At 51.2% G+C, this 42,516-nt stretch carries 51 protein-coding genes and 1 pseudogene; 51 read left to right on the forward strand and 1 reads right to left on the reverse strand.

Annotated features, from left to right (window positions below; genetic code table 11):
* The first annotated feature begins 294 nt into the window (after window positions 1–294).
* From SBI19_RS25785 to SBI19_RS26000, 44 genes and pseudogenes are all read left to right on the forward strand, one after another.
* Window positions 295–954, forward strand: a complete 660-nt coding sequence (locus SBI19_RS25785) for a YphA family membrane protein (protein WP_317972398.1) — start codon at window positions 295–297, stop codon at window positions 952–954.
* A gap of 130 nt (window positions 955–1,084) precedes the next feature.
* Window positions 1,085–2,407, forward strand: a complete 1,323-nt coding sequence (der, locus tag SBI19_RS25790; RefSeq protein WP_317972399.1) for a ribosome biogenesis GTPase Der — start codon at window positions 1,085–1,087, stop codon at window positions 2,405–2,407.
* A gap of 71 nt (window positions 2,408–2,478) precedes the next feature.
* A complete protein-coding gene (gene plsY / locus SBI19_RS25795; RefSeq protein ID WP_317972400.1) occupies window positions 2,479–3,081 on the forward strand; it encodes a glycerol-3-phosphate 1-O-acyltransferase PlsY in 603 nt (200 codons plus the stop codon).
* Window positions 3,082–3,089: 8 nt separating this feature from the next.
* Window positions 3,090–4,151, forward strand: coding sequence for an NAD(P)H-dependent glycerol-3-phosphate dehydrogenase (locus SBI19_RS25800; RefSeq protein WP_317972401.1), 1,062 nt, complete (start codon window positions 3,090–3,092; stop codon window positions 4,149–4,151).
* Window positions 4,152–4,235: 84 nt separating this feature from the next.
* The gene (locus SBI19_RS25805) at window positions 4,236–4,517 is read left to right on the forward strand and encodes a stage VI sporulation protein F (protein ID WP_317972402.1); all 282 of its coding nucleotides are present in this window, start codon (window positions 4,236–4,238) and stop codon (window positions 4,515–4,517) included.
* 236 nt (window positions 4,518–4,753) lie between these two features.
* Window positions 4,754–4,936 (forward strand): DUF2768 family protein, encoded by a 183-nt coding sequence (locus tag SBI19_RS25810; protein WP_317972403.1) that lies wholly within the window; start codon window positions 4,754–4,756, stop codon window positions 4,934–4,936.
* Window positions 4,937–4,951: 15 nt separating this feature from the next.
* Window positions 4,952–5,248, forward strand: a complete 297-nt coding sequence (locus tag SBI19_RS25815) for a 2Fe-2S iron-sulfur cluster-binding protein (protein ID WP_317972404.1) — start codon at window positions 4,952–4,954, stop codon at window positions 5,246–5,248.
* Between the two features lie 66 nt (window positions 5,249–5,314).
* The gene (locus SBI19_RS25820; protein WP_317972405.1) at window positions 5,315–5,683 is read left to right on the forward strand and encodes a 2Fe-2S iron-sulfur cluster-binding protein; all 369 of its coding nucleotides are present in this window, start codon (window positions 5,315–5,317) and stop codon (window positions 5,681–5,683) included.
* Between the two features lie 18 nt (window positions 5,684–5,701).
* Entirely contained in the window at window positions 5,702–6,469 is a 768-nt protein-coding gene (locus SBI19_RS25825) for a hypothetical protein (RefSeq protein WP_317972406.1), read from the forward strand.
* A gap of 277 nt (window positions 6,470–6,746) precedes the next feature.
* Window positions 6,747–8,225: a stage IV sporulation protein A gene (gene spoIVA / locus SBI19_RS25830; RefSeq protein ID WP_317972407.1), complete on the forward strand. Its 1,479-nt coding sequence runs from the start codon at window positions 6,747–6,749 to the stop codon at window positions 8,223–8,225.
* Between the two features lie 283 nt (window positions 8,226–8,508).
* Window positions 8,509–8,784, forward strand: a complete 276-nt coding sequence (locus SBI19_RS25835; RefSeq protein ID WP_110043397.1) for an HU family DNA-binding protein — start codon at window positions 8,509–8,511, stop codon at window positions 8,782–8,784.
* A 232-nt stretch (window positions 8,785–9,016) separates the two neighbouring features.
* Window positions 9,017–9,244, forward strand: a complete 228-nt coding sequence (mtrB, locus tag SBI19_RS25840; protein WP_191203087.1) for a trp RNA-binding attenuation protein MtrB — start codon at window positions 9,017–9,019, stop codon at window positions 9,242–9,244.
* Between the two features lie 144 nt (window positions 9,245–9,388).
* Window positions 9,389–9,994, forward strand: a complete 606-nt coding sequence (locus SBI19_RS25845) for a hypothetical protein (RefSeq protein ID WP_317972408.1) — start codon at window positions 9,389–9,391, stop codon at window positions 9,992–9,994.
* A 126-nt stretch (window positions 9,995–10,120) separates the two neighbouring features.
* Complete coding sequence (locus SBI19_RS25850) at window positions 10,121–10,990, forward strand: heptaprenyl diphosphate synthase component 1 (protein WP_317972409.1); 870 nt, start codon at window positions 10,121–10,123, stop codon at window positions 10,988–10,990.
* A 4-nt stretch (window positions 10,991–10,994) separates the two neighbouring features.
* Entirely contained in the window at window positions 10,995–11,714 is a 720-nt protein-coding gene (locus SBI19_RS25855) for a demethylmenaquinone methyltransferase (protein ID WP_317972410.1), read from the forward strand.
* Window positions 11,711–12,586 (forward strand): UbiA-like polyprenyltransferase, encoded by an 876-nt coding sequence (locus tag SBI19_RS25860; protein ID WP_317972411.1) that lies wholly within the window; start codon window positions 11,711–11,713, stop codon window positions 12,584–12,586. The genes SBI19_RS25855 and SBI19_RS25860 overlap by 4 nt, the downstream gene beginning before the upstream one ends.
* Entirely contained in the window at window positions 12,580–13,224 is a 645-nt protein-coding gene (locus SBI19_RS25865; RefSeq protein WP_483312340.1) for a UbiX family flavin prenyltransferase, read from the forward strand. The genes SBI19_RS25860 and SBI19_RS25865 overlap by 7 nt, the downstream gene beginning before the upstream one ends.
* Window positions 13,214–14,053 carry a menaquinone biosynthesis protein gene (locus SBI19_RS25870; protein ID WP_317972412.1) on the forward strand — a complete coding sequence of 280 codons (840 nt, stop codon included), beginning with the start codon at window positions 13,214–13,216 and terminating at the stop codon, window positions 14,051–14,053. Before SBI19_RS25865 ends, SBI19_RS25870 begins: the two co-directional genes overlap by 11 nt.
* Before the next feature lie 54 nt (window positions 14,054–14,107).
* Window positions 14,108–15,082: a polyprenyl synthetase family protein gene (locus tag SBI19_RS25875; protein ID WP_317972413.1), complete on the forward strand. Its 975-nt coding sequence runs from the start codon at window positions 14,108–14,110 to the stop codon at window positions 15,080–15,082.
* Between the two features lie 35 nt (window positions 15,083–15,117).
* Window positions 15,118–15,561 carry a nucleoside-diphosphate kinase gene (ndk, locus tag SBI19_RS25880; RefSeq protein WP_317972414.1) on the forward strand — a complete coding sequence of 148 codons (444 nt, stop codon included), beginning with the start codon at window positions 15,118–15,120 and terminating at the stop codon, window positions 15,559–15,561.
* A gap of 33 nt (window positions 15,562–15,594) precedes the next feature.
* Window positions 15,595–16,374 carry a CheR family methyltransferase gene (locus SBI19_RS25885; protein ID WP_317972415.1) on the forward strand — a complete coding sequence of 260 codons (780 nt, stop codon included), beginning with the start codon at window positions 15,595–15,597 and terminating at the stop codon, window positions 16,372–16,374.
* Window positions 16,375–16,493: 119 nt separating this feature from the next.
* Window positions 16,494–16,652: a hypothetical protein gene (locus SBI19_RS25890; protein ID WP_317972416.1), complete on the forward strand. Its 159-nt coding sequence runs from the start codon at window positions 16,494–16,496 to the stop codon at window positions 16,650–16,652.
* Window positions 16,653–16,892: 240 nt separating this feature from the next.
* Window positions 16,893–17,999 carry a 3-dehydroquinate synthase gene (aroB, locus tag SBI19_RS25895; RefSeq protein WP_317972445.1) on the forward strand — a complete coding sequence of 369 codons (1,107 nt, stop codon included), beginning with the start codon at window positions 16,893–16,895 and terminating at the stop codon, window positions 17,997–17,999.
* Window positions 17,996–18,364, forward strand: a complete 369-nt coding sequence (gene aroH / locus SBI19_RS25900) for a chorismate mutase (protein WP_317972417.1) — start codon at window positions 17,996–17,998, stop codon at window positions 18,362–18,364. The genes aroB and aroH overlap by 4 nt, the downstream gene beginning before the upstream one ends.
* A 460-nt stretch (window positions 18,365–18,824) precedes the next feature.
* Window positions 18,825–20,399 carry an anthranilate synthase component I gene (gene trpE / locus SBI19_RS25905; protein WP_317972418.1) on the forward strand — a complete coding sequence of 525 codons (1,575 nt, stop codon included), beginning with the start codon at window positions 18,825–18,827 and terminating at the stop codon, window positions 20,397–20,399.
* Complete coding sequence (gene trpD, locus SBI19_RS25910; RefSeq protein WP_317972419.1) at window positions 20,399–21,454, forward strand: anthranilate phosphoribosyltransferase; 1,056 nt, start codon at window positions 20,399–20,401, stop codon at window positions 21,452–21,454. Before trpE ends, trpD begins: the two co-directional genes overlap by 1 nt.
* Window positions 21,444–22,250 (forward strand): indole-3-glycerol phosphate synthase TrpC, encoded by an 807-nt coding sequence (trpC, locus tag SBI19_RS25915; RefSeq protein ID WP_317972420.1) that lies wholly within the window; start codon window positions 21,444–21,446, stop codon window positions 22,248–22,250. The genes trpD and trpC overlap by 11 nt, the downstream gene beginning before the upstream one ends.
* Window positions 22,247–22,957, forward strand: coding sequence for a phosphoribosylanthranilate isomerase (locus SBI19_RS25920; RefSeq protein WP_317972421.1), 711 nt, complete (start codon window positions 22,247–22,249; stop codon window positions 22,955–22,957). The genes trpC and SBI19_RS25920 overlap by 4 nt, the downstream gene beginning before the upstream one ends.
* A complete protein-coding gene (gene trpB / locus SBI19_RS25925; RefSeq protein WP_317972422.1) occupies window positions 22,954–24,159 on the forward strand; it encodes a tryptophan synthase subunit beta in 1,206 nt (401 codons plus the stop codon). Before SBI19_RS25920 ends, trpB begins: the two co-directional genes overlap by 4 nt.
* Complete coding sequence (gene trpA, locus SBI19_RS25930) at window positions 24,146–24,958, forward strand: tryptophan synthase subunit alpha (protein ID WP_317972423.1); 813 nt, start codon at window positions 24,146–24,148, stop codon at window positions 24,956–24,958. The genes trpB and trpA overlap by 14 nt, the downstream gene beginning before the upstream one ends.
* Before the next feature lie 217 nt (window positions 24,959–25,175).
* Complete coding sequence (gene hisC / locus SBI19_RS25935; RefSeq protein WP_317972424.1) at window positions 25,176–26,276, forward strand: histidinol-phosphate transaminase; 1,101 nt, start codon at window positions 25,176–25,178, stop codon at window positions 26,274–26,276.
* Window positions 26,277–26,279: 3 nt separating this feature from the next.
* Complete coding sequence (locus tag SBI19_RS25940) at window positions 26,280–27,371, forward strand: prephenate dehydrogenase (RefSeq protein ID WP_317972425.1); 1,092 nt, start codon at window positions 26,280–26,282, stop codon at window positions 27,369–27,371.
* A 518-nt stretch (window positions 27,372–27,889) separates the two neighbouring features.
* Complete coding sequence (locus tag SBI19_RS25945) at window positions 27,890–28,489, forward strand: RNA polymerase sigma factor (protein WP_317972426.1); 600 nt, start codon at window positions 27,890–27,892, stop codon at window positions 28,487–28,489.
* The gene (locus tag SBI19_RS25950) at window positions 28,486–29,094 is read left to right on the forward strand and encodes an anti-sigma factor family protein (RefSeq protein ID WP_317972427.1); all 609 of its coding nucleotides are present in this window, start codon (window positions 28,486–28,488) and stop codon (window positions 29,092–29,094) included. Before SBI19_RS25945 ends, SBI19_RS25950 begins: the two co-directional genes overlap by 4 nt.
* Before the next feature lie 47 nt (window positions 29,095–29,141).
* Window positions 29,142–29,723 (forward strand): histidine phosphatase family protein, encoded by a 582-nt coding sequence (locus SBI19_RS25955; RefSeq protein ID WP_317972428.1) that lies wholly within the window; start codon window positions 29,142–29,144, stop codon window positions 29,721–29,723.
* A 225-nt stretch (window positions 29,724–29,948) separates the two neighbouring features.
* Window positions 29,949–31,169 carry a hypothetical protein gene (locus SBI19_RS25960; protein WP_317972429.1) on the forward strand — a complete coding sequence of 407 codons (1,221 nt, stop codon included), beginning with the start codon at window positions 29,949–29,951 and terminating at the stop codon, window positions 31,167–31,169.
* Window positions 31,170–31,274: 105 nt separating this feature from the next.
* Window positions 31,275–31,514: pseudogene (locus tag SBI19_RS25965) on the forward strand (gamma carbonic anhydrase family protein); the annotation flags it as partial.
* 21 nt (window positions 31,515–31,535) lie between these two features.
* Entirely contained in the window at window positions 31,536–31,724 is a 189-nt protein-coding gene (locus SBI19_RS25970; protein ID WP_317972430.1) for an IDEAL domain-containing protein, read from the forward strand.
* Between the two features lie 152 nt (window positions 31,725–31,876).
* Window positions 31,877–32,296: a DUF2487 family protein gene (locus SBI19_RS25975; protein ID WP_317972431.1), complete on the forward strand. Its 420-nt coding sequence runs from the start codon at window positions 31,877–31,879 to the stop codon at window positions 32,294–32,296.
* 256 nt (window positions 32,297–32,552) lie between these two features.
* Window positions 32,553–33,068, forward strand: a complete 516-nt coding sequence (locus SBI19_RS25980; RefSeq protein ID WP_317972432.1) for a Rieske (2Fe-2S) protein — start codon at window positions 32,553–32,555, stop codon at window positions 33,066–33,068.
* 17 nt (window positions 33,069–33,085) lie between these two features.
* Entirely contained in the window at window positions 33,086–33,757 is a 672-nt protein-coding gene (qcrB, locus tag SBI19_RS25985; RefSeq protein ID WP_110043369.1) for a menaquinol-cytochrome c reductase cytochrome b subunit, read from the forward strand.
* Between the two features lie 19 nt (window positions 33,758–33,776).
* On the forward strand, window positions 33,777–34,646 hold the full coding sequence (locus SBI19_RS25990) for a menaquinol-cytochrome c reductase cytochrome b/c subunit (protein WP_317972433.1): 870 nt from the start codon (window positions 33,777–33,779) through the stop codon (window positions 34,644–34,646).
* Window positions 34,647–34,761: 115 nt separating this feature from the next.
* On the forward strand, window positions 34,762–35,409 hold the full coding sequence (locus tag SBI19_RS25995; RefSeq protein WP_317972434.1) for a DUF1405 domain-containing protein: 648 nt from the start codon (window positions 34,762–34,764) through the stop codon (window positions 35,407–35,409).
* A gap of 110 nt (window positions 35,410–35,519) precedes the next feature.
* Entirely contained in the window at window positions 35,520–36,437 is a 918-nt protein-coding gene (locus tag SBI19_RS26000; RefSeq protein WP_317972435.1) for a sporulation protein YpjB, read from the forward strand.
* A 104-nt stretch (window positions 36,438–36,541) separates the two neighbouring features.
* Here SBI19_RS26000 and SBI19_RS26005 read toward each other — a convergent pair whose 3' ends face one another.
* The gene (locus tag SBI19_RS26005) at window positions 36,542–37,411 is read right to left on the reverse strand and encodes a YitT family protein (protein ID WP_317972436.1); all 870 of its coding nucleotides are present in this window, start codon (window positions 37,409–37,411) and stop codon (window positions 36,542–36,544) included.
* 178 nt (window positions 37,412–37,589) lie between these two features.
* On the opposite strand from SBI19_RS26005, the gene SBI19_RS26010 reads away from it, so the two are divergent.
* From SBI19_RS26010 to SBI19_RS26040, 7 genes are all read left to right on the forward strand, one after another.
* Entirely contained in the window at window positions 37,590–37,925 is a 336-nt protein-coding gene (locus SBI19_RS26010; RefSeq protein WP_317972437.1) for a nucleotide pyrophosphohydrolase, read from the forward strand.
* 72 nt (window positions 37,926–37,997) lie between these two features.
* A complete protein-coding gene (locus tag SBI19_RS26015; protein WP_317972438.1) occupies window positions 37,998–38,543 on the forward strand; it encodes a tetratricopeptide repeat protein in 546 nt (181 codons plus the stop codon).
* A 5-nt stretch (window positions 38,544–38,548) separates the two neighbouring features.
* Complete coding sequence (dapB, locus tag SBI19_RS26020; protein WP_317972439.1) at window positions 38,549–39,355, forward strand: 4-hydroxy-tetrahydrodipicolinate reductase; 807 nt, start codon at window positions 38,549–38,551, stop codon at window positions 39,353–39,355.
* A gap of 28 nt (window positions 39,356–39,383) precedes the next feature.
* Window positions 39,384–39,809 (forward strand): methylglyoxal synthase, encoded by a 426-nt coding sequence (mgsA, locus tag SBI19_RS26025; RefSeq protein WP_317972440.1) that lies wholly within the window; start codon window positions 39,384–39,386, stop codon window positions 39,807–39,809.
* Window positions 39,806–40,519, forward strand: coding sequence for a bacillithiol biosynthesis deacetylase BshB1 (gene bshB1 / locus SBI19_RS26030; RefSeq protein ID WP_317972441.1), 714 nt, complete (start codon window positions 39,806–39,808; stop codon window positions 40,517–40,519). Before mgsA ends, bshB1 begins: the two co-directional genes overlap by 4 nt.
* Before the next feature lie 96 nt (window positions 40,520–40,615).
* Window positions 40,616–41,779 (forward strand): N-acetyl-alpha-D-glucosaminyl L-malate synthase BshA, encoded by a 1,164-nt coding sequence (bshA, locus tag SBI19_RS26035; protein ID WP_317972442.1) that lies wholly within the window; start codon window positions 40,616–40,618, stop codon window positions 41,777–41,779.
* Between the two features lie 9 nt (window positions 41,780–41,788).
* Window positions 41,789–42,516 (forward strand): CCA tRNA nucleotidyltransferase (locus tag SBI19_RS26040; RefSeq protein ID WP_317972443.1); only part of this gene is annotated, 728 nt, incomplete at its 3' end.

Below are 42,516 nucleotides of genomic sequence, written 5' to 3' on the forward strand. Positions count from 1 at the left end.
GTACCAGAGCCAGCTTGCGAAGTAGGGGTTTTTCTTACTGTCCATTAATTAGGGTCTTGACCAGGACGAGGGGGATTTTTTTATTTCTTACTTATAATAGGAAGCTGTGGTTCACAAGAAAGCGGGGTTCGCGAGTCCTGGCTTTCCATGTAACTTACATGCGCCTCTGCCTATCTCAAGTTCCTTTTGCTTGGGGAGGCTCTTGCAAGGAGGATTTAGCCGGATAGTAGGCTTAAGGAGGGTAGAAGTGAATGTCACAGCGCATAATAGAGGTATGCGAGGTGAAATTGTACAATGAATGCCGGTTATTTGTCGCTCGGGCTAACGATTATTTTCTTCATTCTATTCACGACTGGCTGGAAAGATCTGATTGCCGAACGAATTCCAATGCCCTATTTGACGATATTGGCAGCTGGCTGTATGCTAACAAATCCTTTCTCCTTGTCGCTTGATCGGTGGTTGAATCATCAGGAGAGCATTTCGATTCAACTGTCGGTTTGTTGGCTGACAATATGGGCGATCGCCGGTATGATGCTGCATCGTCAGGAAGGATCCCTGCAGCGAGTTTACGTTCTATTCGCATCTATATTGTCCGCTATGATGGGGGGATGGCTTCGCATTTTATATATGAATGACCCTGTGCTTATTGTTTATCATGCGACCTTGGACGCAGCCTTTATGACGGGCATATCGGCTGTACTCATGTCGCCTGCCAATAGCGCGATGCGATTTGTTGTTGTAACGTTTGCATCTGTATTGCAACCGGTGCTTGTAGGATGGCTGCAGCAAGAACATTCGCTAAGTGGCATCACGATTGGATCCTTGGCATGGTGGGATAGCTACTTGCTTGCTTTGTTTACAACATGCGTCCTCGGACTGCTGTTCCGAATGATGCGATCCGCCGTTGACAAATGGCGGTTCCGATTCGCCGGCACCGGCGGCGGAGAAGAATAGACGTCCATGTTAATAGCGCATGTTCAAAAAAGCGGAATTTTTGAGAAACCTCTACTATGAAATGTTAGCCAAGCGGTATGTTTTTTGTTATAGTGGAAGTCGTGAGTATGATCGAAGGAGTTGGAATGTTATGGCAAGACCCGTTATCGCAATAGTCGGACGGCCGAATGTGGGGAAGTCCACCATCTTTAATCGGGTCATCGGCGACCGGCTGGCCATCGTAGAAGATAAACCGGGTGTAACCCGTGATCGGATCTATGGAACCGGCGAATGGAGCGGCAGAGCGTTCAGCATCGTCGATACCGGCGGTATCGAGATCGATGGCGAAGACGAGATCATGAAATCGGTTCGGATGCAGGCTGAGCTTGCAATCGAAGAAGCTGATGTAATTATATTCATGGTAGATGCAAAAGCCGGAATGACCCATGCGGATGACGAAGTAGCGCAAATGCTATTCCGTTCGCATAAACCCGTTGTCGTAGCGGTGAACAAAGTTGATAACTTCAACCGCATGGACGACGTATATGAATTTTATGGATTAGGCTTCGGAACGCCTGTAGCGATATCCGGCTCTCATGGCACAGGTATCGGCGATTTGCTGGATGCTGCGATTGAGAAGCTGCCGGAGCAGGTGGACGAGGAATATGATGAGGATGTAATCCGTGTCGCGCTGATCGGCCGACCGAACGTCGGCAAGTCGTCGCTCGTTAATGCGTTGCTAGGTGAAGAACGCGTTATCGTAAGCGATATTGCAGGCACTACGCGTGATGCGATCGATACGCCATTCGAACGTGATGGTCAGAAATATGTACTGATCGATACGGCCGGCATGCGCAAGCGCGGCAAAGTCTATGAGACGACCGAGAAATACAGCGTCATGCGCTCGATGAAAGCCATTGAACGCGCCGATGTCGTTCTTATTCTTATCAATGGCGAGGAAGGCATCATCGATCAAGATAAGCATATTGCCGGTTATGCGCATGAGGCAGGCAAGGCAAGTGTGTTTGTCGTGAACAAGTGGGATGTCGTGGAGAAAGACGAGAAAACGATGCAGCTGTTCACGGAGGATCTTCGCGATAACTTCCTGTTCATGCACTATGCACCAATCGTTTATCTGTCCGCCAAAACAAAACAACGCTTACATAAGCTGTTGCCGGTTGTGAACCACGTATCGGAGCAGCATGCGTTGCGGATTCAGACCCACGTTCTTAACGATGTTATTTCCGATGCGGTTGCCATCAATCCTCCGCCTACGGATAAAGGCAAACGTCTGCGCATTAACTATGCAACGCAGGTTGCAACGAAGCCGCCGACGATTGTCATCTTCGTTAATGATCCAGAGATTATGCACTTCTCGTACGAACGGTACTTGGAGAACAAAATCCGTGCTGCTTTCAACTTCGACGGCACGCCGGTACGTTTGTTCACTAGACGCAAGTCCGATTCGGATTAATGAGCATTGACGAAACCGATGCGTACCATAATCGACTAGTCGTTTGGCTAGACAAGTAGGGGAGAACAAGCTTGTTGAACGCAGTCATAGCGGTAATTATCAGTTATTTGTTAGGTTCGGTGTCATTCAGCATTGTCATAGCGCGACTGGTGAAGGGCATTGATATTCGCCAGCACGGCAGCGGCAATGCGGGTGCAACGAACACATTGCGTGTACTGGGGAAAGGTCCAGGTATCGCAGTATTCATCCTTGATATTGCCAAGGGTGTTGCTGCTGTCTGGATCGGACACGCTTTGAATGGCGGTTATGATTCTTGGGCGCCGGTGCTGTGCGGTCTTGCAGCCATCGTAGGTCATAACTGGCCTGTTTGGTTCCGTTTCAAAGGCGGCAAAGGTATTGCAACGACGGTTGGCGTCATTGCAACACTCGCTTTCATTCCGGCGCTTATTGCTGGTGTTGTCGCGATCGCTGTTATAGCGACAACGCGTTATGTCTCAGTTGGTTCCCTCCTGTTTGCCGCGCTTGTGCCGGTCGGTATTGGCGTCATGACAGGCAGCGGACCGATGCTTTGGGCAAGCTTGCTTATTTGCGTATTTGCATTTGTACGCCACCGTTCCAATCTGGTGAAGCTTGTACAAGGCAAAGAGAACAAGCTGGGCGCGAAGAGAGGATAGGATAGATCATGACATTCGCAAAGATTGAGAACAGCAAGGGCAAAGCTGCTGTTCTGGTTGCCGGCAGTTGGGGCACTGCGCTTGCAATGGTGCTTGCAGACAACGGATTCGACGTTACGCTCTGGACGCGTAACGAATCGCAGGCTTCCGAAGTGAATGACAATCATCGGAATGACAAATATTTGCCGGATTGTCCGCTGCCGAAGTCGATGACCGCTGCAACCTCAATGGAACAGGCTCTCTCAGGTGCTGAGCTTGTCCTGTTCACAGCACCTTCTTCTGCGATGCGCGAAGTAGCTAGACAAGCTGCACCATTCTTGTCCGAGACCGCACTTGTCATCCATGCGACGAAAGGCTTTGAGGCCGATACTTTGAAGCGGATGACGACTGTCTTGTCCGAAGAACTAGGACGCGCAGAGGAATCGCTGTGCGTATTGTCTGGCCCAAGCCATGCCGAAGAAGTCGCGAAGCGTCAGCCAACGACCGTCGTTGTTGCATCGGCTGATCAGGGACGTGCTGAGCAGGCGCAGGATTCGTTCATTAACTCGTACTTCCGCGTCTATACAAACCCGGATGTAATCGGGGTAGAGGTTGGCGGAGCGATTAAGAACATTATTGCAATCGGGGCAGGCATGACGGACGGACTGGGCTTCGGCGATAATGCGAAGGCAGCGCTGCTCACACGCGGTTTAGCGGAGATCAGCCGACTTGGAACGGCTATGGGGGCTAACCCATTCACTTTCGCGGGTCTGGCTGGCGTTGGTGATTTGGTCGTAACTTGCAACAGTAAACACAGCCGTAACTGGCGTGCAGGACATAAGTTGGCGCAGGGAATTCCGCTCGAAGCTGTGCTTGAACAGATGGGTATGGTTGTCGAAGGCGTGAAGACGACGAAGGCAGCAAGACATCTGTCAGAGCAGTTCGGCGTTGAGATGCCAATCGCGGACCAGCTGTACAGCGTACTGTTTGAAGGCTGCGAGCCAACAACGGCTGTTAATAGGCTGATGGGACGTGGACGAACACACGAAAGCGAGCAAGTCACTCGGGACTGGGGCCTACACCAAAGCTAAAGCCCTCTCATATGATGCTAGCAGCGTACGATTCGCTATTCATGGAATCGAAGTTGCAGCGCTTGGAGAGGAGGCGGCGGATAGATGGGCAACGATAAAAACCTGTCGAAGGACGTTCTGAATGCCGTCAACAAGAAAACGGGCAAGGCGATATCGGAAACGGAAGTGAAGAAGATCGCAAGCGGCGTTACGGCGAACACGCTGCAGAGCGAGGCGGAACTCACGAAGCTGATCAAACAAGTATCCTCAATGGCGAAAGTGCCGGTCAGCGACAAGACGATTAACGATATCGTGAAAGCTGTGAAAGCAAGCGGCATGAATATGAACAATATCGAGACGATCATGAAGATGATGATTAAGAAGTGATCTATGGCCGACCGAAGCATCGGTTCGGACATAATGTTCACGCATAAGGAAGGCGAAACGGCGCCGTTAGCGTTTGACGGTCAGCCGTTTCTTTTTTTGTTCAAATTCTAGGCATAATCTATGCGGTTTCGTTGGTGGGACAAACAGGCGGGTTCTGCTATAATAGTACGGAAAGATTCGACATATCAAATGATAATCGATTGGTAGAATCGTTAGGACGAGAGGTGATACAAAAAATGGATCCAATGACGAAAATGTGGATATCGTTTGTTGGCATTGGCTTAATGGCTTTCTCGGCTTTTCTAATATCGTTCGCCAGATATAAGACGAAAGGCGCCGTACGGGCAGTATTGTCGCTCGTTGCGTTCGTCATGCTTGTATTCGGATTTATTTACGGCGCATTCACTGTACTTACATAAGAAGAGGTTGAATATATGCTGGAACTAAAAGGAAAAACAAAAACAGCCGAAATAGAGCCGATCACAGGACAGTCTATTCTTGATCTTGCGCTGAGGGCAAATGTGGATTGGCAGTTTTCTTGTTCGCGTGGCACATGTGCGCGCTGCAGATGTCTTGTAACGGAGGGCATGGAACTGCTTGGCGAGATAACGGATGAAGAGTGGGACCGATTGGAGCCCGAGGAGTTCGACGAAGGCTATCGACTGGGCTGCCAAGCGATTGTTGTTTCAACAGATGGACGAATTGCTGCCATTAATAAGCCGTATTTTTAGAGGGATGAAGTCTTCTGGCGGCTTACTCATTCGATTGGGCAGCTGCATTACGCTCGGAGGAACGCGATGAATACGAATAATAACGTCTACGAAGTAACGTTTCAGCCTAGCGGGAAGAAGGCAATGATTAAACGAGGAACGACGGTACTGGATGCGGCAAGGCGCGCAGGACTGCCGATCGTTACGCGTTGCGGCGGCAAGGCATCCTGTATGATGTGTAAGGTACGTCATGTTGGTGAGAATCGATTCGGATTATCGCCGACCGGAGACAACGAACTGCGCAAGCTGGGCAGTCTGCATGAGGAAGGCTATCGCCTCGGCTGTCAAGCAAAAGTAACGGGCCCCGCCGAATTGATGCTGCCGGAGGATCCGCTTCGAGCAGCCGTGCGCAAGCTGCTTGAGCAGCAGAATGATGATGATAATACGTTATGGTAGAAATGGAGCTGTAAAGCTATGCAACGAGGAACACGTCTAGCAGCAGCTAGCCGTCGTATCGTTCGGCGCGGAGGAGCGGCGCTCGTGCTGCTCCTCTTCATGTCGACTGCGACGGGCTGCTTATACCCTAAAGATCAACTAGTACAGAATCAAATGCCGGCTAAGGACGCCGTATTGAACGCGCAGACGGTCATCAATCAATATTTCACGGACACGGGCATGCTGCCGATCATTACGAGCGGTGTGGATACGCCGAAGTACGAGAAGTATCGCGTCGATTGGCCGAAGCTGAAGAGCCGTCATTACATATCCGATCCGCCGTCGCAGGCATTCGAAGGCGGAGGACACTATTATTACATTATCATCAATGAAGAGACGACCCGCCAAGTAAAGCTGATGGATATTGCAATGTACCAGCAGGTAAGCGATATTCAACGCTGGATGGATGATTATGCGAACAACGATTCGAAACAAGAACTGCCGAAGAAGGAAGAAGCATATCCTGGCTACTATCGAATTGATTTCGGCAAGCTCGGCAAGAAAGAGCCCGAGCTTCTCTCGATCTACAGCGGCAGAGCAATCTCGCCAATGATCGATGTCAGCGGCAACGTGTATCTGGACTACGGTCTTGATATTGTGCAGGCTGTGCAGAAGAGCGGCACTACGCCGAAGGAAGGCGACGATGTACGGGAGCTGCTTGCGCAGTCGACTGACCTTGTGCCGGTCAAATCGCCGCCATTTACGTGGGTGAACGGAGAGCCGCAAGCGCAGCCGGATACGAATTAAGAATAGTATTTTGAGAGAGAGCTTTATTACCAGCAGCGCTTGACGCGCCCTGCGTAATAAAGTTCTTTTTTATTCTAGCAGGGCATATAAGTGATTCGTGGAAGGCCGGGCGCGTGCGGATGGAGAGAAATGTTCATGAATGATGTGGGCATATTTGTCCTCGTAACGCAATAAGATAGTACTAGTCCAAAACGTTGTACGAGTAGAGTCGCTAGCCTGCCCCTCTTGTCCGGTGGAGATGGCGGCGTACCGGAATATCAATTGGGAGGGATATTGAGTGGAAAAAGTGGACATTTTTAAAGACATTGCCGAACGGACCGGCGGTGATATTTACCTCGGCGTAGTCGGCGCTGTCCGCACCGGCAAATCAACCTTTATTAAACGCTTCATGGAGACGGTCGTGCTTCCCAATATAACGAATGATGCTGACCGTGTCCGTGCGATCGATGAATTGCCGCAAAGCGCAGCCGGCAAAACGATTATGACGACGGAGCCAAAATTCGTCCCTAATCAGGCGGTTAAGCTGAAGGTGGCGGAAGGACTTGAGGTTAACGTTCGTCTGGTCGATTGCGTAGGCTATGCGGTTCAAGGCGCTAAAGGCTATGAGGACGAGAACGGTCCGCGGATGATTACGACTCCATGGTTCGAAGAGCCGATTCCGTTCCAAGAAGCCGCTGAGATCGGTACGCGCAAAGTTATTCAAGAGCATTCGACGCTTGGCGTCGTCGTTACAACGGACGGATCGATCGCTGAAATTCCGCGCAGCTCGTACATCGAAGCTGAGGAGCGGGTTGTCGGCGAACTGAAGGAAGTCGGTAAGCCGTTCGTCCTCATCATCAACTCGACTCGTCCACGCAGCGAAGAAACGCAGCAGCTGCGCAGCGAGCTTCAAGCCAAATATGATATTCCAGTCATGGCGTTGAGTGCGGCGTCGATGGGCGAAGATGAAGTCGTATCGGTGCTCCGCGAAGTACTCTACGAGTTCCCGGTACATGAAGTCAACGTCAATCTGCCGAGCTGGGTTATGGTGCTCAGCGATAACCACTGGCTGCGTACGAATTACGAGAATTCGGTTCGCGACACAGTTAAGGACATTCGCAGGCTGCGTGACGTTGATCGCGTCGTAGCGCAGTTCATGGATTACGATTTTATCGCGCGAGCAGGGCTCAGCGGTATGAATATGGGTCAAGGTGTAGCAGAGATCGACCTGTACGCGCCAGATGAGCTGTACGACCAAATCTTGATGGAAGTCGTCGGCGTCGAAATCAGAGGCAAGGATCATCTGCTTCAGCTGATGCAGGAGTTCGCTCACGCGAAGCGGGAGTATGATCGGTTCGCTGAGGCGCTGGAGATGGTCAAGACGACAGGCTACGGCATCGCCGCACCATCGCTTGCCGAGATGGCGCTCGATGAGCCTGAGCTCATCCGTCAAGGCTCGCGGTTCGGCGTAAGACTCAAAGCGACCGCTCCATCGATCCATATGATTCGCGTCGACGTCGAGTCCGAGTTCGCGCCTATTATCGGTACCGAGAAGCAAAGCGAGGAGCTTGTCCGGTACTTGATGCAGGATTTCGAGAACGACCCGATCAAGATTTGGGAGTCCGATATTTTCGGCAGATCGCTGCACTCCATCGTCCGCGAAGGCATCCAAGGCAAAATCGCAATGATGCCGGACAATGCGCGCTATAAGCTGCAGGAAACGCTTGGCCGCATCATTAACGAAGGCTCCGGTGGTCTGATCGCTATTATTCTCTAACTGATAGGCTGGAATGCACAACCGCTTTCCCAATGGCTTTACGGCCGTGGGGAGGCGGTTTCTGCGTGTTGGCGAAACACTCGATTTTCTACCTATAAATAGACCGATTTCGTGACAATTCGTAGCTTATTAATAGGTAAGGCTTAGAAAATGTAACACATACTTGTAATTGAGAATCGGCTGTATTACTATAAGTTTGTTCGCCTCAGGTATATTTTTGCAACAATCGGAGAAACAGAAGATAATGAACCGTCTCACGCTGCCATCAGGGGAGGTGAAACCATTGAATAAAACGGATCTGATTGCTAAAGTGGCTGAGTTGACAGATTTGTCGAAGAAGGATGCGACGAAAGCAGTTGACGCTGTATTCGACGCGATTTCCGACGCGCTCCAAACCGGTGATAAAGTCCAGTTGGTAGGGTTCGGCAACTTCGAAGTTCGCGAGCGTCAAGCTCGTAAAGGACGGAACCCGCAAACGGGCGAAGAAATCGATATCCCTGCGAGTAAAATGCCTGCCTTCAAACCAGGCAAGTCGTTGAAAGACCTTTGCTCCAACTAATACCATTTGCGAACGTCCGGCAGGGAAGTCCTCCGGGCGTTTTTCAATGTCTGGGCTTCAGTCCGCGCCGTTCTATTGACATCGTATATACACTTCTGATAGAGTCAATTTTGCATAAATTGTGATTCGCAATACATAACGAAGTTTACACTGCTTCTCGCTTCGCTGCGAAAGGAGCAGTTTTTTGTAGCCATTAGCAAATTATCCGCGAGCGACATAGGGAGGGTGCGGCATGGAAAACAATAACAACCAAGGCGAATACATTGTTGTGAAGGCAAAGGAACAAGGCGTCGTCGTCATTGGACTGACACGTGGCACCGATACGAAATTCCACCATACGGAGAAGCTTGATCGGGGCGAGGTGTTTATTTTTCAATTTACCGACCATACATCTGCCATCAAAATCCGTGGTAAAGCGACTGTTTTGACGAAGTATGGGACGATTGAAACGGATAACTAAATAATCCGAAGCATCTGCAGGCATTGCCTGCTTTTTTTGTTGTTCACGGTATTGGAATGACATTCGGCTTCGAATCGTACAATAAGAGGAAGAACAAGCTGGCTGCTGTTTAGTAAAGCAGTTAAGCGAAAGCGGGGATCCTCTATGCCTTTTGGCCGATCGATGCTGGCTGCATGTCTGGTTACAGCTTTAATAACAGGAATGCTGATGTTTATTCACCCACATGAAGCAGCACCCGTGCTGCGCGATATGACGAACACGCAAGCCGTGGAGAAACGGCTGAGCAATACGAATCTTGTGGACTGGCTGCTGACGCTCTCGCTGCATGCGAAAGTGAAACGAGTGGACTGGTCTTCGCCGACGCTTTCGCTTGATTTAATCATACCGTCTGATGAAACGCTTGATGATGAAGCAGTGCGCACGTTGATGAAGGATGCCGAGCAAATCTGGCAGATGTCTTTCATTCAGCTGTCCAATGTGGATCGCGTTCTGCTTCGAGTCGGCGAGCTGCCGCAATCTGCAGAGACTGGCGTGTTCGAGCGCTCAGAAAGTCAGAGTCGTGGCGGCTATCGGCTGCTGCTTGCCGCGGATGTCAGACGGACCGACCGTTGGGTCGGCCTTGGTGAGGAAGGCTGGCATGGCATATCGAATGCAGAGACCGATTCGTATTGGCGCAATCGGCTGCGTTTATCCTTTACGCCGCTCTGGCAGTCGAAGCGGAACGCAGCTTTCATTGATCAGCAGCAGTGAATGATTAGCCTCCTGTAGCAATATCGTGAACAACAAGAGCATGCGTAGGCGCAATAGCCTGTTTGTGCTATAATAGTTTAGATAATTGGACAGCAAGCACTGCTGCTCTGTTCGGAGGCTTTCTTAATGATACATGACCGAATCGTACAACTTACTCGCAAATACACCGAGCACGACATGCTTTCGCTATATGCGGAATTGCCTGCTTTTCCAGAAGCGCGCATACGGCTTCTTGCTGCTTGTTTGAATGCCTATGGCACAGAACAGGAGCATCATGAGCTGTATGCGGTCGTCGTAGCGCTCGTTCAGATGGGCCTTGATACACATGATCGAATAGACACGAATACGTCACCGCTATCTGAGCGGGCGATGCGTGCTAGACAGTTGAACGTACTGGGCGGCGACTATTACAGCAGCCGATTCTATAACCTGCTTGCTCAAGCAGGCAAGGTCGGCATGGTGCGCAAGCTAAGCGAAGCGGTGTGCGAAGTCAATCGATTGAAAATGAATTTCTACAACCAGCAGCAACAAAATCGGATGTCGCCAGATCAATATGTGGCCTATAGAGCTTTAATTAAATCGGAGTTGTTCCGAGCCTTCGATGAGATGCTGGAAGCGCCGTTATCCAGTCAATGGAACGACTTGCTTATTACAGTCGCTCGTTGTGAAACCATTCACGAGGAATGGCAGCAAGCACGGCAGCAGCGATTAGATGGTTGGGGATACTGGTACATCGTGGATGTCGGGACAGATGCGGATCGGCAGCTTTTGTTAAACCTTGCCGGTACCGATAATTCCCAGCAGGCATGCATCGAGCTGGCAAGCAGATATCGCATTGCGGAGCTGCTTGAGGAGATGCTTGCACAGCAAGTAGAGCAATTAAAGGCAGCGATAGAACGTCTGACGAATAGTCAGTGCGCCGGAGAGCTAAGCAGCATCGCAGAGTCATTCCTGCAATCGCTGGCGGCACCGGTGATGCATAGTGAGATGAGGTGACAGCGTGGATATTCATTCTAAGGAATCACATGTACAATCCGTCTTTCAGAAGATCGCGCCTAAATACGATCTAATGAATGACTTGATCAGCTTCCGCCGTCATAAGGCATGGCGCAAATTTACGATGAAGCAAATGAATGTTCAGCCAGGAGCAACAGCAATCGATCTTTGCTGCGGTACCTGCGATTGGACGATCGCCATTGCGAAGGCAAGCCAGAATGGCCGAACGGTTGGGCTTGATTTTAGCTCGAATATGCTGGAGGTCGGCAAACAGAAGGTGAATAAGGAAGGGCTGAGCAATCAGATCGAGCTCGTACAGGGCAACGCGATGGAGCTGCCTTTTCCGGACAACTCTTTCGATTATGCGACCATTGGATTCGGCCTACGTAACGTACCGGACTATACGCGAGTGCTGCAAGAGATGCAGCGCGTCGTCAAGCCGGGGGGGCGCGTAGTCTGCTTAGAGGTGTCGAAGCCGACTTGGCAGCCATTCAAGGGCATGTACAATTTGTACTTCGAACGCATTTTACCGTTAATCGGCCGCTTCGTAGCGAAGAGCTACGAGCAATATAAATGGCTGCCTGAATCGCTCCGGGCGTTTCCGGGTCGCGATCAACTAGCGCAGATGTTCAGAGATACCGGTCTGCAGAACGTACAAGCCTTTCCTTTGACGGGTGGCGTCGCTGCGCTGCATATCGGCGTAAAGGGGAAAGACAAGGCATGATACGCAAAATACGCATCTTCTTAGAAATGATCAAGTTCGAACATACGATTTTTGCATTGCCATTCGCATTCATGGGCGCCATTCTTGGCGGTATCGTCGAGAATGACAAGCTGCCTGAATGGTCCGAGATCGGATGGATTATTCTTGCCATGGTCGGCGCGCGCAGCGCGGCAATGGGTCTTAACCGGCTGATCGATGCCGGCATCGACGCGCTTAATCCGAGGACGGAGAAACGTGCGATCCCTGCTGGTTTGTTGAAAGTCGGAGAAGTTATTGCATTCATTATCGTATCATTCGCTCTTCTGATTTGGGCTTCCACGCAGTTGAACCCGCTGTGCGTCAAATTGATGCCGGTCGCAGTCTTCATGCTCGTGTTGTACTCTTATACGAAGCGCTTCACATGGCTTTGTCACGTTGTACTTGGCCTGACCATTGGTTTATCGCCGCTTGGCGCATGGGTAGCTGTCACGGGCAAGTTCGATGCCTCAGCTTGGGTTCTGTATGCAGCGGTTGCATTGTGGCTTGCAGGCTTCGATACGGTATACGCTACGCAAGACTTTGAGTTTGACCGCAAGCATAAGGTTCACTCGATACCAGCACGCTTCGGCATTAGCCGTGCGCTGTGGATCGCACGTTCGTTCCATATTGCAACGGCAGTTTGCTTTGCATCCCTTGTCATTCTGACGAATCTAAGCTGGCTCTATTTGGTTGGGACGATTATTGCAATCATCATTTTGTTCTATCAGCATTGGCTGGTTCGTCCGAACGACCTGAGCCGCGTACAGATTGCATTCTTCCCAATGAACGGAACGCTTAGCGTTGTATTGTTCGCCTTTACAATCTTGGATGTGCTGGTACTGCGTCAATGGTAACCGGACTGCAGAACGGCACAGCTATGCGGCCTCCTCGCTGGGTCGTTGGCATTACAGGAGCAAGCGGATCCATCTACGGCATTCGGTTGATCGAAGTGCTGCTCCGTGAAGGCGCAGACGTTCATGTTGTGGTGACGGATGCCGGCTGGCGCGTCCTGAAAGAGGAGCTTGGCTGGGACGTTACGAAACGGCAGGCTGCACTCCAGGATCGATTCAGCAGCGTTCAAGGTGGAGGTCGACTGACCTTCCACCCGAATGCCGATATCGGCGCTTCTATTGCAAGCGGTTCGTACCGGGTTGACGGTATGATCATCATGCCTTGCTCGATGGGAACGCTCGCATCCATCGCACATGGGATATCGGATGACCTGATGACAAGAGCAGCGGATGTCATGATGAAGGAAGGGCGTCAGCTCATCATCGTACCAAGAGAAACGCCGCTGCATGCGATTCATTTGGAAAATATGCTGACACTCGCCAGAATGGGCGTTAAGCTTGTGCCGGCGATGCCGGCTTTTTACTTTGGTCCGCAGTCTATAGATGACCTTGTCGATTTCTTGGTTGGCAAAGTATTGGACATCATGGCGATTGAACACCGCCTATTCAAGAGATGGGGAGGTGAAGGACATGCGGAGTGAACAACCGCTGTCCGTCGGAAGAATTGATTACGCGAATGCGTGGCCATTGTTCCATTATGCAACCGAGGATGTGCTTGCGCCGCACGGCGCGCACATCGTCTCCCGGATTCCTGCGCAGCTGAATCGAGCTTTGATGAACGGCGAGCTGGCGATGTCTGCTGTATCGTCGTTTGCTTATGCTTATCACGCAGAACAATATTTACTGCTCCCCGATTTATCGGTGAGTTCCGAAGGTACCGTGCATTCCATCCTGTTGTTCCTGAAGAAGCCGCTGGATGAGGTGCGCAACGGTCGGATCGCCATGACGAATACGTCTGCGACTTCGGTTAATTTGCTCAAAATTCTCATGTCCTGCTATCTGGAAGGGAATCCTTCGTACGAGACGATGGAGCCTGATCTTGACCGTATGCTCGAGCATGCGGATGCAGCGCTTCTAATCGGCGACACCGCGATTCAAGCATCATGGCGGGACCATGGGCTTGAGGTCATTGACTTAGGTGAGATGTGGCATCGTTTTACTGGCTACGGAATGACGTATGCCGTAGTAGCCGTCCGTAAAGATGCAGCGTCAGCACAACAGGATGTGATTGCGGCTGTCCATCGTGCTATGATAGATAGTAAAAATAAAAGCTTGGCCGATCTTAGTCCGCTCGTAAGTCAAGCGTGTGAACAGCTTGGCGGCACGCCGGACTATTGGCATCATTATTTTAGAACGCTCAAATATGATTTCGGTCAGCGAAGACAAGAAGGGCTTCGGCTGTACTTCCGTTACGCCGCTCAGCTCGGTCTGCTCGAAAGCGAGCCGGATATCGCATTTTTCAATAGTTGATATGCTTACGAAGTTGGTTTTGCATGCGCAAAACCTTAAGGTGGAACCCGACCAATGAAACTAATGGACATATTCGCCCGGATGAAGGGCGATCTTAACGTAATCGAATCGGAGTTAGCGAAGGCGGTCACATCGGATCATGCGATGCTGACGGAGACATCGAACCATCTGCTGAAGGCAGGGGGCAAACGGATTCGTCCAGTCATCGTGCTGCTCTCCGGCAAGTTCGGTCAATACAATCTCGACGTTATGAAATGGGTTGCCGTGCCGCTGGAATTAATCCACATGGCATCGCTCGTACATGACGACGTCATCGACGACGCTGAGACTCGCCGCGGTCAGCTGACCGTCAAATCCAAATGGGACAATCGAATCGCGATGTATACGGGTGACTATATTCACGGCAGGGCGCTCACGGTGGCGACGCAGCTCGATAACCCGCGCATCCATCAGATCCTCTCCAAAGCAATGGTCGAGATGTGTATTGGCGAAATGGAGCAAATTCGCGATTTCTTCAATACGGAGCAATCGATTCGTCGCTATCTGCTGCGTATTCGACGCAAGACGGCACTGCTCATCGCAATCAGCTGCCAGCTTGGCGCTATTGCCGCGGGAGCAAGCGAGAAAGCGGCCAATCAACTGTATCGGTACGGCTATAACGTTGGGATGACGTTCCAGATTCGCGACGACCTGCTTGATTTATGCGGAACAGCGAAGCAGATCGGCAAACCGCCAGGCTCTGATATTCGCCAGGGCAATATGACGCTGCCGGTTCTTCTGGCTTTGCAGGAGGCTGCCATTCGTGAACCGTTGCTCCGTGAGATCGATCGTATTCGAGAATCAGACGGTACTGCGGACACAACGGAAGCGATTCGACTCATCCGCGGCAGCCGCGGGATTGAGCAATCCGAGAAGCTTGCCGAACGATATATTCAGAAAGCGTTGGCTGCACTAGAAGGACTTCCTGATATTCCGGCGAAGAAAAGCTTGAGGGATATCGCTCATTTTGTAAATAAACGCAATTATTAAGGAACGGTTCGGTCATGTGAAAGGGGTAGGAGACGATGGAGAGAACATTTCTGATGATCAAGCCAGATGGCGTACAGCGGGGATTGATTGGTGAAATCGTCGGTCGCTTCGAGCGCAAAGGGCTCAAACTCATTGCAAGCAAGCTGATGCGCATCAGCCCGGAGCTTGCGGAACGTCATTATGCGGAGCACAAAGGCAAGTCGTTCTACGAGCCGTTAATTGAATTCACGACTTCCGGACCGGTATTTGCGATGGTATGGGAAGGGGACAATGTCATTGCCCTGACCCGTGCGCTGATCGGGAAGACGGATGCGGTAGAGGCGCTGCCGGGCACGATTCGCTCGGATTTTGCAGTACATACAAGATTCAACCTTATTCACGGCTCGGACTCTGCCGACAATGCAGAACGCGAAATCGCACTGTTCTTCGAGCCAGAACAATTGATCGATTATGAGCTGACGATTCAACGTTGGATCTAACGACAGAAGCAGTCATGACGGGAGGATGCCGACGTGGTGGATGCGGATTATGATAAGTTCGTCGAGCAAATCAAGAAACGAACCGCAATCGATCTCGGGCAATACAAAGAAACGCAGATGAAGCGGCGCCTGACGACGCTTCGACAGAAGCACGGCTTCAGCACTTTTGCAGCGTATATGGACGCCTTGGTGAAAGAAGCCGCCCTTATGGATGAATTTCTAGACCGGATGACGATCAACGTCTCCGAATTCTGGCGCAACCCGAATCGCTGGGCGATGCTGGAGGAACGATTCCTGCCGGAGCTGCTAGCCGGCGGCAATCGGATTTCGATCTGGAGCGCGGCATGTTCCACTGGCGATGAGCCATATACGACGGCGATGATATTAGATCGGATGGGCGCATTGAACCGTGCGACGATAACGGCCACAGATCTGGATCAGAACGTACTGAAGAAAGCACAGAGCGGTTTATATCAGGATCGATCGGTTCGCGATGTGCCGAAGCCGTATTTGAATCAATATTTCTCGTATGACGGCGATATTTATTCGGTCGATGAGCGGATCAAGCGGTCCATTCGATTCAAACAGCACAATCTGCTTCATGACCCATACGGTGGTCCTTATGATCTGATTATCTGCCGCAACGTCATGATCTACTTCACGGAAGAAGCGAAACATCAGATTTACCAGCGATTCTCGAGCGCGCTGAAGCCTGGCGGCATTCTATTCGTCGGCAGCACCGAGCAGATCTTTACCCCGCAACAGTATCAATTCGAGACGGCCGAAACGTTCTTTTATCGGAAAAAAGGTTGAATGTTCTCGTTCTGTTTAACGGACTCTTCTTCTCTAATCTGCAGTAAATAATGAATGTATGACAGCTCCATCTTGTTGCTATACTAGGGTAATGGAATTGAACGCCATGGAGGGACAAGATGGATAAGCGTAAAGCATTCGCGGCATACCGTCGAGGCTGGATTACGCTCTCGGAATGCGCGCAAATTGTCGGTATGAGCTGTGATCAGCTTCGTACGATAATCGATGGTCCGATGCAGACAGTTGAACCGATAGAACGGAATTCAGTCATGCGATAATGGAACAGGATGAAAGTCGAACCGGCTGCTCATAAGCAGCTGGTTTTTTGCTTTAAGAAGAGCTGTCGCAATGACCGTAAATCCCGCTGAAAGCTTGAGAAATCGGCTTATTCACAGGCTTGACGTTTCTTGTCAAACCAGAGGGGCTGTACTATAATGAGCAAAGATGTTACGGGTATATTCATTGCCGGGCTGCCGTAAGCCGGTGAAGGGAGCGCAATTAGATTGGACGTTACGAATATGGTGAGAGAACTAACGGTTGATTTGGGCGAACGCTCCTATCCGATTTACATAGGAGAAGGTCTCCTCCAGGAGACTTCCGTTTATCTTGAGAAGCATGGCGTCAGCAAGAAGTCGCCGCTTCTTATTATTTCAGACTCGAATACAGCGCCGCTTTATTTGGAACAGCTGGAGTCGAATTTGACCCATGCAGGCTACACAGTCGCATCAGCGGTAGTACCTGCGGGCGAAGCCTCGAAGTCGCTGTCGATGTTCGAAGATCTGATTACGAAGGCGCTTGATGCGGGCCTCGACCGCAAATCGACGATCATCGCACTGGGCGGCGGCGTTGTTGGCGATCTTGCTGGTTATGTCGCGGCAGCTTATATGCGCGGCATTCGGTTCGTACAGATTCCAACGACGATTCTTGCGCATGACAGCAGCGTTGGCGGCAAGGTTGCCGTCAACCATCCGCATGCGAAGAACATTATCGGCGCATTCCATCAGCCTGCTTTCGTATTGTTCGACTTGAAGACGCTGCAATCGCTGCCGCTTCGTCAAGTGCAATGCGGTCTGGCAGAGGTCATCAAACACGGCTTGATCTGGGATGAGTCGTTCGTCGACTGGTGCGATGAGAATATGGATAAGCTGCTCGCGCTTGATCCAGAAGCGCTTGGTTATGCGTTGTACAAAGGCTGCAGCGTCAAAGCGGCTGTCGTGTCCGTAGATGAACGCGAGGGCGGTCTACGTGCCATTCTGAACCTCGGTCATACGATTGGTCATGCGCTTGAGGCAGTTGCCGGCTATGGCGAACTGACCCATGGCGAGGCGATTGCGATCGGCATGATCGGATCAGCTCTTGTCGGCGTAAAGCTCGGCGCCCCACAGAGCGTATACGAGGTAACGAAGCGGGTATTCGGCAAGTCAGGGTTGCCAGTGCGTCTGCCGGACCATTTTGACACAGATGCCATTATGAGCGCTATGATGCATGACAAGAAGTTCACGGAGGGCAGCATTGTATATGTTGTGCCAACAGCAATCGGCCGGGTAGAGGTGCGTTCGGATGTGCCAGCCTCGCTCGTGCGTGAGACAGTAGAACAATTGAAACAGGAGGCCGATTGGCAATGAGTGTACGTGGAGTTCGCGGCGCCGTAACGGTAGAGCGCAATGAAGAGGGTCAAATTCTGGATGCAACGGTTGAATTGTTCAATGCGATTATTGCGGAGAACGGATTTGCGCCAGAAGATATTTGCAGCGTTTTAATTACAGTGACAGGTGATTTGGATGCGACATTCCCTGCTAAGGCCATTCGGGTCATGACAGGCTGGGAGCTTGTTCCGGTCACGTGCGCGATGGAAATTCCGGTTAAAGGCAGCTTGGAGAAATGCATTCGTTTCATGCTGCATGTGAATACGACGAAGTCGCAGGCGGAGATTAACCATGTCTATCTGCGTGGTGCACGCTTGCTTCGTCCGGATCTGAGCAAAGCCTAATTTAAGCATTGACGATCGTCAAGTGACGATGTATAGTTATACCAAGTTAAGCAAGCACGGTGAAACGGATCCTGCCAACATAGTGGAGGCGTATGGCGTTTCATTCCGAAGGAATATAAGCTCAGGTATTGGATTAGAAACCGATAATGACTTATATTTCATGAGAAGTATAGACGAGGCAAGTTAGAGCAAGTAACAGACCGTGAGCAGTAGAAGCCTACGGTAGAGATGAGCAGAGCTGAGATTGGAAGAGATGAGCTAAGCTGAGCGAAGAGTAGTCTTTCTAGGGGATTGTGGCATGTATTTCCTTGAGTATGCATGGAAGTCGTGCGGGCATTCTACTGAAGTTAGACGTTTCTTTCCTCATATACTCTCTTTGAATGCACTCATCCTACACGTTAAGCTCCTGCCATCGGCAGGAGCTTTTTTAATTTCGATGAACACGAAGGAGAGATCCGTTATGAACAACGAGCTGCAGCAAGTCATTCAACTAGCTGGTACGTATAACCTGATTCCAATTGTCCGCCATACGATGGCCGACACCGAAACACCGATTCGCGTGTTTCAGCATTTCTACAAGGAACGCAATGCGTTTCTGCTGGAAAGCGTGGAGGGCGGCGTACAATGGGCTCGTTATTCGTTCATCGGAACGGATCCATTCCTTCTTCTATATGGCAAGAACGGAACGATGATTCTGGAGCAGCAAGGCGTGAAGACAGAGCTTCACGACCAGCCGCTCGAACTGCTGAAGGCGAAGCTAAGATCGTATCGCAGTCCTCAGGTTAAGGATCTACCGCCATTCACGGGGGGAGCAATCGGCTTCTTCGGATACGACCTGCTGCAGTATTATGAGAAGCTGCCGAAACATCGCATTGACGATCTCAACATGAACGATTTGCAATTTATGTTCTGCGATCAAGTGATCGTGTTTGATCATGTAAAGCAGCAAATTCAAGTCATCGGCAACGTACACATTGCAGAAGGCGCGACGGACGGGCAAATTCAAGCCGCATACGAAGCGACATGCGCTCGAATCGATGCGACGATCGAGAAGCTGCAGCAGCCGCTCCCGATGCAGATGACGAGCGGCGGACCGATTCCGCATGATCCCGATCTTGGCGAAGTGCAATCGAACATGACGAAGGAGAAGTTCATCTCGAACGTGGATGCCGCCAAGGAATATATTCGTGCAGGCGATATCTTCCAAGTGGTGCTATCCCAGCGCTTCAGCATTGAAACGGAAGTAGATCCGCTGCATGTGTACCGCGTGCTTCGCACGATGAACCCTTCTCCTTATATGTATTATTTGAAGCTGGACGAAGAGATTATCGTAGGTACTTCGCCGGAAGCGCTGGTCAAGGTCGAAGGGGACAAAGTTGAAACACGGCCAATCGCAGGTACGCGTCCAAGAGGTCGTACGCCGGAAGAGGATGCAGCGCTTGAAGTTGAGCTGTTGGCAGATGAGAAGGAACGTGCGGAGCATCTGATGCTGGTTGACCTGGGCCGCAACGATATCGGCCGCGTATCCGAGTTCGGAACGGTTCGCTGCGATTCGTATATGGAGATCGAGCGTTACTCGCACGTCATGCACATTGTATCGAACGTTAGCGGCAAGCTTCGTAAGGACAAAGATTTCTTCGATGCCTTCATTTCCTGCTTGCCGGCAGGTACGGTATCAGGCGCTCCTAAGCTTCGCGCGATGGAAATCATCGCGGAGCTCGAGAACGAGTCGCGCGGCGCTTACGCAGGTGCGATTGGATACCTTGGTTTCGGCGGCAGCTTGAATACATGCATTACGATTCGGACGATTATTTTCAAGAATGGCAAAGCATATGTGCAAGCAGGGGCAGGCGTTGTATGGGATTCTGTTCCGGAGAAGGAATATGAAGAGACGGTTAACAAAGCGAAAGCGAGCTTGAAGGCGATCCGAACGGCAGAACTTCTGTTCGCAGGCGAGAAGCGGGCAGCTGTGCAGGCAGGGACGACGATCAATACCGATTACGAAATGACAACGATGCAGGGGGCGAATCAATAATGACGACGTTGACGAATACGACCATCACGCTGGCAGGAGCGATGAATAAGTTGATCGGCGGGCAGCATCTCAGCCGCGATGAAGCGCAGGAAGTGATGGGCTTCATCATGCGGGGCGAGGCAACGCCAGCACAGATCGGCGGCATTGCGACAGCACTGCGAATGAAGGGCGAAACGCGCGACGAAATTACAGGATTCGCCCTTGCTATGCGCGCTTACTCCAATCATGTCGTAACGGAGCAGGCGAACCTGCTGGATACATGCGGTACTGGCGGCTCCGGTATTCATAAATTTAATATTTCGACGTCATCGTCCATTATTGCATCTGCTGCAGGCGTTCGTGTGGCTAAACACGGCAACCGTGCGATGTCCGGCAAAACCGGCAGCGCGGATGTGCTCGAAGCGCTTGGCGTGAATATTACACTGTCGCCTGAACAGGCGGCTCAGTGTCTGAATCAGATCGGTATCGTATTCATGTTCGCACAGCTGTATCATCCTTCGCTTCGTCATGCGGCTGCACCCCGCCGCGAGCTTGGCATTCGGACGATTTTCAATATGCTTGGACCTCTGACGAATCCGGCAGGCGCTGATCGCCAGCTGCTTGGTCTATATGATCGCTCCAAGACGGAGACGATTGCTGAAGTGCTTAGCGATCTTGGCTTGAAACGTGCAATGGTTGTGAGCAGCCATGACGGTCTCGACGAGATCAGCATCTCGGCGCCAACGCAAATTTCGGAGCTTCAAGACGGTGTTGTTCGGACGTACGATCTGACTCCAGAAGAGCTTGGATTGCGCCGTCATTCGATCGATGCGATAATTGGCGGAGAAGCTTCTGACAATGCTGCTATTATTCGATCGATTATGACAGGTCAGGAGCAGGGAGCTTATCGCGATGTTGTGCTTGCGAATGCGGGAGCATGCATCTACATGGGCGGCGCTGTCGCTACGCTTGTCGAAGGCGTACAGCAGGCTGCGGCTATAATCGATTCCGGCAAAGCACTTGCGAAGCTGGAACAGCTTATTCAAACGACGGGAGAGTTGGGACATGTTTCTTGATCGCATCGTAGTAACGAAGAAGCAGGAAGTTGAGGAGCTGTCCGGGCGGTTCTCACTTGAAGCATATGAGCGGCGTATTGCAGATATGGCGGCAACGTTGGGCTTCGAGCGTGCCGTATCGGCAGCAGGACGCAAACGTCCGATGGGCTTGATTGCAGAGGTAAAGAAGGCTTCTCCTTCTAAAGGCTTGATTCGCGAAGATTTCCACCCAGTCGAGCTGGCTCGCGCTTATGAAGAGGCGGGCACGGATTGCATCTCGGTACTGACGGACCGTGATTACTTCCAAGGTTCGAACGAATATTTGCAAGCGGTTCGACAAGCGGTGAATGTGCCGCTGCTTCGCAAAGATTTTACGATCGACTATCGTCAAATCTATGAAGCACGCGATATCGGCGCCGATGCGGTGCTGTTGATTGCAGCTATTCTAACGAAAGATCAGCTGTCGGAATTCCATGATATCGCCAAGTCGATCGGGCTTGATGCGCTCGTAGAGGTGCATGACCGCCAAGAGCTGGAGACGGTATTGGAACTGGATAAAGCAACGTTGATCGGCATTAACAACCGTGATCTTCGTTCATTCGTGACCGATCTGAAGACGACTGAAGAGCTGATCAGCATTATTCCGAAGGGCAAAGGCATTACGGTCATTAGCGAGAGCGGCATAGCAGGTGTTGAAGATATGGCCTACTTGAAGTCGATCGGTGCAGATGGCGTGTTGATCGGCGAGCATTTCATGCGCAAGCCGCATGTCGGCAATGCGATCGAAGAGCTTATGGGACCGGTAGGCGTTCGATGAGTGAAGCAACACGTCTCACTGGGAGTCAGGAGCCATACACGCGGATCAAAATATGCGGTCTTCGCGACATTGCCACCATTCGTGCGATGCACGATCTTAATATCGAGGCTGTTGGCTTCATATTCGCCCCAAGCAGAAGGCAGGTTTCAGCAGAGCAAGCTGCTGAACTGATAGCGGAAGTGCGCGCTTGGAAAGCCCGGACATCGTCGGGCCGGGCGCCGCTGGCAGTCGGCGTATTCGTTAATAGCGATCTCGCTGCGCTGAAGCATGCCGTGAATACGGCTTCGCTAGACGTCGTTCAGCTGCATGGCAGTGAATCGCCTGAGGATTGCGAGGCAGCGAAGCAGGAGCTAGGTACTGAGGTGTGGAAAGTATTCCACCTTGGACGCGGCGGCGAGACTGACGAGATCGATGCACAGCGACAGCTGCTTCCTTATAAGGGGCATGTCGATGCGGTGTTGATCGATACGGCAGGCGGCGGTACCGGAACGGCATTTGATTGGACCGTAATTGCTCGCTACAAAGAAGCGGCTGCCGAGCTCGGCGTACCGCTCTATGTCGCAGGCGGATTAAGTCTAGATAATGTGCGGTCGCTGGTCAAGGAATACAGTCCGGACGGTGTCGACGTCTCCAGCGGCGTTGAAACTGAAGGGATTAAGGATATAGACAAAATTCATTCGTTCGTAAGAAAGGTGTGGGAAGCATGACCCAATACCCTGACGAGAGAGGCCGGTTTGGCCAATTCGGCGGGCGCTACGTGCCAGAGACGTTGATGAACGCACTGAACGAGCTCGAAGAGGCGTACAATACGTATTCGAAAGATCCAGAATTTCAAGCGGAGCTTCGTTATTTGCTCGACAAATATTCGGGTCGTCCAACATCGCTCTACTACGCAGAGCGGCTGACGAAGAAGCTTGGCGGCGCCAAGATCTATCTCAAGCGCGAGGACCTGAACCATACGGGCGCGCACAAAATCAACAATACGCTTGGTCAAGGCCTTCTTGCGAAGCGTATGGGCAAGACGAAGATTATTGCAGAGACAGGCGCTGGCCAGCACGGCGTTGCTTCTGCGACAGTGGCGGCTCTGCTTGGCATGGAATGCAAAGTGTTCATGGGCGAAGAGGACACGAAGCGTCAACAGCTGAACGTGTTCCGTATGCAGCTGCTCGGCGCAGAAGTCGTGCCTGTCATGTCTGGTACGCGTACGCTTAAAGATGCTTGTAACGAAACGCTGCGTTACTGGGTCAGCAACGTAGACGATACGTACTATATCCTTGGATCGGTTACAGGACCTCACCCTTATCCGAAGATTGTCCGCGATTTCCAGCGCATTATCGGTGACGAAGCCCGTGAACAAATGTTGAAGGAAGAGGGACGTCTTCCGGACTACGTTGTCGCAGCGGTTGGCGGCGGCAGCAACGCGATCGGCATCTTCTATCCGTTCGTCGAAGACGAGACGGTTAAGCTAATTGGCGTAGAGGCAGCAGGCAGAGGCGTTGAAACCGACGAACATGCGGCAACGATGACGAAAGGCCGTCACGGCGTATTCCAAGGCTCGCTCAGCTACGTGCTGCAGGATGAGTATGGACAAGTACAGCCGGCGCATTCGATCTCCGCAGGACTTGATTATCCGGGTATCGGCCCTGAGCATGCGTACCTCAAAGATTCGGGTCGTGCAACGTATGTGCCGATCACAGATGCAGAAGCACTGGAAGCCCTTCAGCTTCTGTCGCGTACGGAAGGTATTCTTCCAGCATTAGAATCGGCACACGCAATTGCTCAGACCATCAAGCTGGCTCCGACGCTTAGCGAAGACGAGATTATCGTCGTCAGCTTGTCTGGCCGCGGCGATAAAGACGTCGAAGCGATCATGGGCTACTTGGGAGGTGACAGCGATGAATCTCATTGATGCGACTTTTGCTCGATTGAAAGAGCAGGACGGCACTGCGCTCATCCCGTTCCTTACGATCGGCGACCCGGACTATGCGACTTCTGTCCGGATTATCCGCAAGCTGGAAGAAGCAGGCGCCGATATGATCGAGCTCGGCGTACCATATTCAGATCCGCTGGCTGACGGACCTGTCATTCAACGAGCTTCGGAACGTGCGCTATCTGGCGGTCAAGTGACGATCGAAGGTGTGCTCAATGTTGCTGAAGAGGCTCGCAAAGCAGGCGTGAAGCTTCCGTTCATTCTGTTCACGTACTTCAACCCTGTGCTGCAGCTCGGATTTGAACGTTTCTTCGAGCTGTGCATGGATAAAGGCATCAGCGGACTTATTATTCCGGATCTGCCGCTCGAAGAAGACGGCGACCTGCGCGAGATGGCCGAAGAGGCGAATATTCACCTCATTCCACTCGTTGCGCCTACTTCGAAGGAACGCGTTGCTCGCATTGCAGCACGTGCCCGCGGCTTCGTCTACTGCGTTTCCTCGCTTGGCGTTACAGGCGTTCGCGCGGACTTCCACGCTGGCATCGACGAATTCCTATCGGACGTTCGCGCTGCAGCGGAAGTGCCGATCGCTGTCGGCTTCGGCATCTCGAGCCGTGAGCAGGTTGAGCGGTTCAGCAAGCAGAGCGACGGCGTCATCGTAGGCAGCGCGATTGTTCGTAAGATCGAGGAGGTATTGCCGAAGCTTCGCAGCGAAGCGGAGCAAGAGGCGGCACTCGATGAGATCGGCCAATTCGTAGCGAATTTGAAAATCCGCTAATCGCACTTATCGATTCAATCACAGAAGCCTGATCATACCAGCGATGCTGGTTGATTGGGCTTTTTTTAACTCGTGCATAGTTTCAGTGCTTCACCGTAATGCTGCCAAGAAGCGTTGGTACGTTACTGCGTTATTCGCACTTTGCAACATGGAGGATATGTGAGACAATATAGGATATATTGAGAATTTAAGAATTGTTGATGAGGTGAATGGAGTCATGCAGCCAAAAAGCAATATCGTCCATCTTCCCGTTTACCAACCGGGCAAGCCAGTAGAAGATGTTAAACGAGAGCTTGGTCTCTCCGAAGTCATTAAACTTGCTTCCAACGAGAATCCGTTCGGATGCTCCGAGCGAGCGAAGGAAGCTGTTATTTATGAAATCTCGAACAATGCCAGCATTTATCCAGACGGTGCAAGCGTTGAACTGACGAAGAAGCTCGCGGATCAGCTGGGCGTAAGCACAGACAGCATCATTTTCGGCTGCGGCTCGGATGAAGTCATCCTGATGCTCGCACGCGCATTCCTCGTTCCAGGCGACGAAACGATTATGGCAGACCAGACGTTCAGCGTGTACAAGCACAATGCTGAAGTTGAGAATGCACGCGTTATCGAAGTGCCGCTCACGAACGGCAAACATGACCTGCCTGCTATGCTGACTCATGTTACAGATCGAACGAAACTCATCTGGGTATGCAACCCGAACAACCCGACAGGCACGATCGTAACCAAGGATGAGTTGGATGCATTCATGAAACAAGTACCGAGCAGCGTTCTTGTCGTATTGGACGAGGCTTACGTAGAATACGTAACCGACGCTTCGTTCCCGAACGGCATCGAGCTGCTGTCCCAATACAAGAACCTGATTGTTCTTCGTACGTTCTCGAAGATTTTCGGCCTCGCGTCGCTGCGTATCGGCTACGGCGTTGGACATCCGGACGTTGTACGCTCGATCAACCAAGTACGTGAGCCGTTCAATACATCGCGCGTCGCGCAAGCGGCTGCAAGCGCAGCGCTCGATGACGTTGCATTCCTTAACGAGTGCCGCGACCGCAACTCGGAAGGTCTGAACTACCTTCGCGAGCAATTCGACCGTCTGGGTCTGTCGTACTTCGATGCACATGGCAACTTCATCATGTTCGATACGAAGCTGCCATCCCGTGACGTTTTTGATGCGCTGCTCCGCAAAGGCATTATCTCCCGTGCAGGCTGGGGCCACTATCCGACGTACATTCGGATTACGGTCGGCAGCCGCGAGCAGAACGAGAAGTTCATTACGGCACTGGAGCAAGTATTGCAAGAAGCGGCGGTGCTTGGATAGCATATGGTAAAAATCGCGATATTCGGCGTCGGATTGATGGGCGGATCGCTGGCGCTCTGCTTCAAGGGCAAGCCTGATCTGTACGTAGTCGGTCATTCGACTCGCCAATCATCCGTTCAGAAGTATATCGACAGAGGCGTCGTGGATTCAGCCACGACGTCTCTGCGCGAAGCGGCTGAAGACGCCGATTTTATTTTTCTGTGCGTGCCAGTTGGCAGCCTCGAATCCTATCTGAAGCAGCTGGCCGAGATTAAGCTGAAGCCAGGCTGTATCATTACAGACGTAGGCAGCACGAAGGCGTCCGTGAATTCTTGTGCTCGATCGCTTGACCTTGGCGAAGCCGTATTCATCGGCGGGCATCCAATGGCAGGATCCGAGCGCTCCGGCGTGGAAGCTGCATCGCTCTATCTTTATGAGAATGCCTTCTATGTACTAACGCCGAACAGCACAACGCCGCCTGAAGCAGTCGAGAAGTTGAAAGAGCTGCTCGTGTATACAAAAGCCAACATCGTTATCGTAGACGCGGACGAGCATGACGATATCGTAGGTGCGATCAGCCATCTTCCTCATATGATCGCAGTCGCATTGACGAATCAGGTTCGCCGTTACAATGAGACGAACGATCTCTATTCGCAGCTCGCTGCGGGCGGCTTCCGCGATATTACGCGGATTGCCTCCAGCGACCCGGCGGTATGGCGTGATATTCTCGTCAACAACAGAGACGTGCTTCTTCGGTTGATTGAAGATTGGAATGTCGGAATCGAGGAGTTCGTGCGTATGCTCAAGGCTGGAGATCTGGAAGGAATCGGCGAAGCGTTCCGTACGTCCGGCGAATTCCGCAACAGCTTGCCTGAGCGGCGCAAAGGCGTCATTCATGCGATCTATGAATGTTATGTTGACGTACCCGATACGCCAGGTGTCATCGGACGAATCGCAACCGAGCTCGGCAATCGTCATATTAACTTGAGCAATATGCAAATCATCGAGAGCCGTGAAGACGTCCCTGGCATTCTGCGGCTCTCATTCCGCAAGCAGGATGATCTCGATCAAGCGGTTATTGCGCTTGGCGAGATGCAATATTCGGTTCATTTCTAATGGAGTACAACGATAAGGACTGTCCGCTCTTCGATGAAGATATGGGACAGTCCTTATTTTGTAAATGAATAAAATGTTTAAACTGCCCATGGAAACGGGTAAGAAATAATGGCAAAAAAAATACCACCTCATAGGAGGTGGTCCGCACAACGTGCGAAGTATTTGGATAGGAGTGGAGAGAAACCATACTGTACTTTTATTATATGTATACGTTTTCATTTTGTCAAGCGACAATCGTGAAAGCCTTTCCAAATCGTACGGATCTTTGTTAAATATTTAGCCACGCCGCTTCAGGGCTGTGTTACAATACAGAAGCATTTGGCAGGAGCCATAATTGCAAAATCTGTATGCGTCTATGTCGAAAGAGGCAGGAATTTAGACGCATAAGTTGAATTCATTATGGTAGAAATATCGTTCTTCATAATTATTTTATGTAACACAGAAACTTTTTGCTTCCGATTCGGTACAATAGTTAGGCCGAACCGAGAAGACTCCGCAGGTGGGGAGGTTCGCCTGTCGTGACCGACACCCAATTGATACGAGAAATTAAGGACGGAAACGTTCAGATGTATGCGGAATTGATGCGGCGATACCAGCGCAAGATCCTTGCCTTTATCTATCATATGCTCAAGAGCGCGAAGCTCGAGCTTATGGCGGAGGACTTATGCTCGGAGACGTTCTATAAAGCTTATCGAAGCTTGCACTCATTCCGCGAATTGGACGCGTCATTCTCGACGTGGTTATATACGATCGCTCGCAACACGGTTCTTAGCGAGCTCCGCAAGCAGAAAGCTGGCAGCGTGCCGCTGGAGGAATCGAATGTCATTCCGCTGGCGCCGCCGGATGCTGTGCCGGAACTGCGACTGCTGCAGAACGAACGGATGTCGATGGTTCGTGAAGCGATCAACAATTTGCCTGAAAAACAGAGGTCCGCACTCATACTGCGTGAATACGAGCAGCTCGATTATCAGGAAATCGCCAGCATTCTTGGGCAAACGGTCAGTTCCGTGAAATCGTTGTTGTTCCGAGCTAGAGCAAGCGTGAAGACACAGCTCGAGCCGTATTTTGACGAGTCTATGGTCGCGGAGGATACCTATGAAGGGATGAGGACGCGATGAGATGCGACGAATGTCAAGAGAAACTCGGTCTGTACTGGGAACTCCCTGAACAGGACGATGAAAGAGCGGCTATTGACCGTCATCTCTTGGATTGTCCGGCTTGCGCGGAACAATTACGTTTGTGGGAAGAAAGCGATTTAATCATTCGGTCGCTGTCCGGAGATTTTGAACCAGAGCTGGATGATGATTCTTACCGTATGAATAAGTCCGTAATGGACCGGATTTATGCCGATATGGAGCATCTTCGTCCTGTACATGAACGCTCCTATCGTTTCACAGCGTCGTTCCGCTTCCGCAGCATAGCCCTCATCGCTTGCTGCTTGGCGATCTTCGTCAGCGGACTGTTATTCGCTATATTCGGAGACTGGGGTTCATCGGCACAGAATATGGAGCCGATGACAGGATTGCTTGAAACAGCGAGCGCTGGCGATGACGGATCTGTACTCGGCGGTGAATTTTATGCCGAAGTACCTGTAGCGAGCATTAGCGATCCTTTCGTATTGAAGGTGGTGCCGACGGTGCCGCAATATTGGATCGTATTCTCTCTATTTGGCGTGATCGCTACGCTGCTGCTTTCGAATTGGTTCGCCCGCACACGGAAATAATGCAGATGTTAGCTGCGGAAGTACCTTGATTTGGAGTTGATTAGAGCGTGATTATAGGTCTTGTTAGACATGGTCAGACCGATTGGAATGCAGTTGGACGCATTCAAGGACAGACGGATATTCCGTTGAACGAAGAAGGCATCCGGCAGGCGAAGGCGCTTGGTCGACGAATTGCCAGTGAGGACCGGCAATGGGATGCGGTTGTCTCGAGCGATCTGGAACGTGCGAATGAGACGGCGCGCATCATTGCTGAAGCTATCCATGCGCCGCTGCTTCCAGGTGACGAACGGCTGCGCGAACGATATTTTGGCGAGATGGAAGGCTTGACTCGTTCAGAGCGTTTGGATCGATGGGGCAGTGAATGGCCGGTCGAGCATGTGGATGGAATTGAGCCGATGGAAGCGCTGCGTGAGCGGGCGCATGCATTCGTCGAGCAGTGGAGACAGGAGAGATCCGATATTTCGCTTCTTGTCGTGTCGCATGGCGGTTTAATCGCAGCACTGCTGCCTATTTTGTGCGAATCCATTGGGGACGATCATATAGGCAATCTGTCGTACTCCATTCTCGAATGGAATAACGAAGGCTGGACGCCGTTGTTATATAACTGTACAGCCCATGTCGAAGTATAATTGAAGAATAGCACTCCGTATAATAGAAGGAGACCGATACTGCCCTGCGCAGAACGGTCTTTTTTTGTGCGTATTTATTCGGCTGTATGTTTTAAAAACCGTTGTTCTTCCCATAATGGTAATACATTCAACATAAGCAGATTGACTTTAAAACTCCGTTCAAGAATGTAGCAGCAGAGTGACTTTGAACTCCGTTCAAAGATCCTGATGTAAGGAGAGAACACGATGAATTTGGCCGATATGCTTGGTTATGCCGATATTGGACAGCTCAATCGGATTGCGGTTGAATATCAATGCGAATGCAACGGCAATTCCAAAAACGAATTGATTCAAACGATTCTCTCCGCCGTAAACCGAAGGGATATTTTCGAGGAGCAGGTCGGTCGCTTAGGCTTGGAAGATTTGCGGTTTCTGAACTCGCTGTTGTTCGATACGAGATCGTCATTCAGTATGGAGGATCTGACCGCACGCATTCAGCAAAGCAAATTCGGAGAGGAGCAGACGGGAACCAGCGGGTCGGCAGAAGGCGCGCAGCCAGCGGAATCCAAAGGAAGCAGTAAGTCCAGAGGAGCGCAAGGCGGCACGAAGAAGCGGACGAAGGCAGCGGCTCCTGTGAAGGAGCTTACCCCGAGGGACATCATTCTGAAGTTCAAGCATCAGGGCTGGCTGTTCAATGGCTTGGCCGGGCCTAATCGGTACATGTTTCATGTTCCTGCGGACTTGAAAACAAGACTTAGGGATACGCTCGAGCGCAAAATGTCCGGTATGGTGGAAGCGGCCGAAGAACCGCAGGCATATCGAGATGAGCAGGGATTGCTGAGCGAAGATCTGTACCATATGCTTCAATATCTTCAGCGGTACGAAGTGCCCACGATGTCTGACGGCTCCATGTACAAACGCAACCTGCAGCAGCTCATAGAGCACATGGGAGTAAGAGAAGCGTTCCCTCAAAAAGGCGAATGGCGGTTTGGTTATGGACGCAAGTTTCATGTTTATCCGAATCGGCTAGCTTTATTGTACGACTTCGCAGTCGACAGCAAACTTATAGTTGAAACGTCAGAGCGAGTTACGCTCACTCAAGCAGGGCAGGACAGACTCCAAGAAGAGCAAGTGGATGAGACCGCCAAGTTGTATCGTTTCTGGCTGAAGCTGTACAGGACGCCGATTCCGAATCTGATCGCGCTTGTGAATTGGATCGATCGACTTGCTAGGCAGTGGGTAACAGCGGAGTCGCTTCAGCGCACGCTGCTGCCATACATAAAGCCGTATTATTATGATACATCCGAATCGGTCTTCGCTCAGCGAATCGTTGCGATGATGCTGCATCTGGGACTTGTTCGCATCGGCGAGCACGACAAGCAGGGGACAGTCATCCGAATGACTAAGCTTGGAACGGCTGTAATTGGAAGTATAGGGAAGGATGAAGCTGTACGTACCATTCGTTAATCTAGAATTCGCAGCTTACAAGACTATCATCATAGAGATTGACGAATCCAGTCGGCGGCAACGTTGATTCCGTATAATAAGTGTTCTCTTATTTCATGCCTCCATATAGGCGGAGGCACATTAATTGAAATGGGGGCCTTAGTACGGAGCGGAGCAGTGATCGGTGAATATGATTTAGTAGGAGCCGGTTCAATTGTAACCGAGAATAAAAAGATTCCACCTATACTCTTTCTCTTACGATCACCCGCCAAAGTCGTCATAGAATTGACGGAGGACGATTAGCAGCGCATGAGAAAGACGATGGAAAGCTTCGTGGTGAAAGGAAAAGAATATAGGATCTCTTAACCCCGGTTGGAGGTGTATCCTATGGACAAAATGAAAGCAACGTATGAGACAATGCTGGGATTAGCAGCAGAGATGGTGTTGGACGATGCGGTTCTGAAATTTCGTACCGAACGGATTTATCGCGATATCGACCTAGCGCTTGCTAGCGGAGATGAGGATACGTTCCATCGACTGGCAGAACAATTGAACGCAATCCGTCTTTCTTATTAGGCCGGCTGCGGTTGTTGAAAATTTAGAATAGCCTGATGTCCGTCCTGGCGCGGTGCAGGCTATTTTTGTGCGGAATGGGTTGGCAAACGAAGGAAGGCGCGTTACGATGGGAGGATGACAGCATATTAGCAAGGTAAGGAGAGGAAGATCCGATGAAATTCAGCGAGATTGAGAGCAGTCAATGGGAAGAACTAAAGCCATACCTGGATACGTGTCTATTGCCAGTGACCGGATTATCTGGCTTGGAAACGCCTGCAGAGGCTACAAAAGCATTAGAAGATTTGCGAGATATTATGGACGGCATTGAAATTCCGTTCAAAGGAAGAGTGGTTACATACCCAGCGTGTCATTATACAGGTGATGATGCGGAACACGCCGTTGTCGAGCAGCTGTGCGCATCGCTCAAAAGGACAGGCTTCCGCTATATAATAGTAGTTAGTGCCCGTATCACGAATTTGGCAAGCGTATCCGCGGATCTTATATTCGCACCGACAGAGACGGGAGAAGTTCCCTCTGCTGAGCAAATTGGGCAGGCGATTCGTTCCATGTGGACGCCCGCCATCCATGTCTAGCCATAAAGATGCATAATAAATTCCTATTATGGGGAAAACAATGACGAAGTCATGAGTGAGGGGATTAGGTTCCCGTGTAATTGTGACAATTTCATAACAAAAAATGAAACGCTTTTGCATCGGTCAAATTAACGTCTTCCATATTCTTGACGCTCCCATACACCTAGGATATTATAGAAAATGTCTTAGTTCGTCCACGGTTTTGTCACTTTGGACAAGACGGGAGATATGGTTGGCAAAGGGGGTAGAACAGAAGATGAGCAACCACGAAGGTCAAAAACCGGTGCGCAAAGAAATGTCCCGGCGTCAATTTTTGTCGTATACACTCGGTGGAACGACCGCTTTTATGGCAGGCGGCGTCGCGCTTCCGATGATTCGATTCGCTGTCGATCCGCTCTTGCAGAAGAAAGAAGAGAGCGCGTTCATTAAAGTGGCAGAAGAAGCGAAAATTACGAACGAACCTGTGGAATACAAATTCAAAATCCATCAAGTCGACGGCTGGTACGAGAGTGAAGCGGAGCTCGTCGCATGGATTTCGAAAGACGCGAACGGAAACATTTTTGCACTATCGCCTGTGTGCAAACACTTAGGATGTACCATTGGCTGGAATACGGAGAACAATAATGAATATGTTTGTCCGTGCCACGGTGCGCATTACACCGTTGATGGTAAAAACCTGAGCGTTGCACCGAATCCACTTGACGAGTACGAAGTTAAGCTGGATGGCGGATTTGTTTATCTCGGGCCAATTAGGTCGAATACGCGTGTATAAAGGAGGCGTATAGTCAGATGTTTAAAGCTGTATACAACTGGATTGACGAACGTCTTGATGTTGCGCCGTTGTGGAGGGACGTAGCGGATCATGAAGTGCCTGAGCACGTTAACCCTGCACATCATTTCTCCGCATTCGTGTACTGCTTCGGCGGCCTGACGTTTTTCATCACAGTTATCCAAATCCTCTCCGGTATGTTCCTGACGATGTATTTCGTACCGGATATTAACAATGCTTATGCAAGTGTCGATTACTTGCAGCACAAAGTTGCATTCGGCGGCATCGTTCGCGGCATGCACCACTGGGGCGCTAGTCTTGTAATCGTTATGATGTTCTTACATACCCTGCGCGTCTTCTTCACCGGTTCTTACAAAGCACCGCGCGAAATGAACTGGGTTGTCGGGATGCTTATTTTCTTCGTAATGCTTGGTCTCGGTTTCACGGGCTACCTGCTTCCTTGGGACAATAAAGCTTACTACGCTACAAAGGTAGGTATGCAAATTGCCGAATCCGTTCCTTACATCGGTGTTTACCTGAAAGAACTGATGCAGGGCGGTACGATCGTAGGTGCGCAGACACTGACTCGCTTCTTCGCGATTCACGTCTTCTTCCTGCCAGGCGCATTGCTTGCGCTGCTCGCAGGCCACTTCTTTATGATTCGTAAACAAGGCATTTCGGGACCGCTATAAGCGAAGGGAGGTTATTACGATGGCGCATGGTCATAAATCTGATGAGAAGATCGTCTACGTCGGAGACTCCCGCATACGCAAGCGGACGAACAAAAACAGCGTACCGCCTGACTACACGGCATTCCCAGGTAAGTCGGAAGTATTCATTCCGAACTTCCTGCTTAAGGAATGGCTGGTCGGCTGCGTCGTTCTTGTAGGCTTCCTCGTATTGACGATCGCTGAGGCTCCGCCGCTTGGTTATCCGGCGGATCCGACGAATACTGCTTTCATTCCGATGCCGGACTGGTACTTCCTGTTCCTGTATCAATTCTTGAAATACCCTTACGCGTCCGGCGACTACGTCGTACTCGGCGCGGTACTCGTTCCAGGCGTTGCATTCGGCGCATTGCTGCTTGCACCGTTCCTCGACACGGGTAAGGAACGCCGCTTCTACCGTCGTCCAGTCGCTTCGGCGCTGATGATTGTATCGCTTATCTCGCTCGTTTACTTGACGAAGGTATCATGGGATCACTACCAGCATGAGCTGACGATCACGGGTACGGTTCCAGAGCATATCGAGCGTGAAGAGAAAGCGCGCGAAGCTGCCGAGAAGGGCGAATCGTTCAGCGCAGTTAAGAAGGAAGAGCCGGTTGCACTCGTTGACGCTGATGATCCAGCAATGGAAATCGCAAAAGCGAACTGCATCGCCTGCCACGCTGCTGACCTGAATGGTAACTCCAAAATGAAGGTGCCTTCGCTGCACGGTATCGGTGATGTTCTCTCGAAAGAAGAACTCGTTAATACAGTAACGAACGGTAACGGCAACATGCCAGCCTTCAAAGATAAGCTTACGGCTGAAGAGATTGATCAAATCACGACTTGGCTCGCTAAGCAGAAGAAAGCTCAATAAAGTTGTACAACAGAACCTGACCGTCATCTTAGCGGTCAGGTTTTTTGGCAATTGAGACTACAATGAAGTGTGGACGAGCGCTGCTGCACCCGTCCAACCGAGAGGAGTATGTGAGTTGCCGCTTCGCTTATTTTGGAGCCGCGAGTTCTTAACTTCGCGCAATATGTTATGGACGCTGCTCATCGTCAATGTGCTCGGCACCATATACGGATATATTTGGTATGGCGAGCAGATCGAATGGACAGCTGCGAATAAGCCATTATGGATGCTGCCTTTTGTTCCGGATAGTCCGACAGCAAGTTTGTTTTTCTCTTTATCTATTGTTTATTTGCTTGTTAAAGCACAGCCGAGAACGACGATCGGTAGAGTTATTCGAGCTATCATCGAAGCACTTGGTGTCGCTACATCGGTCAAATACGGAATTTGGGCGGTTGCAATGATCGTTGCGGGCGCTTCAGAAGGCGTGTCGATGGAATGGCAGGACTGGATGCTCATTGTCTCTCATCTCGGTATGGCTGTGGAAGGCTTATTATATCTTCGGTTCATGTCAGTTAAATCTGCTGCGGTTGGTGTAGCGGTTGGCTGGCTGCTGATCAATGATATGGTTGATTATCGATTCGATGTGTTTCCATGGCTTCCGAAGCCGTTATATGATCATCTGCCAATCGTCTGCATTTGCACATTCGGCCTCACTTTATTCAGCTGGATCGTAACGAACGCGGCAATCGTACTTCGGGATGCTGATCGAAGTGCATTGAGATAGAGAATAAGATAAGGGAAGCTAGTCTATCTTGGACAGTCTCTTCATAAGCTAGAACGAATGCGGTAGCAGGAGAAGCACTCGCAACTGCAATAGCTGTGGAGGGATGTCACGTGAGAAAGAGATGGCTGGTCGCTTGTATGCTATGTCTTGTGCTGACCGTTCTATTAATTGGAGCAGCGGCGGCAGCAGCCCCAACAGAGCGTACGGCAACATCGATCTCGACTAGTTCGACATGGCAGCGAGTGCAACGCTCAGCAGATGCCATATATGAGGCTTCAACGTTAGGCAATCGACAGACCGCTTATTATGTTGGGCAGCAGCTTTCGAGTCAATTGCAGAAGCTGTTAGATGCGCGCAGCAGCGATCAACTGAGCCAGTGGCAGGACATTCATCGAGAAGTTAAGATGATGCTCGTAAATATTGAGCAGGGAAAAACCGCTGTATTGTGGCGACCGCAAGCGATACGAATTAAACTGGCTGTTGATGCTGCTGGCGCTCAGTCGATCGGTGTACCCGATAGCGCCATGTGGCTTCAGTACGAACCGATTATTGAAGATGATATCGCAAAAATTCGGCAAGCGATTAATATGCGCAATACACAGGCTTATGCTTCTGCAACGGCTATGTTGCATTCGCTGCAAGAGCACACGGACCGGATCGCGATTGCGGCAGCCATAGCGAATAAGTCATCGGAAATGAAAGCATTGCTTAATAGCGTTACCTATATGTCGCGTTTGCTCGATGCTGGGGAGCGAGGGACGATTAACGCCCAGTTGTCACAGCAAGTGCTTGCGCCTGTTGAAGCGGCGTCGGCAGCGCTGTTCAGCAGCAGTGAGGAGCGGGAAGAGCCGGTTATCGCACCGATTGGCGGCGCTGTTCCGCATCGCTGGATATTCGGTATTTCATCTCTGATTTCAAGTCTTCTTGCTTATGTTTCATGGCGCAAGTATAAAGAAACGCCTTATGCCATCATGAATAAAGGTGACACAAGCCAAGCGCCCTTATACTTGAAGCGCAAAATCAAATGAAGAAACAGCCCTGTTGAGGATAGGACGTGTCGTCTAGACGCTCCTTCATCAGCAGGGCTGTATTTGTGTGGCTAGACTATGGTGTAGGCCAGTCCAATGTTACGTTACTCTTCTTCTTTAAAGCCTTCGCCAAGAACATCGTGCACATCATTGATGACGATGAATGCACGCGGATCTATTGCCTTCACGATCTCGCGCAGCGTTCGCACCTCTTGTCGGTTCACAACGCAATAGACGATATATTTGTGGGAGCGGGAATATGCGCCGATTGCAGGGATTAGGGTTACGCCGCGATCCATTTTCTCTGTTACACGTGACGCTATGGCGTCTCCAGCATTCGTAATGATGGAGACCGCTTTGGCAGCATATGCGCCTTCTTGAATGAAATCGATCATGCGGGATGCGATGAAGACGGTAACAAGCGTGTAGAGCACCTTCTCCTTCGGAATGTACAGAAGCGCCAGCCCAATAATGACGAGATCGAGCGCGAGAATAACTTGTCCCATGCTCCAGCCCTTCCACTTGCCGATAATGCGGGCGATAATGTCGACGCCGCCTGTCGTCCCCCCGAAACGGAAGGTGATCCCAAGACCTAACCCCAGTGTAACGCCTGCATAGAGCGCAGCGAGAATAAAGTCTTGTTGGGTTTGAAAGGGGACGATCCAGCCGTGAGCGATCGCTCGTTCGATTAACGCCAGAAAGACGGATAAGCTCACTGTACCGAATATCGTGTAGGCCATCTGACCTTTCCCGAGCATTTTGAGCCCTAATAGAAATAACGGAATGTTGAGCACAAGCGTGGAGATGGATAACGGAGCGCCTACCGCATAATTAAGAAGTACGCCGATACCGGTGACGCCGCCCTCCATGAGCTGATTCGGGATAACGAAATAATGGAGCCCGAAAGCATAAATGGCGGTACCAGCCATGATAGGAATAAGTGATTTGGCCTGCTGCCATAGTTTGCTTAACATTGGAATGCCTCCTTGTAGGTCGACCAACTATGTAGATGACAGAATGTGTGCGGGAACGAGTCGAGCTTCTAATTAGTATGCTGCTTTTACCGAAGTTTGAAAACCATTGTTTTCAATGGCGCTTTAGGCTAACATATAGAATAATCCGCCAGTGGCGAATTTGAAGAGAGGAATGCATATGGCCGATAAATCATTATCCGACATCCAACGTGAAGTGGATGCCTACATATCGCAATTCAAGGAAGGTTATTTCAGCCCGCTTGCCTTAATGGCAAGGATGACGGAGGAAGTCGGAGAGCTGGCACGCGAAATTAATCATCATTATGGCGAGAAGCCGAAGAAGCCTGACGAAGCTGACAATTCAGTGGAGATGGAGCTTGGCGACTGCTTATTTATTCTGTGCTGCTTTGCGAATTCCCTCGGCATTGATCTAACGCAAGCGCATGATGCTGTCATGAATAAATTCAATACGCGCGACGCTAACAGGTGGACGCGTAAGGACCAAGACAGCTAAACACGCGCCGTAACGCCGAAACAATCCTTCACATATGCTGTACCACAACCGGTGTACAAGGGGGGTGGGCATATGGAAGGGGACGATTGCCTTAAACAGGCTTACGGATGTATATTGCAGAACGATTTCGAAGGTGCCATCCTATGGTTTGAACGGGCGATTGCCGCCGATCCGAACAATGCTTCTTATTATTATAGGTGTTCGATTTCTTACGGCAGAAGCGGCAAATGGGAGCGTGCGCTTCACTACGCAGTGAAGGCCGTCGAGCTGGAGCCCGAGCAGAAAGCACATTTGTATCAGCTTCATACCGTGCAAGCTAGATTGTTAGTACTCTCCGGCAAGCAGGAGCTCAGCAAGCAGCCGCCGGATGCATCGATCGCGGCAGCAGCTTTGCAAGAAGCGGTAGAGCTCGATCCGCTCAGCTTCGAAGCCTATTATTGGCTGGCGCAAGCTTTCGTCAAGCTCAATCGGCTTGATGACGCGTTGCGATATGCGTTAGAAGCGATCCGATTGAACCCGGCAGATGATGATGCGCGAGCATTGTTCACTGAGATAAGCCGGAAGAGACGGGCGATGCGCTATCGCAAGCAGAGAAGACAAAGAAGAAGGAACAGGTGAATAGAATGACAACGAAACCCATTCATGTAGCAGTAGCAGGAGCAAGCGGACGCATGGGCCGCGAAGTCGTAAAAATGGTGTTGGATGAAGCGGATTTCGTACTGGCCGCGGCGTCTGCCCGATCTGCAGGTCCGGTCGACGCCGGCACATTTGTTGGAAAACCGGCATGCGGTGTAAGCTTCAGCGCTACGTTGGAAGAAGCGCTCGACAGCGGTCCGATCGACGTATTGGTCGATTTCACGGTACCGCATGCGGTATATGAGAACGCGAAGGCAGCGATTTCGCGCGGCATTCGCCCGGTCATAGGCGCAACGGGCCTTTCGCCTGAGCAAATTGACGAGTTGGACAAGTTGTGCAAGGAACGTGGGATCGGCGGACTGATCGCACCAAACTTCTCGATTGGCGCGATTCTGATGATGCAATTCGCAGCGCAGGCATCCAAATATTTTCCAAACCTCGAAATTATCGAATACCATGGCGATCAGAAGCTGGACGCGCCGTCCGGTACTTCGATCAAGACAGCCGAGTTGATCTCCAAGGTTCGTGAGGAAATTCGACAAGGCAATCCGAATGAGGAAGAGACGATTGAAGGCGCTCGCGGAGGATATTATAGCGGTTTCCGTATACATAGTGTAAGACTGCCGGGCGTATTCGCTCAGCAGGAAGTGATTTTCGGCGCATTCGGTCAATCGCTCAAGATTCGCCATGATTCGTACGATCGTGCCGGCTATATGCCAGGCGTTGCAGTAGCAGTACGGAAAGTTATGGGCTATGAAGGCATGATTTACGGTTTCGAACATCTAATGGATTAACCAACAGTCGGAGAGGGGAACGTCAGCTATGTTACATATTGCTTTTATTGCTCACGATCGCAAAAAAGAGGAAATGGTTAACTTCGTAACAGCTTACGAGCACGTGTTCAAAGGTTTCCAGCTTTATTCGACGGGAACGACGGGTCAACGGATTATGGAGAATACGTCGCTCCAAATTCACCGCTTCTGTTCGGGTCCGCTCGGCGGCGACCAGCAGATCGGTGCTTTGGTAGCCGAGAACACGATGGATTTCATTATTTTCCTGCGTGATCCGCTAATGGCGCAGCCGCACGAGCCGGATATTATCGCCCTTCTTCGTCTCTGCGACGTTCAGGGCATCCCTGTCGCTACGAATATTGCGACCGCTGAGCTGCTCGTTAAGGCGCTTGAGCGCGGTGATTTTGCATGGCGTGAGCTGGTGCACAAATATAAGCCGGAGTCGTCGCAGCCATGAGTACGAAAGAAGACAAGGTGGACAAGCTCGATATATTGATATTCGGCGCGCATCCCGACGATGCTGAAATCGGTATGTCGGGGACGATCGTCAAGCATATTCAAGCCGGCTACCGAGTTGGGATGTGCGATCTAACGGAGGCTGAGATGTCTTCGAACGGAACGGTTGAGCTTCGCAGGCAGGAAGCTGCTGCAGCTTCAGAATTGCTTGGCTTAACGGCGCGATCGAACCTTGGATTGCCTGACCGCGGTCTTGGCGCTGAAGGCCATGTTGAAGCGATTACGGCTGAAATTCGGAGATGGCGTCCGCGCATTGTGTTCGCTCCTTATTGGAATGATCGCCATCCAGATCATAATCGGTGCAGCAGCCTTGTTGAAGAGGCTGTATTCAATGCGAAGCTGCGCCGTTACTTGCCTCATCTTGAAGCGGTCACTGTGGAGCAGCTGATCTTCTATTATATTAACGATGTAGAAGACGTACGGCTTGCCGTAGACGTCTCAGACGTGTACGACAGCAAGCTGGCTTCGCTTCGCGCATACCGTTCTCAGTTCGAGGCGGTAGCGCAAGGGGAGGACCGTGTCGCAACGCCGCTTACAAGCGGGTATGTCGAGCGAGTAGAAGCTCGAGATCGATTGCTTGGCGTGGCGCGCGGCTGGTCCTATGCCGAAGGCTTCACGACTAAGAAACCACATACGGTTGCGTTGTTCTAACAGACGACTAACGTCGAATGACGCCGCCTGCTATGACATAGGATATTTAACATAACTGTGGATACAACAATTTTGTAATCCGAGGAGTTGCGAACCGTGACGAGGAAATTAAAAATCGGCATCACGTGTTACCCGTCGCTAGGCGGCTCAGGTGTCGTGGCGACCGAGCTCGGAAAACTGCTGGCTGAAAAAGGTCATGAGATCCATTTCATCACACACAGCGTGCCGTTTCGGCTTGGAAAATTTCATAAAAATATTTTCTACCATGAGGTCGAAGTAAACGATTATTATGTGTTCCGTTACCCGCCATACGATCTTGCGCTCGCAAGCAAGATGGCGCAGGTGGTGCAAATGCAGGAGCTCGACCTACTGCATGTTCATTACGCGGTTCCCCATGCGATCTGTGCTTATCTGGCGAAGCAGATGGTCGGCGATCATCTGAAGACGGTCACGACGCTTCATGGCACTGATATTACGGTCCTTGCACAAGACGAGTCGCTTAAAGACTTGATCCGTCTTGCAATTAACAGCAGCGACAGTGTAACGGCCGTGTCGGCGGACCTGATCAAAGAAACACGCGAGCTTCTCGATATTACGAGAGAGATCGATCTGACCTATAATTTTGTGGACAAACGAATCTATTATCCACGTGAATGTCAATCGCTCAAGGCCGATTACGCGCCGAATGGCGAGAAGCTGCTTATGCATATATCGAACTTCCGTCCGGTGAAGCGGATCAGCGATGTAGTCGATGTATTCGCTCGTGTAGCGCAGGCGATGCCAGCGAAACTGCTGCTCGTCGGCGAAGGACCTGAGCTGACCAAGGCTCAGTGCCAGATCAACAAGCTTGGCCTGGAGAATAAGGTGCATTTCCTTGGCAAGCAGGACGATGTTGCGCAAATTATTTCGATCGCGGATCTCATGCTGCTTCCTTCGGAGAAGGAGAGCTTCGGTCTCGTTGCACTCGAGGCTATGGCTTGCGGCGTACCAACGATCGGATCAACGGCTGGCGGCATTCCTGAGCTCGTGACACAAGGGAAGACGGGATTCCTGTCACCGATTGGCGATACGAAGTCGATGGCGGACAATGCAATCAAGCTGTTATCCGACCCTGACATGTTCCGTCAATTCCGAGAAGCCTGCATCCAACGGGCACGTCTTGAGTTCTGTAATGACTCGATCACGGCGCAGTATGAGCAGATCTACTATCGGACGCTTGGCATTGAAGCGGACATCCCGATGCCGGTCTGTTCGGAATAGGAGCAAGCGATGAGGGGACTGTTCCGCAATGCGGAGATGGAGCGGGCGCTGCCGGTGCTGGAGACGCTCCGTCAGAACGGGTATGAGGCTGTATTCGTTGGCGGATGCGTGAGGGACGTCATCGTAGGCAGGCCGCTTACCGATATCGACATTGCAACCTCGGCGCTGCCGGAGACCGTGATGTCGATCTTCGAACGGACAGTGCCGACCGGGCTAGCGCACGGTACCGTTACCGTATTGCTTAATGATCGAAGCTACGAGGTAACGACATATCGGAGCGAGGCGGCGTATGATGATCATCGCCGTCCTTCGGGCGTTTCGTTCATCCCGAATCTCGATGGCGACTTGCTGCGGCGGGATTTCACGATGAATGCGATGGCAATTAAGAGCGACGGTTCGCTCATTGATCTATACGGCGGCATGGATGATATAGAGGAAGGCGTCATCCGCTGCGTAGGCGAGGCAGACGAACGATTCCGCGAGGATGCGCTGCGCATGGTGCGTGCGATCCGATTCGCCTCAACCTTCGGGTATCGAATCGCGCTAAGCGCATGGCGTGCCATTCGCCGCAATCGCGATCTGCTGCAGCATGTGGCGATGGAGCGAATAAGCATCGAGCTGGACAAAATGGTCGGCGGCGCCGGCCCGCACCGCGCCGCCGCCTGGCTCGCGGCAAGCGGGCTCTTGCCGCGCACCCGCGATCCGCTGCCGCCTGGCTTCGCCCAGGCGGCCAGCGC

The organism is Paenibacillus sp. CCS19, assembly GCF_033239625.1.
Lineage (GTDB): Bacteria > Bacillota > Bacilli > Paenibacillales > Paenibacillaceae > Paenibacillus_T.

What these genes read in the sequence shown, in the direction of transcription:
- SBI19_RS25785 (WP_317972398.1), top strand. Translation starts at nt 295, where the DNA reads ATGAATGCCGGTTATTTGTCGCTCGGGCTAACGATTATTTTCTTCATT.
- der (WP_317972399.1), top strand. Translation starts at nt 1,085, where the DNA reads ATGGCAAGACCCGTTATCGCAATAGTCGGACGGCCGAATGTGGGGAAG.
- SBI19_RS25800 (WP_317972401.1), top strand. Translation starts at nt 3,090, where the DNA reads ATGACATTCGCAAAGATTGAGAACAGCAAGGGCAAAGCTGCTGTTCTG.
- SBI19_RS25805 (WP_317972402.1), top strand. Translation starts at nt 4,236, where the DNA reads ATGGGCAACGATAAAAACCTGTCGAAGGACGTTCTGAATGCCGTCAAC.
- SBI19_RS25810 (WP_317972403.1), top strand. Translation starts at nt 4,754, where the DNA reads ATGGATCCAATGACGAAAATGTGGATATCGTTTGTTGGCATTGGCTTA.
- SBI19_RS25815 (WP_317972404.1), top strand. Translation starts at nt 4,952, where the DNA reads ATGCTGGAACTAAAAGGAAAAACAAAAACAGCCGAAATAGAGCCGATC.
- SBI19_RS25820 (WP_317972405.1), top strand. Translation starts at nt 5,315, where the DNA reads ATGAATACGAATAATAACGTCTACGAAGTAACGTTTCAGCCTAGCGGG.
- SBI19_RS25825 (WP_317972406.1), top strand. Translation starts at nt 5,702, where the DNA reads ATGCAACGAGGAACACGTCTAGCAGCAGCTAGCCGTCGTATCGTTCGG.
- mtrB (WP_191203087.1), top strand. Translation starts at nt 9,017, where the DNA reads ATGGAAAACAATAACAACCAAGGCGAATACATTGTTGTGAAGGCAAAG.
- SBI19_RS25845 (WP_317972408.1), top strand. Translation starts at nt 9,389, where the DNA reads ATGCCTTTTGGCCGATCGATGCTGGCTGCATGTCTGGTTACAGCTTTA.
- SBI19_RS25850 (WP_317972409.1), top strand. Translation starts at nt 10,121, where the DNA reads ATGATACATGACCGAATCGTACAACTTACTCGCAAATACACCGAGCAC.
- SBI19_RS25860 (WP_317972411.1), top strand. Translation starts at nt 11,711, where the DNA reads ATGATACGCAAAATACGCATCTTCTTAGAAATGATCAAGTTCGAACAT.
- SBI19_RS25865 (WP_483312340.1), top strand. Translation starts at nt 12,580, where the DNA reads ATGGTAACCGGACTGCAGAACGGCACAGCTATGCGGCCTCCTCGCTGG.
- SBI19_RS25870 (WP_317972412.1), top strand. Translation starts at nt 13,214, where the DNA reads ATGCGGAGTGAACAACCGCTGTCCGTCGGAAGAATTGATTACGCGAAT.
- SBI19_RS25875 (WP_317972413.1), top strand. Translation starts at nt 14,108, where the DNA reads ATGAAACTAATGGACATATTCGCCCGGATGAAGGGCGATCTTAACGTA.
- ndk (WP_317972414.1), top strand. Translation starts at nt 15,118, where the DNA reads ATGGAGAGAACATTTCTGATGATCAAGCCAGATGGCGTACAGCGGGGA.
- SBI19_RS25890 (WP_317972416.1), top strand. Translation starts at nt 16,494, where the DNA reads ATGGATAAGCGTAAAGCATTCGCGGCATACCGTCGAGGCTGGATTACG.
- aroB (WP_317972445.1), top strand. Translation starts at nt 16,893, where the DNA reads ATGGTGAGAGAACTAACGGTTGATTTGGGCGAACGCTCCTATCCGATT.
- aroH (WP_317972417.1), top strand. Translation starts at nt 17,996, where the DNA reads ATGAGTGTACGTGGAGTTCGCGGCGCCGTAACGGTAGAGCGCAATGAA.
- trpE (WP_317972418.1), top strand. Translation starts at nt 18,825, where the DNA reads ATGAACAACGAGCTGCAGCAAGTCATTCAACTAGCTGGTACGTATAAC.
- trpD (WP_317972419.1), top strand. Translation starts at nt 20,399, where the DNA reads ATGACGACGTTGACGAATACGACCATCACGCTGGCAGGAGCGATGAAT.
- trpC (WP_317972420.1), top strand. Translation starts at nt 21,444, where the DNA reads ATGTTTCTTGATCGCATCGTAGTAACGAAGAAGCAGGAAGTTGAGGAG.
- SBI19_RS25920 (WP_317972421.1), top strand. Translation starts at nt 22,247, where the DNA reads ATGAGTGAAGCAACACGTCTCACTGGGAGTCAGGAGCCATACACGCGG.
- trpB (WP_317972422.1), top strand. Translation starts at nt 22,954, where the DNA reads ATGACCCAATACCCTGACGAGAGAGGCCGGTTTGGCCAATTCGGCGGG.
- trpA (WP_317972423.1), top strand. Translation starts at nt 24,146, where the DNA reads ATGAATCTCATTGATGCGACTTTTGCTCGATTGAAAGAGCAGGACGGC.
- hisC (WP_317972424.1), top strand. Translation starts at nt 25,176, where the DNA reads ATGCAGCCAAAAAGCAATATCGTCCATCTTCCCGTTTACCAACCGGGC.
- SBI19_RS25940 (WP_317972425.1), top strand. Translation starts at nt 26,280, where the DNA reads ATGGTAAAAATCGCGATATTCGGCGTCGGATTGATGGGCGGATCGCTG.
- SBI19_RS25950 (WP_317972427.1), top strand. Translation starts at nt 28,486, where the DNA reads ATGAGATGCGACGAATGTCAAGAGAAACTCGGTCTGTACTGGGAACTC.
- SBI19_RS25960 (WP_317972429.1), top strand. Translation starts at nt 29,949, where the DNA reads ATGAATTTGGCCGATATGCTTGGTTATGCCGATATTGGACAGCTCAAT.
- SBI19_RS25970 (WP_317972430.1), top strand. Translation starts at nt 31,536, where the DNA reads ATGGACAAAATGAAAGCAACGTATGAGACAATGCTGGGATTAGCAGCA.
- SBI19_RS25975 (WP_317972431.1), top strand. Translation starts at nt 31,877, where the DNA reads ATGAAATTCAGCGAGATTGAGAGCAGTCAATGGGAAGAACTAAAGCCA.
- SBI19_RS25980 (WP_317972432.1), top strand. Translation starts at nt 32,553, where the DNA reads ATGAGCAACCACGAAGGTCAAAAACCGGTGCGCAAAGAAATGTCCCGG.
- qcrB (WP_110043369.1), top strand. Translation starts at nt 33,086, where the DNA reads ATGTTTAAAGCTGTATACAACTGGATTGACGAACGTCTTGATGTTGCG.
- SBI19_RS25990 (WP_317972433.1), top strand. Translation starts at nt 33,777, where the DNA reads ATGGCGCATGGTCATAAATCTGATGAGAAGATCGTCTACGTCGGAGAC.
- SBI19_RS26005 (WP_317972436.1), bottom strand. Translation starts at nt 37,411, where the DNA reads ATGTTAAGCAAACTATGGCAGCAGGCCAAATCACTTATTCCTATCATG.
- SBI19_RS26010 (WP_317972437.1), top strand. Translation starts at nt 37,590, where the DNA reads ATGGCCGATAAATCATTATCCGACATCCAACGTGAAGTGGATGCCTAC.
- SBI19_RS26015 (WP_317972438.1), top strand. Translation starts at nt 37,998, where the DNA reads ATGGAAGGGGACGATTGCCTTAAACAGGCTTACGGATGTATATTGCAG.
- dapB (WP_317972439.1), top strand. Translation starts at nt 38,549, where the DNA reads ATGACAACGAAACCCATTCATGTAGCAGTAGCAGGAGCAAGCGGACGC.
- mgsA (WP_317972440.1), top strand. Translation starts at nt 39,384, where the DNA reads ATGTTACATATTGCTTTTATTGCTCACGATCGCAAAAAAGAGGAAATG.
- bshB1 (WP_317972441.1), top strand. Translation starts at nt 39,806, where the DNA reads ATGAGTACGAAAGAAGACAAGGTGGACAAGCTCGATATATTGATATTC.